Below are 56365 nucleotides of genomic sequence, written 5' to 3'. Positions count from 1 at the left end.
CATCGGTCTTGGCGTCGGTGGTGATGCCGAAGACGGTGAGCTCGACCCAGGTCGCCCCCTCCGGGTTGGACGGGCCGGCAAGGCCGGTCAGCACCTCGGTGTCGTCGGAGAGCGCCCGCGTCGTCGGATCGTCGTTGATGGCGACCGGGGCGGCATCGCGCAGGCCCGCCATCTCATCGAGGATGAACGGCGACCAGAAGGTGAATTCCACCGAGCCGTTGAAATAGGTCTCGCGGGTCTGCTTCCAGTAGAGCTCGCCCTCCGGGCTCATCGACTTGAGCTCCTTGTAGAAGTCGAGCACTTCCTTGGTCTTTTCCCGGTCGAAGTCGACCGTGCCGTCTTCCTTGACGGGGCTGACGCCGTTGGCGAGGAAGAGCTGCTCCAGGGTCTGGCTCATGAAGCCTTCGTCGACCTTGGTGGCGACGGCAAAGCCATGCACCTTCGGCGGGTTGTCGAGCGCCTTGGCGGCAGCAAGCACGGTTTCGAACGAGGTCGGCTGCTTCAGGCCCAGCTCCTCGAACCGGCTCTTGCGGTAGATGGTGATATAGGGCCAGGCCGAGAACGGCACCGCGGCGGCAACCCCGTCGCTCTCCGTCATGCCGAGGACGCCTTCGGAAAAGGTGCCGCGGCCGAGGTCTTCCACGACGTCGTTGTTGGTGTCGATGTCGAGGATGCCCTCTTCGGCCCAGGGAAGCACGTCGCCGATCGGCATCATGATGACGTCCGGCAGGTCGCCGGCGGCATAGGCCGCGGTCGCCCGCGGGCCGAGCTCGTTCTCCTCGACCGGGACGATCTCCACGGTGTGGCCGGTCTTCTTGGTGAAGGCATCGGCGACGGCGCGCTGGATCTCCATCCGCTTCGGCTGGACCTCCTGGGTCCAGTAGACGATGTTCTCGGCCAGCGCACCGGACGTAAAGACGGTCAGGGCGATTGCCGAAATGCCCATCTTGAGCATGTTTTTCATGGACTTCCTCCTGCTTTGCTAAACGCGTAGGCGCTCAGATTGATTTCTTCCGGTCGGGCATCGACCGCCTGCCAGTCTCCTTCGCAGAGCGTCGCGGTCGCCGGTTCCGGGCCGCCCGCGATCAAGAGCCTGATCCCGGCCACACCCGAAACGCGGCCCTGCCAGCCAGTGTCGTCCCGGCGGAACGCCACCTCAACCGACGTCCCGTCCGGCAGCGAGAAGGTCAACGCTCCGGACGCTTCCGGCGTGACCAGCAGGGCAAGGGTCGAAAAGTCGGTCTCGTCCGTGCAAGCCGCCGGCTCCACCAGAGGCACCATGGCCCCGTCGCGGAGGAACAGCGGCATATTGGCAAGGTCGAGACCTTTCTCCGAAACCCATTGGCCGCCCCCGCACCAGCGGCCTGAGCGCAGATCCAGCCAGCGGGAGCCGCGCGGCAGATAGTATTCCACATCGCCCGCCGCATTGAACACCGGCGAGACGAGGAGCGCATCGCCGAGCATGTACTGGCCGTCGATGAGCCGCGCGCCCGGATCGTCCGGGAACTCCAGATGGAGCGCGCGGATCACCGGCAGCCCCTCCTCGTGGGCAACCGTTGCCAGATGGTGGAGATAGGGCAGCAGCCGCATCCGGAATTTGGCGAAATCGCGCACGATCGCGCACGCCCGCTCGCCGAACTCCCAGGGCTCGCGCGGCGTCGTGCCGTGGAACCGGGAGTGGCTGGAGAGGAGCCCGAACTGGGCCCAGCGGGTATAGAGCTCTTCCGACGGCGGTGCGCCGGCAAAGCCGCCGATGTCGTGGCTCCAGAACGGCACGCCGGAAAGCCCGTAGCTGAGCCCGGCCTTCAGCGAAGCGCTCATCGCCTGCCAGGAGGTTGTCGGATCGCCGCCCCAATGGATGGGATAGGCCTGGCCGCCGGCCCAGCCGGAGCGGCCCCAGATGACGAAGTCGCCGGTGAAGCGCTCGGTCGCCTCGGCGACGGCCTTTTGGAACAGGAGCGGATAGATGTTGTGGACGTCGCGGCCCGTGCGCCCGTCATGGAACTGCACGTCGTCGGGCACGTCCTCGCCGAAATCGGTCTTGAAGACGGCAACGCCCTCCTTCAGCCGATCTGTGAGGAGCCCCTGATACCAGGCGACGGCCTCAGGATTGGTGAAGTCGATCAGCGTTCCGGGAGGCGCGATCGGGTGCTTGAAGACGTGCTTCAGCGTGCCGACGCCGCGAAAGCCCGGCTCGTCGTGGCAGGGCTGAGGCAGGGTCGTCGGCACGATCGCCGGCGTCCCGTCGGGCGAGGTGCACAGATAGCCCTTCGCCTGGGCCTCCTCGAACAGCGGCGATTTTTCCGAGATGTACGGGTAGAGCCAGAGGCTGGTGCGGAATCCCTTGGCGCGCAGTTCCGCGAGCCTCTCGGCCGGATCGGGAAAGCGGTCGTCGTCCCATTGCAGGTCGGACAGCCGGTTTCCGTACATCCAGTAGGAGTCGGGCGCTGCAACGTCGCAGGGGATGTCGTGGGAGCGGTAGCCCTCGGCCGCGGCGAACAGCGTCTCCCAGCGCTCGAAATAGAACCGCGACATCCAGATGCCGAAGGTCCACAGCGGCGGCACCGGCGCAAAGCCCGTCAGCTCCGCATAGCGCTTCAGGATCGTCTTCGGATCGGGCCCGTCGATGACGAAGAAATCGAGCTCGGAAGCATCGACCTCCACGCGATAGGACAGGATCGACAGCCGCGGCTCGCCGACGTCGTGGCGCAGCTTGCGCGTGGTGTTGAAGAGGACGCCGTAGCCGCGCGTGTTCAGGAAGAACGGCACGTTCTTGTAGGCCGCTTCCGAAGTGGCGCCGCCGGCATTGGAGTTCGACGAGGTGATCGTCAGACCGCGCTTGTCGAAATTGCAGAATTTCTCGCCATAGCCGAGGAAATGGTCGTCCGGCTCGACCCGGAACGAGGTCGCGGTGAAGGCCTCGGCAACCTCGACCGGCTCCACCCGCATCGCCCCCTTCTGGGTCATGTCCTGGGTGCTGGTCGACAGAAGCACCCGGCCGCTGTCGTCGGCGACGCGGAAGTCGAATTTTTCCGGATCGAGGGTGACCGTCAGGCCCCCGCCGGCGACGGCGTTGTCGGAAAGCCTGGTCGCGGCAAGCGGTTCGTCGGGAAGCGTGAGGGTCGGCAGCGGCGAGACGTCGTCCGGCGACCCCAGGCGCAGGCGGGCAACGCCAGGCGCCGGAAACGACACCCTCAGCGAGACCGGACTGCCGTCGCTGGCACGCGACATCATCACCGTCTCGTTGGGCATCGCGGCGTTTTCAACCTGATTCAGCATCGAGCATCCAAAAACGTTTTTGTTTTTTATTATCTGAAATCACTCGGAAAAATGAAATTTGACGGAGCGATTTCGATTTGATAGAAACAATTACCGAAAACGTTTTTGGAGTCAAGTCAAAAACCACGACTCCAAGGGCCTCAGAAGGGTAGGATCGGGCCGCCAGAGGATCGCGACCGGTCGGACGGCACTGGGGTAACGACGTCAGGGAGGGCAGGAATGACCAGAAGGATCGCCGCAACGTCGGCACACCGGACCAGGCACGGCGCCCCAGGCTGCCGGCCGCGCCGCGCCGGCGCCTGACGCTGCCGGCCGCGTTGCCCCCGTGAACATCACCGAATTCGCCCGCCATCTGGGCCTGTCCATCTCCACGGTCTCGCGCGCCCTCAACGGCTACGAGGACGTCAAGCCGGAGACGCGCGAACTGGTGCTGCGTTCCGCGGAACGCCTCGGCTATGTGCCGAATGCGGCAAGTCGCCGCCTCAGGCGCAAGAAGCGGCTGGAAACGGTCGGCTTCGTCGCCCCCCGCCACGACCGCGAATTCCTCAGCCCCGTTCTCCTCGAAACCCTCACCGGCCTCGACACCGTGCTTGAGGAAAAGGGCCTCAACCTCAACGTCCTCTCGCTCCACGCCGAGGAGGACGAGCTGAAGAGCATAAAGTCGCAGGTCGTCTCCGGCGCCGTCGATGCGCTGATCCTCAGCCGCACCCGCCGCTTCGACCCGCGCGTCTCCTACCTCAATTCCGTCGGCTTTCCCTTCGTCACCTTCGGCTGCACGGAAACGGACGAGGACTACCGCTATGTGGAGATCGACCATTACTGCGCCGGCGAGGCCTCGGTGCGCCACCTGACCGGCCTCGGCCACCGCCGCATCGCCCTCCTCAACGGCCCCGAGGAGTTCATGCTCCACCACCGCCGGCGCCAGGGCTACGAGGCCGCCATGGCCGCCGCCGGCTGCCCGCTCGATGCCGATCTGGTACGCCACTCGGACCCGAGCCCGCAGGCCTCGCGCGCCGCCGCAAGAGAGCTTCTCAGCCTCGACGATCGCCCGAGCGCCATCGTCTGCGCCTCCGACCACATGGCCCACGGCGTCTATGCCGTTGCCGCCGAGCTTGGCATTGAGGTGGGCCCCGGGTTATCCATCATTGGTTGCGACGACATCTCGTCGTCCGACGTGCTCGCACCGCCGCTGACGACGGCAACGGCGGACCGTTACCGCGCCGGCAAGGCGCTCGCCGAACTGCTGCTTGCCGAGGGCGATTCCGCCCTCCGGAACACGCGACTGGACATGACGCTCGTCGTTCGAAAATCGACCGCGCCCTTCAAGGGAACATCGCCATGACGGATGCAGCCAGCCGACCCGCCCGCAACGCCAAGGCCCCGCCAGCAAGAGGCCCGCTCGCAAGGGCCGAGGCCGGCCTTGCCCGGATCATGCTGTTTCCCTCCGTCTTCATCGTCGCGGCCATCGTCCTGTTCCCGCTCCTCGCCAATTTCTGGATTTCCTTCAAGCCGGTGACCCTCGGCGACCTCAGGCCGCCCTCCGTGCTCCTCTCCGACCGGGTGCGCGCCACCGACACCGGCTTCACCACCGAATGGCGCCTGCGCAACACCTCGCGGACAGCCGCCATCACGAACGTCGTCGTCGGTGCAAGGGTCGATCCCGCCTGGACGCTGGAAGAGCTGCCGGAGAACTGCGAGAGGACGCCGGAACGCCTGACCTGCAAGCTGGAAGAGCTGCCGCCGGCGACCCGCATCCGCATCCGGTTTGCCTTTGCCGCGCCGCCGGATGCCGCCGAAAAGGCCGACGCCTGGGAACCGACCGCTACCGGCGACTCGGAGAACATCCTCACCAACGCCAGCTTCACGCTGGAAAACTTCCGCGAGGCGTTCAGCGCCCGCGAATTCTGGACGGTGCTGCGCGTCACCTTCGTCTACACGATCTTCGGCACGCTCGCGGCAATCATCCTCGGCCTCTTTGCTGCCCTCCTTCTCGACCGCGACTTCCGTGGCCGCGGCATCCTCAGGGGCCTCTTCCTCTTTCCCTATGTCGCCCCGGTGATCGCGGTCGCCTTTGCCTGGGTGATCCTGCTCGATCCCTTCTCCGGCTCGGTCAATGCGTATCTCAAGGAGGCCGGCGTCCTCGACGGCGCCGTCAACTTCCTCGGCACCCGCTCCGTCGAGATCGGGCTCTTCGGCATCACCATCGACTTCCCGGTGGCGCTCTCCACCGTCATCGCCTTTGAGGCCTGGCGTTATTTCCCGCTGTCGTTCCTCTTCATCCTTGCCCGCATGCAGTCGATCAACACCGAGATGTTCGAGGCCGCCCGGGTCGACGGCGCGAGCCCCTTCCAGATCTTCCGCTACATCTCCATCCCACAGCTCATCGGCATCATGTCGGTGCTGTTCCTGTTGCGCTTCATCTGGACCTTCAACAAGTTCGACGACATCTTCCTTCTGACAGGCGGCGCCTCCGGCACCCGCACCCTCGTCGTCGACGTCTACGAGCAGGCCTTTGCGATCTCCAATCTCGGCGCCGGCGCCGCCGTTGCCGTCGTCGTCTTCATGGTGCTGCTGACCTTCTCGCTGCTGTTCTTCAGGATCATGCCGAAGGAGGAATTGTGATGGCCGCGCTCCGCCATTCCCTCGTCATGACGGCCCTTACCGGCATCTTCTGGGGCTGGGTCGTCGCCACCTGCCTTGCCGTCGCAATGACCCTCTTTTCCGGCCAGATCCTCTCCGTCGACCTGGTCTCGGCCGGCGCCGGCGGGCTTAGTGCCGCCGGCGTCTATCACTTCTGGAAAAAGGGCTGGCTGTCCTTTGCCGCACAGGCCGTCGTCGCCGCCGACATCCTCGTGACCCTCGACGGCAACGCCCCCCTCGGCGCCCCGCTGACCGGATCGCCGGCAACGAGCGCCATCATCATCGTCGTCTTCGGCCTCGTCACCGCCCTTGTTGTGCGCGCCTGCCTTGCCGGCATGCCGAAGGGCGTGCTGTCGCGCAGCCTCTTCGAGACCCACCTGATCCGCTCGATGATCGGCTTCGGCTACGTCTTCTTCACCGCCATCGTGCTGTTGCCCTTCTACATCATGCTGATGACCAGCCTGAAGAGCCAGCAGTCCCTGATGTCCAACCCGCTCGACTATTCCATCGACCTCGGCGCCGGCATCGAGACCCTCTTCCGGTCCTATATCGAGCTCTTTGCCGTCTACGATTTCGGCACGTTCTTGATGAACACCGCCTTCGTCTCGGTGATGACGGTGGCGATCACGTTGCTCTTTTGCGTGCCCGGCGCCTATGCCGTCGCCCGCCTCAGGTTTCGCGGCCGCAAGGCGCTGTCGCGCTCCATCCTGATGATCTACATGGTCCCGGCCATCGTGCTGGTGATCCCGCTCTATGCGGTGTTCTCCCAGCTCGGGCTCCGGAACACCCATCTCGGCCTCCTCATCGTCTATCCGGCGACCACGGTGCCCGTCGCGCTCTACATGCTGCAGGGCTATTTCAAGGGCCTTCCCTTCGAGCTGGAGGAGGCCGGGCTGATGGACGGCCTCAATCGCTGGCAGGTGATTTTAAAGATCACCCTGCCGCTCGCCATGCCGGCGATGGCCACCGTCTCCCTCTACGTCTTCATGATCGCCTGGAACGAGTTCCTGTTCGCCTTCATGTTCCTCGACGACACCTCGCTCTTCACCCTGTCGCGCGGCATCGTCAGCCTCAATTCGTCGGAAGTGCCGCGCCAGCACCTGATGGCCGGCGCGGTGATCGCCACCATTCCCGTCCTCGTCCTCTTCCTCTGGTTCGAGCGCTTCCTGGTGCAGGGCCTCGCCGCGGGCGGCGTCAAGGGATGATCCCAGTTGTTTGGAGTTAACCGATGAGCCAGATCGAATTGCGGGACGTCACCAAGGCGTTCGGGCCGCACGAGGTCATCAAGGGCGTCGACCTGACGATCGCCGATGGCGAACTCACCGTCTTCGTCGGCCCCTCCGGCTGCGGGAAGTCCACGCTTTTGAGGATGATCGCCGGCCTTGAGGACGTCAGTTCGGGCTCCGTGCTCATCGACGGCAAGGATGTCACCGGCGCCGCCCCGGCGGAGCGGGCGCTCGCCATGGTGTTCCAGTCCTACGCGCTCTACCCGCACATGGACGTGCGCGCCAATATCGGCTTCAGCCTGAAGACCGCCGGCATGGCCTCCGCGGAAATCACCAAACGCGTCGACGAGGTCGCCGCCATCCTGAAGCTCACCGACTATCTCGACAGGAAGCCGAAGGCGCTTTCCGGCGGCCAGCGCCAGCGCGTCGCCATCGGCCGGGCGATCGTCCGCGACCCGACCGCGTTCCTGTTCGACGAGCCGCTCTCCAACCTCGATGCGGCGCTGCGCGTGGAAATGCGCATCGAGATCGCCAAGCTGCACAAGAAGCTGGAAGCCACCACCATCTACGTCACCCACGACCAGGTCGAGGCGATGACGCTGGCCGACAAGATCGTCGTCCTGCGCGACGGCCTGATCGAGCAGATCGGCCCCCCGCGCGAGCTCTACGACCGGCCGGCCAACCTCTTCGTCGCCCAGTTCCTCGGCAGCCCGAAGATGAACCTCTTCGCCCCGACCGGCGACATCGCGAAGATCGACGCGGTGGCAGAGAAAAACCCGAAGACCGTGGGCGTCAGGCCCGAGCACATCGTCGTCGCCGAGCCGGGAACCGGCCATGTGGACGGCACGGTCGACCTCGTCGAATACCTCGGCGCCGACAGCCTCGTCTATGTGGACTGCGGCGAGCACGGCCTCGTCACCATCCGCCACACCGAGGACCGCGAGGTCAAGGAGGGCGAGACCATCGGCCTGAGCTTCCGGGAAGACCGCATCAGCCTGTTCGATGCGAACGAGCAGGCGATCTGAAGTCGGATTTCTTCATAGCTCCGTCGCGATGATCGCCCCGTCGGCAAAGAGTTTTTTCATGCCCTCGGTCACCGCCGCGCGGAACGTGGCGTTCTCGCCGAGGTCCGCCCCGAAAATACCGGTCATGGAAAGCGCCGCCTCGGCGAGCGCTTCAGGCTTCGACAGCAGCGGCGTGAAGCGCTCGGCGAAGCGCTCGCTGAAGGGATCGCGCACGTCGATGGCGTTGCCGGCAAGGTCGACGCCGGAGGCGTAGCGGATCCAGGCGGCGACGACGAGGCCGAAGCGGGCAACGCTTGCCCCCGCCTTCAGCCGGTCGCGGACGGTGCCGAGCAGTCGCTGCGGCAGTTTTTGCGAGCCGTCCATGGCGATCTGCCAACAGCGGTGATGCAGCGACGGGTTCGAAAACCGTGCCTGCAGTGCATCGATATAGGCATCGAGGTCGAAACCTTCCGGCGCCGTCACCGTCGGGCGGATATCCTCACGCATCAGGGCATCGACGAAACGCCGGAGCGACGCATTCTCCATGACGTCGGAGACGTACTCCATGCCGGCGAGATAGCCGAGATAGGCGATGGCGGAATGCGGTCCGTTGAGGAGCCGGAGCTTTGCGAACTCGAACGGCGCCACATCGGCAACGAGCATCGCGCCCGCGTCCTCCCAGGCCGGCCGGCCCGTGGAAAAATCATCCTCGATCACCCATTGGCTGAACGGCTCGGTGAGGATCGCGCCCTCGTCGCGGCAGCCGAGATGCGCTGCGACGTCGTCCAATCCCTCCCCCGTCGTCGCCGGCACGATGCGGTCGACCATGGTGCTCGGAAACCGCACGGTCTCCTCGATCCAGGCGGCGAGGTCGGAATCGTGCAGCAGCGCAAAGTCGAGGACGACCTGGCGCAGCGCAGCGCCATTGGCCGGAAGGTTGTCGCAGCACAGCACGGTGAAGGGCTCGGTCCCGGTCGCGCGCCGCAGCTTCAGAGCCCGGACGATCAGCCCGACGGCGGTCGCCGGGTCGTCGGGACTGGCGAGATCGGCGCGGATCGCCGGATCGTCGGCAAGGAGTGCGCCGGTCGACGGATCGCGGTAATAGCCCTTTTCCGTCACCGTCAGCGAGACGATCCGCGTTGACGGCGCGGCCATCAGCTCGAACAGCCGCACCTTCTCGTCCGGCGCGAAGATGACGTCCTTGACCGAACCGACGATGCGGCAGTCGCGGCCTTCGCCGTCGAGCGCCGTGACGCTGAAGAGCCCGTCCTGGGGATCGAGTTGGTCATGCACGGTCTTGGAGCGGAGGCTCACGCCGGCAATCGCCCAGTCGCCGCCGTCGCGTGCCAGCACGTCGTCGGTGTAGACGGCCTGGTGCGCCCGGTGGAAGGCGCCGATGCCGAGATGGACGATGCCGATGCCCGACGAAGCCCGGTCGTAGGCGGGGATAGAGACGCTCGGCGGCAGATCGCCAAGGACGGCGTTGGACAGGCGTTTCATGGCGTGCCGCCTCAGAGCTTGTAGGCGGATTTCGCCAGCCGGTAGGCAAGGTCGTGGGCGACCTCGGCGGCCTCCGCCTCGCCGAGCCGGTGTTCGGCGACCAGTTCGGCAAGGAACCGGCAGTCGATGCGCCTGGCGACGTCGTGGCGGGCCGGGATCGACAGGAAGGCGCGGGTGTCGTCGTTGAAGCCGACGGTGTTGTAGAAGCCGGCCGTCTCCGTCACCGCCCGGCGGTAGCGCAGCATGCCCTCCGGGCTGTCGTAGAACCACCAGGCCGGCCCCAGCTTCACCGTCGGATAATGGCCGGCGAGGGTCGCCAGTTCGCGGCTGTAGGCGGTCTCGTCGAGGGTGAAGAGGATGATAGAAAGGCCAGGCTCGTTGCCGAACCGGTCGAGCAGCGGCCGCAGCGCGTTGACATAGTCCGTCTGCATCGGAATGTCGGCGCCCATGTCGCGGCCGAACGTCTCGAAGAGTAGCCTGTTGTGGTTCCGCAGGCTCCCCGGATGGATCTGAAGCACCAGCCCGTCATCGAGGCTCATCGCCGCCATTTCCGTCAGCATCTGGGCGCGGAAGATTTCCGCCTCGCCCGCCGTATGGTCGCTGGTCAGCACCTTGGCGAACAGCACCTCGCAATCGGCCTTGGAAAGATCGGCGGTCAGCGCGCTCGGATGGCCGTGGTCGCTCGAGGTCGCGCCGCGCTCCATGAAATAGGCGCGGCGCTGGCGCAGCGCAGCAAGATAGCCGGACCAGGTCCGGGTGTTCTCGCCGGTGAGCGCGCCAAGCCTGTCGATGTTGTCGGAAAAACCGGCGAACTCCGGATCGACCACCGGGTCGGGCCGGAACGCGGTGATGACCCGGCCGCCCCAGTCGCTCGCCCTGATCGCGTCGTGATGGCGGAGGTCGTCGTTCGGCGGCTCCGTCGTCGCGATCACCTCGATATTGAACCGGTCGAACAGCGCCCGCGGCCGGAATTCCGGCTTCGCAAGCTTCTCCTCGATGGCGTCGTAGATCTCGTCGGCCGTCTCCGGCGACAGCCCCTTGTCGATGCCGAAAACGAAGGAGAGCGCATGGTCGAACCACATCCGCGAGGGCGTGCCGCGGAAGAGGAAATAGTTTTCCGCAAAGATGCGCCAGATCTTGCGCGTGTCGGTTTCCACCGGACCGCCGTCGCGGCGCGGAATGCCGAGGTCTTCCAGCCGCCAGCCCTGGCTGTAGAGCATGCGGAACAGATAGTGGTCCGGCTGGAGGAAGAGAGTCGCGGGATCGGGGAACGGCGCGTTCTCGGCGAACCAGGCCGGGTTGGTGTGGCCGTGCGGCGAGATCAGCGGCAGGTCCCTGACGCCGGCATAGAGCTCGCGCGCCAGCGCCCTGACCCCGGGGTCGGACGGAAACAGCCGGTCTTCGTGGACGAGAAGCTCTGCGGACATGGCGCTACTCCCTGGCCGCCGGCGCGGTCTTGTCGCCTGGTTGCCGGTCGTCGAGTTGAATGAGGTCGAGTTCCGAGGCGGTCATCAGCACGTCGTTGAGGCGCCTCAAATGCGCCTGCATGGCGGCGCGGGCCTTTTGCGCATCGCCGGTGTCGAACGCCTCCAGGATGGCGCGGTGGTCGGTGAGCGCGTTGAGGTCGTCGTTCCAGTCCCGGTGCTTTTTTATCTCACCGATCAGCTCGTGGAGCTTGCCCCACATGGAGTTGCGGGCGCGGAACGCCCAGAGCTGGTCGACGGCCGCCGCCATGGCGCTGTTGCGGGTCGCCCGGCCGATGATCTGGTGGAACTCCCGGTCGGCCGCCTCGATCGACTGCTGACGGTCGGCGAGCCGCTCCATCTCGGCGAGCGCCTTTTCCAGCGCCGCGCGGTCGAACTCCGTCAGCCGCTCGGCCGCAATCGCCGCCGCCTCGCCCTCGATATGGATGCGCGCCTCCATCAGCTCGAACGGGCCCGGGCCGATGTCGGCCTCGGCGACGGACTTGGCGGTCGACCGGGCCGGATCGCGCACGAAGACGCCGCTGCCGGTGCGGATCTCGATCGCCCCGGCAATCTCCAGCGCGATCATCGCCTCGCGGATCGTCGGCCGCGAGACCTGCAGGCTCTGGGCAAGATCGCGTTCCGAGGGCAGCCGCGTGCCCGGCTTGAACTCACCGCCGGCGATCAGCCGGGAAAGCTGGTCGGCGACTTCCTGGTAGAGGCGTCGCGGTTTGATCGGCTCGACGGGCATGCCTGGCGCGGCTCCTTTTCCCTTTCTTGACGTCCCCGGAATCCTATGGTCAGATGCCCTGGTGGTCAAGTGGTCAGGCCAATTTTGAGAGGCCTCAAACCAGGAGTTTTTGGGAGTGCGAGGCCGCGGAATTGGGCCGGGAGCGGCGGCGAAGGAAACCCGCTGGGCCGAGCGTCAGGACGCGGCGCGGAAAGCACCGTCGGGAACCGCACCGGGACACGACCGAGACGGCGTGACACAGCCCCGGCAGGCGAAGGAGCCAAGGACAAGAACATGAAGATCCGTTCCGCCAAGGTCATCGTCACCTGTCCGGGCCGCAACTTCGTCACCCTGAAGATCGAGACCGACGAGGGCCTCACCGGCCTTGGCGATGCCACCCTCAACGGCCGCGAGCTGGCCGTCGCGTCATACCTCACCGACCACGTCATTCCCTGCCTGATCGGCCGCGACCCGCAGCAGGTCGAGGACATCTGGCAGTATCTCTATCGCGGCGCCTACTGGCGCGGCGGCCCGGTGACGATGAGCGCGATCGCCGCCGTCGACACCGCGCTCTGGGACATCAAGGCCAAGGCGGCGGGCATGCCGCTCTACCAGCTCCTCGGCGGCAGGAGCCGGAACGGCGTCATGGTCTACGGCCACGCCAACGGCGCCGACATTTCCGAGACGGTCGACGAGGTCGCCAAGTTCCTCGACCTCGGCTACAAGGCCGTGCGCGCCCAGTGCGGCATTCCGGGTCTGCCCTCCACCTACGGCGTCTCCAGGGACAAGATGTTTTACGAGCCGGCCGATGCGGACCTGCCGACGGAGAACGTCTGGTCGAGCGAGAAATACCTCGACCACGTGCCGCAGCTCTTCGAGCGCCTGCGCGAGAAATTCGGCTTCGGCCCGCACCTCCTTCACGACGCCCACCACCGGCTGACGCCGATCGAGGCGGCCCGGCTTGGCAAGTCGCTGGAGCCCTATCGCCTGTTCTGGATGGAAGACGTGACGCCGGCGGAGAACCAGGCGGCGTTCCGCACCATCCGCCAGCACACGGTGACGCCGATCGCCATCGGCGAGATCTTCAACACCCTGTGGCAGTGCCGGACCCTGATCGAGGAAGGGTTGATCGACTATATCCGCGCGACGGTCGTCCATGCCGGCGGCATCACGCATCTGCGCCGCATCGCCACCCTTGCCGACATCCACCATGTGCGCACCGGCTGCCACGGCGCCACGGATCTGTCGCCCGTGTGCATGGGCGCAGCGCTGCACTTCGACACCTGGGTGCCGAATTTCGGCATCCAGGAATATATGACGCATACAGAAGAGACCGACGCCGTCTTCCCCCATTCCTACTGGTTCGAGGACGGCTATTTGCACCCGGGCGACGCGCCGGGCCACGGCGTCGACATCGACGAGGAGCTTGCCGCCAAATACCCCTACAGCCGCGCCTACCTGCCGGTGAACCGTCTTGAGGACGGCACCATGTACAATTGGTGAGCGGATGGCCGACGGGACCCCGACAAGCACTGCGCGGGCGATCGCCCTCCACCCGGCCGACGCGGTGATGATCGCCGCCGTCGACCTGGCGGCCGGCGAGACCGTGGAGACGCCGCACGGGGCGGTGAGGCTCGTCGAGGCCATCCCGCAGGGCCACAAGCTGGCATCAAAGGCGATGGCAGCGGGCGCACCGGTCACAAAATACAACCAGACCATCGGCTTCGCCTCGGCCGACATCCTTGCGGGCGCCCACGTCCACACCCACAATGTCGAGGTCCGCGACTTCGAGCGTCACGCCTCCGCCGCGCCAGCGGCCACCTTAGAGGCGCCCGCCGGCCCCGTGCCGACCTTCGAAGGCTATCGCCGCGCCGACGGCCGCGCCGGCACCCGCAACTATCTGCTGGTGCTGTCCACCGTGAACTGCTCGGCCACCGTCTGCCGCGGCATTGCCGATGCGTTCAAAGCCCACCCGATCCTGGGCGACCCCCTCGCCGACTTCCCCAATGTCGACGGCGTCGTCGCCCTCACCCACGATTTCGGCTGCATCGCCGATCCCCACCTGCAGCGCGTGATCGCCGGCTATGCCCGCCACCCGAACGTTGCCGGCTTCCTCATCGTCGGTTTGGGGTGCGAATCCAACGCCGTCGGCGCCGTTGCCGGCAATTACGGCCTGCCGGAGGACGACAACGCCCGCTACCTCGTCATCCAGGACAGCGGCGGCACGAAAAAGACCATCGAGGACGGCATCGCCATCGTCCGCGACATGCTGCCGGCGGCGAACCGGTGGCAGCGCGAGCCGATCCCTGCAAGCGAACTGATTTTGGGCCTCGAATGCGGCGGCTCGGACGCCTGGTCGGGCATCACCGCCAATCCGGCCCTCGGCCGCGCCGCCGACCTCCTCGTCGCCATGGGCGGCTCGGCGGTGCTGGCGGAGACGCCCGAGATTTTCGGCGCCGAGCACCTGCTGATCGCCCGCGCGGCAACGCCCGAGATCGCAGAAACCCTCAAGGAGCGCGTCGCCTGGTGGCAGGACTATGCCGAAAGGCGCGGCGCCAGCCTCGACAACAACCCCTCGGCCGGCAACAAGGCGGGCGGGCTGACCACCATCCTGGAAAAATCGCTGGGCGCCGTCGCCAAGGGCGGCACGACCCCGCTCAACGGCGTCGCCGACTACGGCGCGCCGATCACGGCAAAGGGCTTTTCCTTCATGGACACGCCCGGCTACGACCCCTCCTCGGTGACGGGCCTGATCGCCGGCGGCGCCAACGTCATCTGCTTCACGACGGGCCGCGGCTCGGCCTTCGGCGCCAAGCCGGTGCCGACCCTGAAGCTGGCGACGACGACGGCGCTCTACGAGCGCATGCCCGACGACATGGACATCAATGCCGGCCTGATCCTCGACGGCACCGAGACCGTGGAGACGATGGGCCGGATCATCCTCGACGCGGTGATCGCCGCGGCCTCCGGCACGCTCACCCGCAGCGAAGAGAACGGCTACGGCGACGAGGAATTCGCCCCGTGGTCCGTCGGGGCGGTGCTGTGATGGCCGTCCGCACCGCCACGGCATTCCGCAGCGCGCGGCGCCCGACAGTCAGCCGCCCGGCCGGCAGCTCAACTCGCCTCCAGGTCGAAACACTCCGCATGGGCCGCCCGGACACCCTCGAGCTTGGTGCCGATGCGCTGCAAATGCTGGCGCATCTCGTCGAGCGCGCCCGCCTCGTCCCGGGCCGCGAGCCGGTCGAAGATCCTGAGGTGCTCTTCCAGCGCAAAGCCGGCGCCGTTTTCCAGCGACAGGTAGCGGATGCGGTCCATATGCGCCTTGTGGTTCTGGATCAGCGTCCAGACATGGGCGTGCCCGGCCGCCTCGCAGATCGTAAAGTGGAACCGGTCGTCATACATGTGGAAGGTCTCGCGGTCGTCGGCCGCGACGGCCTTGCGCTGGCGCTCCAGAAGGTCCTCCAGGGCGCCGAGGCGCGCCGCGTCGAGATTGGGGATCGCCGCCCGCACCGTCTCCATCTCCAGCGCCGTGCGCACGAAGATCGCCTCATAGACCGCCTCGATCGAGATCGGCGTGACGACCGTCGCCCGCTGCGGCCGGATCATCAGGAGCTTGACCTGGGAGAGCCGGTAGAACGCATCGCGCACCGGCTGCCGGCTGACGCCCATCTGCCCGGCGACCTCGGCTTCCGAGAGCTTGGCCCCCGGCGGCAGCACCAGCTTCATGATCCGCACATAGAGCTCCTCGTACACCTGGTCGGTGACCGAGGGAGGCCGCGCCCGATCGAACGTCAGCGATTTCAGCCCTTCAATCACATCACATCCCCGCATTCTCGAACCGGCCGCGCCCGGGCTCCCGCTGCACCGGGCGCCGAACCGAATCCCTTCACGCCACCTTTTAGCATCTCCGCGACGACTGTCCCGGCGCGGCGCGCACGATACCGGATTGACTCCGAATGCCGACTAGCATATTAGAATATTAATGCTTCGGCTACCCTCATGAACCGTGAGCTTTTTTGGGAGGGGCTCGTGGAACGAAAAAGCCGAGAGGCGCAGCCTTTGGTGTCGAAAAGATCGGCATTCCCGCAGCCGCGCGGGCCGAAGGCACGACCGGCATTCGACAAGACACACCGTGGTTCAAGGCCGTCCCGACAGGGCGCCTTCCCCTCTTCCCCTTCCTGCTCCCTGCCCAGGATGCCTGTGCCGGCGCCATGCGCGCCGTGCCAGGGCGTGTCCGCGGCCCGGATCAGGAGGGAGGAAGCCCTACCACGCCCCGACGGGCGCAACAGGCCGCAGGCGGACCCTTTCGAGGAGTTCGACCTGCACCCCAGCCGCAAAGGCTCACTAGGAGGAAATGACCATGCAACTCTTGAAGAAAATAACGATTGCCGCGGCGATGCTCGCATCCACCGCGCTCGCGGCCAATGCGGCCGAGACCATGCTGCGCTCGTCCGACACCCACCCCGACGGCTATCCGACCGTCGAGGCGGTCAAGTACATGGGCAAGCTGCTTGAGGAAAAGACCGACGGCCGCCTCGGCATCGAGGTCTTCCACTCCGCCCAGCTCGGCGAGGAGAAGGACTCCATCGAGCAGACCCAGTTCGGCGTCATCGACCTCGACCGCGTCTCGCTCGGGCCGTTCAACAACATCATCGAAGAGACCAAGGTCCCCTCGCTGCCCTACATCTTCCGTTCCATCGACCACATGCACAAGGTCATGGACGGCCCGATCGGCGAGGACATCCTGAAGGCCTTCGAGGCGCATGGCCTGATCGGCCTGTGCTTCTACGACGCCGGCGCGCGCTCGTTCTACAACAGCCAGAAGCCGATCATGAGCATGGACGACCTCAAGGGCATGAAGTTCCGCGTCATGCAGTCCGACGTCTTCGTCAAGATGGTCGATGCCCTCGGCGGCAACGCCACGCCGATGCCCTATGGCGAGGTCTATTCCTCGATCCAGACCGGCGTCATCGACGGCGCGGAGAACAACTGGCCGTCCTTTGAATCCTCCGGCCACTTCGAGGTCGCGCCCTACTACACGCTCGACCAGCACCTGATCGTGCCGGAAGTGCTCGTGATGTCGAAGAAGACCTGGGACAAGCTCTCGGCCGAAGACCAGGCCGCCGTGCGCGAAGCCGCCAAGGAGTCCGTGCCCTACATGCGCAAGCTCTGGGCCGAGCGCGAAGCCGCGTCCGAGGCGAAGGTCAAGGAAGCCGGCGTCAAGATCGTCTCCGACATCGACAAGACCCCGTTCATCGAGGCGATGAAGCCGGTCTATGACGAGTTCGTCACCTCCGACAAGCTGAAGTCCCTCGTGGAACGCATCCAGGCGACCGAATAGGCACGCCCGCAACGCCCGCGGCCCGGCCCCTTTCCCGGGGGCCGGGCTCCCAACCCAGTCGCCCGCCCGGTGGTGCCATCGTGACGACGTTCTTCCTGATACTGACGCGGGTGATGGCCATCCTCGCCCGCATCGCCCTGGCGCTGTCCGGCATCGGCCTCGTTCTGATGACCGCGTTCATCGCCTGGCAGGTGTTCGGCCGCTTCGTGCTCAACGACACCCCGACCTGGACCGAGAGCGTGTCCGTCCTGATCATGGGCTGGTTCATCTTCCTCGGCGCCGCGGTCGGCATCCGCGAAGGCTACCACCTGTCCTTCGACGTCTTCCTCTACCTGCTGCCGGACCGGGTGAAGAAGGTGCTCCACACCGTCTCCGACCTCGTCGTCGTCGCCTTCGGCTGCGGCATGATCGGCTACGGCGTCCAGCTCGCGGACGCCACCTGGCCGACCACCATCCCCAATGTCGGCTGGTCCGGCGGCACCGCCTTCCTCGCCCTCATTTCCGGCGGCGTGCTGCTGGTGCTGTTCTCGCTGGAACGGCTCGCCCGCCGGGCCGCCGGCCTGGTGACCGCCCGCTTCGGCGAAGTCGAACTCCCGGACGAGGATCGCTGACCATGGAGTACTGGATCCTCTTCGGCACCTTTACCTTCCTGCTTCTGATCGGAACGCCGATCGCCTTCTGTCTCGGCGTTTCGTCCTTCGCCACCATCGCCTATCTCGGCCTGCCGCCCGTGGTGGTGTTCCAGCGCCTCAATTCCGGCGTCAGCATCTTCGCCCTGATGGCGATCCCGTTCTTCATCTTCGCCGGCAATCTGATGGTCCGCGGCGACATCGCGCGCCGGCTGGTCGCGCTCGCCGGCGCCGCGGTCGGCCATTTCCGCGGCGGCCTCGGCCAGGTCAACATCCTCGCCTCGGTCCTCTTCGGCGGCATTTCCGGCTCGGCCGCGGCCGACGCCTCGGCCATCGGCGGCCTGATGGTGCCGCAGATGAAGGAGCGCGGCTACGACGCCGACTACGCCGTCAACATCACGGTCGTCAGCTCCATCATCGCCCTGATGCTGCCGCCGTCCCACAACCTGATCATCTATTCGATCGCCGGTGGCGGGCGCATCTCGATCGCCGACCTCTTCACCGCCGGCATCATCCCCGGCCTGGTGCTGGCGCTGTCGCTGATGGTCGCCGCCTGGATCGTCGCCAGGAAGCGCGGCTATCCGCTGGAGGACTTCCCCGGCATTCGCGCCGTCGGCAGCCTGCTGCTCTCGGCAACGCCCGGCCTCGTCCTCGTCGCCATCATCTTCGGCGGCGTCCGCTCCGGCGTCTTCACCGCCTCGGAAAGCTCCTGCATCGCCGTCGTCTACGCCATGTTCGCGATCTTCTTCCTCTACCGGACGATGAATTTCGAGCAGTTCCGGATGGCCGTCTCCGATGCGGTGCGCACCACCGCCATGGTGCTGATGGTGATCGGCTGCGCCGCTGCCTTCGGCTGGCTCCTCGCCTTTCTCAGGATCCCGACCCAGCTCGTGGAGTTCATGCGCGACCTCTCCGACAGCCCGATCGTCATCCTGCTGCTGATCAACGTCCTCTTGCTCATCCTCGGCTCGTTCATGGACATGTCGCCGCTGATCGTCATCACCACGCCGATCTTCCTGCCGGTGGCGATGGAGTTCAACGTCGACCCGGTGCAGTTCGGCATCATCCTCGTCCTCAACCTCGGCATTGGCCTGTGCACGCCCCCCGTCGGCACGGTGCTCTTCGTCGGCTGCGCCGTCGGCAAGATGCCGGTCTGGGACGTCGTCAAGACGATCTGGCCGTTCTACCTCGCCGGCGTCTTCACGCTGATGCTGGTCACCTACATCCCGGCGCTGTCGCTGTGGCTGCCGTCGCTGTTCCACTAGGAAAACCGACCATGGCATTCGTTGAACCAAGAGAGAAAAAACCCTCCGGCCCCGGCGTCACCCGCCAGGTGCTGTCGGAGAGTGAAGCCCTGATGGTCGTCGCCTTCACCTTCGAGACCGGCGGCATCGGCGATCTGCACAGCCACCCGCACGTCCAGTCGACCTATGTGGAGGATGGCCGCTTCGCCTTCTCCGTCGACGGCGAGGAATTCGAGGTCGCGAAAGGCGACAGCTTCGTCATCCCGTCCGGCGCCGTCCATGGCTGCACCTGCCTTGAGGCGGGCCGCCTGATCGACTGTTTCACGCCGCGGCGGGACGATTTTCTCTGAACGCCCTGCAATGGAGCCGAGGGAGCCGACGGGAGCGCACAAACGTTAGGAAAAAGAAGCAGGGCCTGAACGAAACACCATTCGCGGAAGCCGGAAAACCGGCGACTCAGACCCCGCGAAAGCCGGCGGCCGACCACTCCTCCTCCCGGTGGTCGGCCGCCGCAAGGAACGACACGAAGGAGATGAAGATGCTGAACGTTGAAACCCGCCACGCCGTCCACTACGAGCACGCCGAGACGATGGGCACGGAAGACCTGCGCCGGCATTTCCTCGTCTCGGGACTGTTCAAGGACGGCGAGATCAACCTCGTCTATTCCCACTACGACCGCATGACCGTGGGCGGCGCCCTGCCGGCCGGCGGCAAGGTGGTGCTGGACGTCGTCGACGAGACCCGCACCGCGACCTTCCTGGAGCGCCGCGAGATGGGCGTCGTCAATATCGGCGACACCGGCACCGTCTCGGCCGGCGGTGAGACCTGGACGCTGAACAATGGCGACGTGCTCTATCTCGGCAAGGGCAGCGGCGCCGTCACCTTCGAAGGCGACGGGCGCTACTACCTCGCCTCGGCCCCGGCCCACAAGGAGTTCCCGGCCCGCCTCATCACCGTCGCCGACTGCGTGGAGGTCAAGCTCGGCGATCCGGCGACCTCCAACAAGCGCACCATCCGCCAGTTCATCCATCCGCTGGTGATGGAGAGCTGCCAGCTCGTCCTCGGCTACACCACGCTGGAGGACGGCTCGGTCTGGAACACCATGCCCTGCCACCGCCACGACCGGCGCATGGAGGCCTATTTCTACATCAACATGGATCCGGACGCCCGGCTGGTGCACCTGATGGGCCGACCGGAGCACACCCGCCACCTGATGATCGCCAACGAGGAAGGCGCCCTGTCGCCGCCTTGGTCGCTGCACTGCGGCGCCGGCACCGGCCCCTACACCTTCATCTGGGCGATGGCCGGCGACAACGTCGACTACACCGACATGGATCACCTGAAGCCCGGCGATTTGCGCTGACCTTCCGCTGGACTGCCGGTGCGGCACTCCGGTGCTGCACCGGCCCTTTCCCGACTGCCAACGAAGGGAACCGGACATGAGCGTGCTCGACACATTTCGCCTCGACGGCAAGACGGCGCTGGTCACCGGCGCCAGGCGCGGCATCGGCAAGGCGATGGCCGTCGCGCTGGCCGAGGCCGGCGCCGACATCGTCGCCGTCAGCGCCTCCCTGGAAAAGAACGGCAGCGCCGTCGAAAAAGAGGTCCGCGCCCTGGACCGCGACTTCGCCGCCTATTCCTGCGACTTCTCCGACCGCAAGGCGCTTGCCGCCTTCGCCGATGAGGTCAACCGCGACATCGGCACCATCGACATCCTCGTCAACAACGCCGGCACCATCCGCCGGGCGCCCGCGGCCGAGCACCCGGACGCCCTCTGGGACGAGGTCATCGAGGTCAACCTCAACGCCCAGTTCGTGCTGTCGCGCGAGATCGGCAGAGGAATGGTGGAGCGCGGCTCCGGCAAGATCATCTTCACCGCCTCGCTACTCACCTTCCAGGGCGGCATCAACGTGCCCGGCTATGCCGCCAGCAAGGGCGCGATCGGCCAGCTCACCATGGCCCTTTCCAACGAATGGGCGGCAAGGGGCGTCAACGTCAACGCGATCGCGCCCGGCTACATCCGCACCGACAACACCAGGGCCCTGCAGGACGATCCGGACCGCGCCGCGGCGATCCTCGGCCGTATTCCGGCCGGCCGCTGGGGCGAGCCGGAGGACTTCGCAGGACCCGTCGTATTCCTCGCCTCAAAGGCGTCCGACTACATGAACGGCGCCATCCTCGCCGTCGATGGCGGCTGGATGGGACGATAAGACCGCAGGAGGGAACAAAAAAACCGAAAATGACAACAAGAGAGACACAATGAGTACCGAAAAGACCCTCCACATCCGCGCGGCAGAAGAGTGCCGCTACGACATCGTCTCGCTCGGCGAGGTCATGCTCCGCCTCGATCCGGGCGAAGGCCGCATCCGCACCGCGCGCCAGTTCCGCGCCTGGGAAGGCGGCGGCGAGTACAACGTCGCCCGCGGCCTCCGGCGCTGCTTCGGCATGCGCGCCGGCGTCGTCACCGCCTTCGCCGACAACGAGCTCGGCCTCCTGATGGAGGACTTCATCCTCCAGGGCGGCGTCGACACCTCGCTGATCAAATGGGTGCCCTATGACGGCATCGGCCGCTCCGTGCGCAACGGCCTCAACTTCACCGAACGCGGCTTCGGCATCCGCGGCGCCGTCGGCTGCTCCGACCGCGGCAACACCGCCGCCTCGCAACTGAAGCCCGGCGACGTCGACTGGGATCACCTGTTCGGGACCCTTGGCGTGCGCTGGTTCCACACCGGCGGCATCTTCGCGGCCCTGTCGGAAACCACCGGCCCGGTCGTCATCGAGGCGGCGAAGGCAGCCGAAAAGCACGGCACCATCGTCTCCTACGACCTCAACTACCGCCCCTCGCTCTGGAAGGGTTTCGGCGGCATCGACAAGTGCCGCGAGATCAACCGCGAGATCGCTCGCCATGTCGACGTCATGATCGGCAACGAGGAAGACTTCACCGCCTGCCTCGGCTTTGAGGTCGAGGGCGTCGACGACAACCTCACCGACCTCGACACCGGCGCCTTCGGCCGCATGATCGCAAAGGCCGTTGCCGAATACCCGAACTTCAAGGCGACGGCGACGACCATGCGCGGGGTGAAGACCGCCACCGTCAACGACTGGGGCGCCATGTGCTGGATGGACGGGAAATTCCACACCGCCACCCACCGCCCCGAGCTTGAGATCATGGACCGGGTCGGCGGCGGCGACAGCTTTGCGTCCGGCTTCATCTACGGCCTGATGACCTTCGGCGATCCCCAGAAAGCGGTCGAGTACGGCGCCGCCCATGGCGCGCTCGCCATGACGACGCCGGGCGACACCACCATGGCCTCGCTGAAGGAGGTCGAAAAACTGGTCGGCGGCGGCGGTGCCCGCGTCGACCGGTGAGAGGCGTGGGTCCCCGACACCGGGGACCGGCATGCAAACGACACCACGCTTGAAACATAACAGATCGAACGAGCGCCACCGGTCCCCCGGTGGCCAAAGGACAAGAAAATGCTCGAAGAGCTTTTAAAACGGCGCATCATCCCGGTCATCGTCATCGAGGACGCGGCCGACGCCGAACCCCTCGCCGAAGCCTTGCTCAAGGGCGGCATCGACATCATCGAAGTCACGTTCCGCACGGCAGCGGCCGAGGCCGCCATAGGGCGGATCGCCAAGGCCTTCCCGGACATGATGCTCGGCGCCGGCACCGTGCTGACGACGGAGCAGGCGGATCGCGCCTTGGGAGCCGGCGCCCGCTTCGGCTTCGCGCCGGGCTTGAACGCCAAGGTCGTGAAGCACTTCCAGGACGCCGGCGGCCTCTTCATGCCGGGCGTCATGACCCCCTCGGAGATCGAACAGGGCCTGGAACTCGGCTGCAAAGTGCTGAAATTCTTCCCCGCCGCCCAGGCCGGCGGCCCGGCGATGATCAAGGCGCTCGCCGGCCCCTATGCCAGCCAGGGCCTCAAATTCTCGCCCACCGGCGGCATCACCCTCGACAACATGATGGACTACCTCTCCCTCCCCGTCGTCTCCGCCATCGGCGGCTCCTGGCTGGCAACGAAAAAGCAGATCGCCGACAAGGACTGGACCGCCATCACCAACCAGGCCAAAGCCGCCCTCGCGCGCGCCGCGGGATAGGCCGAGCGGGTCGATACCGGCGCCCCGAAGGGAACCGCATAACCCGTTGACTGTTGCCGGGCGCGCGACGACAAAGGCGCATGCAAGAGACGCGCGCGCCCGCTGGCGGGGACCCTTCATCCGAGAACAACAAGGCGGCCCCGGCGTCGGCGAAGGCCATCGTCTTCATCCTGATCACCGTCGTCATCGACGTCACCGGCCTCGGCATCATCATCCCGGTGCTGCCGCGGCTGATCGGCGAGGTCTCGGGCGGCTCGATGGCCGATGCGGCGGTGATCGGCGGCTGGCTGATGTTCGCCTATGCCTTCATGCAGTTCCTGTCGGCGCCGCTCCTCGGCAATCTCTCCGACCGTCTCGGCCGCCGGCCCGTGCTTCTCGTCGGCCTCGCCTGCCTCGGAATTGATTACACGATCATGGCGCTGGCGCAGACGCTCGGCTGGCTGTTCGCCGGGCGCATCCTCGCCGGCATGGCGGCGGCGACGTTCGTTACCGCCTTTGCCTATGTGGCCGACGTCTCCGCGCCGGAAAAGCGGGCCGCCAATTTCGGCCTCGTCGGCATGTCGTTCGGCGTCGGATTCGTCATCGGCCCGGCGCTCGGCGGGCTCCTCGGCGCGCTCGACACGCGGGCGCCGTTCGTCGTTGCCAGCCTTCTCTGCTTTGCCAATGTGGCCTTTGGGCTCTTCGTTCTGCCGGAGAGCCTGAGGCCCGAAAGTCGGCGCCGGTTCGACTGGCGCCGCGCCAATCCCGTTGGCTCGGTGCTCCGCTACTGGAAGGTCAAGCCGATCCTCATGCTGATCGCCGCCTTCGCACTGCTGGAGCTGGCGCTCCATGTCTATCCGGCGATCTGGGCCTATTTCACGCCCGCGGTCTATGGCTGGTCGACGACCGAGGTCGGGTTGTCGCTCGCCCTCTTCGGCATCCTCTTGGCCTTCGCCGAGGGCGTCGTTCTGCGCTTTGCCCTTGCGCGGTTCGGCGAGCACAAAGTGGTCATCGGCTCGACCGCGCTCGCGATCGTCACGTTCCTCTTGTTCGCCTTCGTCACCAGCGGGGCCTGGGCCTATGGGGTGATGGTGCTGGCATCGCTCTCCGGCCTCGGGTCGAACGCCATGAAGGGGCTGGCCGCCAATGCGGTGGACGAGAGCGAACAGGGCGAGGTGCAGGGCGCGATCATGAGCGCCAAGGCGGCCGTCTTCTTCGTCGCGCCGCCGATCCTGACGGGTCTCTTCTCGGCCTTTTCGGGCGGCGTTGCCTGGCTGCCGGTGTTCCCCGGCGCGCCTTTCCTGCTGGCGGCCCTGATCGGAGCCCTCGTCTTCGTACCCTATTTCGCCGCGCGCCGGCGCGGCATAAGGGATTCGGCGGGGGCGGACGGCATGCTGCGCTGAAAACTCAGTACCAGCCGATCTCGCGCACCTGGACCTTCGCCGTGTGGTCTTGCCCGTAGGCGACGATGCCGACGGACCTGATCGATGCAGCCCACGGCACTTTGCGCAGCAAGGATCCGGAGCGCTTGAACGCCGTCAGCGGGATGGGGATCTCGCGCCATCCCGATCCCGCCTCGAACGGCGCCTGATAGTACTGCCAGGGCATCATCATCCCGCTGGTGCGCAGATGCACGAAATAGCGCTGGCCGTTGCCGCGGGCGACGAGCCGCACACCGGTGATCCCTTCGGGTGGCGCATTGACCTTTCGCCTGAACTGGATGAAGCCGCCATTGTTCGCCGTGCTGACCTCACCGGTCATCTCCGCGAAGGAAACGCCGCCTTCCGTCCGGAAGGCAACCTTGCCCGTGGAGACGCCGCCCATGACCGTGTCGGCGATGAAGCGCCATCTCTGGTCGGGATTGGAGCGGAAATCGTCGATCACTTTTTCTCCACCGATTGCGTTGCCGATCGATGCCGCCAGCAAAAGCGCGGCGGCGAAAAGCCCGAGCATGGTCCGCATCATAGGTCCTCCTGAAAACGCCGGACGCACTCTCCCATACGGTCATCGTCCCCCACCGGATCGGTACCAACACGCGCGTCAATCCGCGCTTTGTTACAAAATTCCTATTCATATAGTAGAAAGCGTAACAATATTTTCAAAAGCGGGGGAAACAGGAAAGACAATGACCGAAGCTGCACTGGCTGAGAGCGCCGCCGACCCGAAGCCGGCGGGTGCCGCCCGGCCGCTGACCGGCAACGAGGCCATCGCGCGCGGCGTGTGGGAGGCCGGCGTGCGGGTCGCCGCCGCCTATCCCGGCACGCCCTCCACCGAGATCCTGGAATCCGTTGCGACCTATCCGCGCGAGGACATCCACGCCCAGTGGTCGACCAACGAGAAGACGGCGATGGACGTCGCCATCGGCGCGAGCTTTGCCGGCGTGCGCGCCTTTACCGCCATGAAGCATGTGGGGCTGAACGTTGCCGCCGATGCGCTGATGTCGTTCTCCTATATCGGGGTCAATGGCGGGCTCGTGGTGGCGGTCTGCGACGACCCCGGCATCCATTCCTCCCAGAACGAGCAGGACAGCCGCATCTATGCGCGCTTTGCCCAGGTGCCCGTGCTGGAGCCCTCGGACGGCCAGGAGGCGCTGGACTTCACCAAGGCCGCCTTCGACCTTTCCGAGGCATTCGATACCCCCGTCTTCGTGCGCTCCACCACCCGCCTGTCGCACACCCGAAGCGCCGTCGCCGTCGGTCCCCGCGAGGCGCATCCGGGGCATGGCTTCAAGGACCGCCCCGCAAAGAACGTCATGATCCCGGCCCATGCCAGGCGCCAGCATGGCGTGGTGCTGGAGCGGGAAAAGCGGTTGAAGGAGATGCTTTCCGAGAGCCCCCTCAACCGCATCGAGGCGGGCGAGGGCAGCGTCGGCATCATCACCTCCGGCATCGCCTATACCTACGTCAAGGAATGCGTGCCCGACGTGCCGGTGCTGAAACTCGGCGTCACCTGGCCGCTGCCGGACCGGCTGATCCAGGATTTCTGCCATGGCCTTGAGACGGTCATCGTCGTCGAAGAACTCGAACCCCTGATCGAGGATGCGCTGAAGGCGATGGGGATCGCCTGCCACGGCAAGACCTTTTTTCCGCGCGAGGGCGAGTTCTCGCCGGAGATCGTCCATGACGGGCTTGCCGCCGCCGGGCTGATGGCGCCGCGCAGCAACGCCGCGCCGTTCGAGTTCGCGCCGATGATCCGCCCGCCGGTGCTCTGCGCCGGCTGCCCGCACGCGGCCTGCTTCATGGTGCTGCGCGCGCTCGATGCCCGGGTCGCCGGCGATATCGGCTGCTACACGCTTGCCGTGGTCGAACCGCTCAAGTCCATCGACACCTGCGTTTCCATGGGCTCCAGCATCGCCAACGCCGTCGGCATGGCCAAGGCCGGCAGCGAGGAAAAGCCCATCGTCGCCACCATCGGCGATTCCACGTTCCTCCATTCCGGCATCCCGCCGCTGATCGATGCGGTCTACAACAACGCCGACATCACCGTCTTCATCCTCGACAACCACATCACCGCAATGACCGGCGGCCAGGACCATCCGGGCACCGGAAAGACCCTGCGCGGCGACGTGGCCCCGCGGGTCGATTTCGTCGAGCTCGTCAAGTCACTCGGTGTCCAGTGGGTGGAAAAGGTCGACAGCTACGACGTCGCGACCATGCACCGCCAGCTTCGCGAGGCCACAAGCCACAGGGGCGTCTCAGTGGTGATTTCCGACCGCCCTTGCGTCCTCGACCCGGTCAAGATCAAGGGCCCGGCGCTGGAGGTCGATCAGGCAAGCTGCATCGCCTGCCAGGCCTGCATGAACCTCGGCTGCCCGGCGCTGACCTGGTCGGAGGAATGGCACGAGGGCCGCCACAAGGTGCGGATCGACGCGGAAGCCTGCATCGGCTGCAGCCTCTGCGCCCAGCTCTGCGCCTCCCACTCGATCCGGCCGGTGCACTAGGGATGGCGATGGGCGAGAAGTCGAACCGCACCATGAACGTGCTGATCGTCGGCGTCGGCGGCCAGGGCGTCATCATGGTCTCAAAGGTGCTGGCGCAGCTCTGCCAGGCCGACGGCCACGACGTGAAGCAGAGCGAGGTCCACGGCATGGCCAAGAGGGGCGGCGGCGTCTTCAGCCACGTCCGCTTCGGCCCCAAGGTCTGGTCGCCGACGATCCCCGAGGGCGAGGTCGATATCCTGGTCGCGCTGGAATGGGCCGAGGGCCTGCGCTGGCTACGCCACCTGAAGCCGGACACCGGCACCTTCATCGCCGACTGCCAGAAGATCGTGCCGCCCTTTGCCTGCCTCAGCCGCAAGCGCGGCGCGGAACCCGCCTATGCGCCCCAGGCGCCGGAGGAGATCATCGAGCAGGTGCACGCCGGCTATGTGATGGACGCAACGACGATGGCCGCCAATCTCGGCAACGCCAAGGCCGCCAACACGGTGCTCCTCGGCGCCCTGTCCACGGCGCTCGATTTCCCCGAGGACGCCTGGCTCGACGTCATCTCCGCGACCGTTCCGGAGAAATCCGTCGAGATCAACCGCAAGGCGTTCGCCGAGGGTCGCGCCTGGGCCGGCGCCGCGCCGAAACGCATCGACGTCACGCCCGACGGGCTCCATAAGGCGCATGTCGAAGTGCACCACCCCGAGGTCGAGACGGTCGTGGAGATCGTCGCGGACTGGTGCAAGGGCTGCGACATCTGCGTGAAGATCTGCCCGGAACGCTGCCTGCGGCTCAACGGCCAGCTCAAGGCGGAGCTGGCGCTGCCGGATCTTTGCACCGGCTGCCAGCTCTGCGCCTGGCTCTGCCCGGACCTCGCGATCACCGTCACCAACACGCCGGTCGCCGATACCCCCGCCACGACCAAAGCCGCCACGGAGCCCGCCGAATGACCGCGCTGCGCCGAAACCTGGAAGGCAACGAAGCCTGCGCGCTCGGCGCCATCCGCGCCGGCTGCCGGTTCTTCGCCGGCTACCCGATCACGCCGTCCTCCGAAGTCGCCGAGGTGATGTCGCGCGAACTGCCGAAGGTCGGAGGCACCTTCGTCCAGATGGAGGACGAGATCGCCTCCATGGGCGCGGTGATCGGCGCCTCCATGGGCGGCGTCAAGGCGATGACCGCCACCTCCGGCCCCGGTTTTTCGCTGAAGCAGGAAAACCTCGGCTATGCCTCGGGCGCGGAAATCCCCTGCGTCATCGTCAATGTGATGCGCGGCGGGCCCTCGACCGGCATGCCGACGCGCCCGGCCCAGGGCGACATCATGCAGGCGCGCTGGGGCACCCATGGCGACCACGCCATCGTCGTGCTGGCGCCGGCTTCCGTCAGCGAAGCGTACTCCGAGACGATGCGCGCGGTGGCGCTGTCGGAGAGGCTTCGGGTCCCGGTCGTGGTGCTCCTCGACGAAATCATCGGCCACCTGACCGAGACCGTCGACCTTGCCGCCATTCCCGACGGCCCGGAGGTCTGGCGCAAATTCGCCGACGGCCCGCGCGAGGGTTTTTTGCCCTATGCCGTCACCGACGATCTCATCCCGCCGATGGCGCGGCCCGGCGACGGGTTCAGGGCCCACACCACGGGGCTGACCCACGCGCCAGGCGGCTTCCCGACGCAAGTGCCCGCAGAGGCCGCCGCTGCCGTGCGGCGCACCACCGACAAGCTGACACTGCACCGCGAGGAGATCGAGCGCTGGCAGGTTCTTGAGGCGGACGACGCCGATCTCCTGATCGTCGCCATCGGCATCTCGGCCCGCGCCGCCCGGCTCGCCATCCGCGAGCTCCGATCCGAGGGATTGAAGGCCGGCCTCTTCCGCCCGGTGACGCTCTGGCCGTTCCCGGAACAGGCGCTCCGCGACGTCCTCGCCAGATCGGGCGCCCGCACCGTGCTGGTCCCGGAGATGAACCAGGGGCAACTGGTGCTGGAGGTGGAGCGCGTGCTTGCCGGCAGGGCCGAGGCTCGCCCGCTCAACCGCATCGATGGCCAGGCCATCTCGCCCGACGACATCGCCCACGCCGCAAGGGAGGCGCTGGCATGAACGCTCCTTTGAAAACCGACCCGTTCGACATCAACGCCTGGATCCGCCAGGAGCAGATGCCGCATTTCCTCTGCCCCGGCTGCGGCCACGGCATCGCGCTCCGCGCCCTCCTGTGGGCGATCCACGACCTCGGCCTCGACAAGGACAGGCTGGCGGTCGTCTCCGGCATCGGCTGTTCCGGCCGGCTCAGCGCCTATATCGACGCCAACACGTTTCATACCACTCACGGCCGGCCGCTGACCTTCGCCACCGGCCTGAAGCTCGCGCGCCCCGACCTCCACGTCATCGTCATCACCGGCGACGGCGACTGCCTTGCCATCGGCGGCAACCACCTGATCCATGCCGCACGGCGCAATCTCGACATCACCTGCCTGATGCTCAACAACGAGATTTACGGCATGACCGGCGGTCAGGTCTCGCCCACCACCTCTGAGGGGCGCTATACCTCGACGACGCCGGCCGGCAACACCGAGCCGACCTTCGATGCCTGCGCGCTCGTTGCCGCTGCCGGGGCCGGCTTCGTCGGCCGGGACGTGACGGCGCAGGTGCTGTCGCTCCGCGACCTGATCCGCCAGGCTATCGCCCATCCGGGCTTCTCCTTCGTGGAGGTGCTCTCGGACTGCACGGAGATCTACGGCCGCAAGAACGACCTCGGCGCCTCGCCGGAGATGATGCTGGCGAAGAAAAGCGCCATGCGCCCCTTCGCCTATCGCAACACGGTCGACGTGCCGTTCCGGCCGAACCATCTGAAGACCGGCGTCATCGCCCGCAACGAGCGGCCGGAATACGGCGCCGCCTACCGGGCGATGGCAGCCCGCCAGCGCGGCGAGGAGGAGGCGTGATGGCGACGACGGAAATCCGCTTCAGCGGCAGCGGCGGCCAGGGCCTCCTGCTCTCCGCCCGCATCATGGCGGCGGCGCTCGCCGGCGCCGGCCGCACCGTCGCCCAGTCGAACGCCTATGAGCCGGTCTCGCGCGGCGGCCTCAGCCGCTCCGACCTCGTCGTCAGCGACGGCGAGGCCGACTATCCGTTGGCAAGGCGCCTCGACTACCTGCTGATCCTCGACGATGCTGCGGCGCGGGCTTCGGATGGCCTCCTCGGTGCCCATTCTCTGGTCCTGGTCGATGCCGAACGGGTCACGACCGTCCCCGAAGGCCCCTTCCGCGCGCTCCGGCTCCCCTTCACCGAGACCGCCCGAAACCTCGGCAACCCGCGCGTCACCAACATCGTCGCCCTCGGCGCCCTGACGGCCCTGAGCGGCCTCTGCCCGCCCGAGCCCCTCCTCGCCAGCATCCTCGCCATGACCCCCGCCAAACTCGAACGCCTCAACCAAAACGCCTTCGCCGCCGGTCTGACGATGGCTGTGGCCGAAGTGGCGTGAGGGCTGAGGCCGGGCAAAACAGGGAGACGGCGTGGCACCGGTCGCGCGCCCGTTCCCGGCTCCGATCTTAAGAGCGGCCCCTCAAGGTCCCTGGCAGAGGTCCCGGACGATTTCCGCGAAGGCGCGCTGGGTGTCGGTCTGCTGCAGCGACTGGGCGTGGGCGATGACGTATTGGAAGGTCACCTTCGGCTCGAACGGGCGGATGACGACGCCGTTGTTGAGCCAGGTCGGCGCCGCGAAGGGCTCGATCAGCGCGATGGCCAGCCCCGCCGCGACGAGGCCGTAGCCGGTGTGGGAGTTCTGGATGCCGATGCCGCGCTCGTAGTCGACACCGGCATCGGAGAGGATCTTCGCCACCCGGTTCCAGTTGACGAGGCCGCTCGGCAGGATCCGGAGCACATCCTCGCCGATGAAATCCTCCGGCGTCACCACCTCCTTCTGCGCTAACCGATGGGATTCGTGCACGGCGCAGACGTGCGATGCCTCCATCAGCGGCTCCTGGACGATGCCGGTCACCTCCGGGAAGGCGAGCGTCACCGCCAGATGCGACAGGTGCGTCTGCAGCCTTGTGACGATCTCCGAGGACGAGAACCCCTCGATGACGAGGCTGACCTCCGGATGGTCGACCCGGAACCGCTTGACCGCTTCGGGAAAGATGTAGGTGGCGAGCGCCGGCGTCGCGCAGACCTTGAGGTCGGCCGGCCGCTGGGTGCGGATCTGTTCGGCCACCCGCTCCACATGGTCGAGGCCCATATAGAACTGCTCGACGCCCTGGTAGAAGCGCAGCGCCTCCGTGGTCGGCGCCAGCCGGCCCTTGACCCGATTGAACAGGCGAAAGCCGAGATCGGCCTCCAGGTCCGCGATCAGGCGGCTGACGGCCGGCTGGGTGATCGCCATGGCGTCGGCGGCACCGGTGGTGGTGCCGGTCACCATCACATAGCGGAAGGCTTCGATCTGTCGGTAGCGCATGGCCTCAGGAGAGTTGGCGCCGTCGGGTAATGACGACGATCCCTGCCATAAGAGCGAGCGTTGCGACAATCAGCAAGGTCATCAGCGCATAGAGCGCCGGGCTGAGGCCCACCTGCTGATATTGGGACCAGAGATAGGTCTGCACGGTATTGCGGCCGCCCTGGACGATCGAGGTGCGGATGGTCTCGTTGAAGGAGAGGATCAGCGAGAACGCCGCCGCCCCGAACAGCCCCTGGCGGATGCAGGGCAGCTCCACCTTCCAGAACGCGGCGAAGCGGTTGGAGCCGAGCACATAGGCGGCCTCCAGATAGGTCTGCTCGAAACTCGCCATCACCGTCATGATGACCAGCGTCGCGAACGGCAGCGCCCAGAGGATCTGGACGACGCTCATGGTGAGCAGCGACGGCTCGACGCCGAGCACCTTGAAGAACACGGCCATGGCAACGCCCATGCTGACGCCGGGAACGAACAGCGGCAACAGCACGAGGCCGAGGATCAGCCGCGGCTTCTGCCATTCGCGCAGCGCCTGGGCGATCGCCAGTGCCAGAACGGGCGTAACCACGGCGACGATGGCGCCGATCATGACGGTGTTCCAGATGCCGCCGATGAGGAGCGGGTCCTCAAAAATCGCCCGGTAGCTGACGAACAGACCGCCGGTCTCCGCCGAGGCACCGGCGAACGAGCGCAGCACCGGCGGCACCATCGGCGCATAGAGGAAGACGAGCACCAGGGCGACGAAGCCCCAGACGAGGCCGTTGGCGGCGCGCTGCGCGGATGTCGGTGCCGGCGTCGTCATCGGCGCCCCATGATCTTGCCGAGGAAGAGGCGCAAATCGAAGAAATAAAACCACGCCACCAGCAGCGCCAGCATGACGACGACGGAGAACGTCGACATCGCCGAGGCCAGCGGATAGTTGATGACGTTGAGCGAGGAGATGATGGAGTTGCCGAGAAGCTGGTAGCCGGTGCCGCCGAGGATGACGGAGACGGCGAATTCGCCGAAGGCGCCGACGAAGCCGAAGATGGCGGCGGCAAAGACGCCCGGCAGCGACAGCGGCAGCGTCACCCGCCAGAAGGTCATCAGACGGCCCTCGCCGAGCACCCAGCTCGCCTGCTCGTAGCGCTTGTCGGTGCCCGACAGCGACAGCCAGATCGGAAAGATCATGAACGGCATATAGGCCGTGACGAGCCCCAGATAGACCGCGAAATCGCTGTAGAGCAACCAGTCGAGCGGCGCATCGGTGAGGCCGAGCCCCATCAGCGCGCTGTTGACGAAGCCGCTGCGGCCGAGGATGTCCGACCAGGAAAAGGTGCGGATGATGAAGTTGACGAGGAAGGGTACGGAGAACAGGAACAGCGTCACCCCGACCAAGGTCGGCCGCACCTTCTTGGCGACGATATAGGCGAGCGGATAGGCGATCAGCAGCATCAGGACGGTGGACGAGGCCGCCACCCAGAGGCTGCGCCAGAAGACCTCGATCCGGACCCCGGAGAGGAACGTCGCATAGGCATGCCATGTAAAATCCGGGACCATGGCAAATCCCGTCTTCTTCCAGAAACTGACGGCGACCATGATCCCCAGCGGGCCGAGGATCAGGATCGCCACCAGAAGGAGCGGCAGGCCGAGCACGAGGACGCGAAGAAGAGCGTCGAAACGGATGCTTTTCATCGTGGTGTCCTCAAGATCGGCGTGCCCGCATGCTGGATGGGAGGTTACGCAGCCGGGCCTATGCGGCCTTGAAGCGCTGCCACTCCTCTTCGTATGCCTCGACATGGGTCGGCCAGCGGTTCTGCCAGGTGCCGCCATAGGCGAACTTTTCCTTCACCCGGGCATCGATGGCCGCGATTTTCTCCGCCTCTTCCTTGGAGAACTCGTCCGGATGGGCGGCCGCATATTCCGCCGCCATCGGATTGGTCATGTAGCCGCGCATGCCGGTGATCTTGGCGCCGTACCAGGGGCCGAGCATGAAATCGAGCAGCGCGTAGGCGGCGTCGGTTTCTTCCTCGCTGCGGTCCGGGTTGTTGACCAGATAGGCGGCCATCGCCCACAGGAGGTAGCCTTCCTTCGGCGAGGCATATTTGACGTTGACGCCCTTGTCGCGGGCGACGAAGACCATCGGCTCCCAGCAGTCCATGACGTAGATTTCCTGGCTGGTGAGGAGGTTGACGCCCTGCTCGAAGCCCGACCAGATGAGCCGGAACTGGCCTTCCTTCTTCTTCTCGATCAGGAAGTCGATGACGCTCTTCAGCTCCGACGGCGTCATGTCGCCCGGGTCCTCGATGTCGACCAGCTTGTTGGCCTTCAGGTAGAGCGCGGTCTTCTGGCCGGTCGTCGTGTAGTTGTCCTCAAGGGCGACGAAGCCCTTGAACTTCGGATCGAAGAACGCGCCGTAGCTGTCGATCTCGCCGGTCTTGTCCGGCAGGTAGCCGAAGGAATCCGCCTGCAGGACGGTCGGAACGCCATAGAGCGTGCCGTCATAGCCGATGAAGTCGAAGCCCGGCGAACCCTCGGCGAGATAGGTGTCGATATAGGTGTTCTTGGCAAAGTTCGGCATCTTGGAGGTGTCGATGACCTCGATCAGGTCCGCCTCGGCGAGCGGCTTCTGCATGCCGCCGACGATGTTGATGAGGTCGAACGTCTTCTGCCCGCCGCCGGCGAGCAACTGGTTGACGACGGCCGACGGCGCATTGCCGATCGAGACCAGATTGACGTCCTTGCCGGTGGCGGCCTTGAACTTCGACCAGTCGCCGCCCGGATCGCCGACGCCGATATCGGCGATGGTCACGGTGCCGTCCGCGGCAAGGGCGGAAAACGGCGCAAAGCTGCCGGCGAGCGCGGCGGCGCCGACGAGGCCGGTGGTTTTCAGGAATGAGCGCCGGTCGAGCTGCGGCGTGAAACGCGAAAAGTCTGACATGAGGGACTCCCTGGCTCTTGGAAGGACAGTGATCGGGGGAAGGGTCCGATCACGCGGGAAGGGGTGGACCGGGTCCATTGTCTCTGGGCCTCAATCCGGCTCAAGCACGACGAGATTGTCGGCGTGAATGGAGATGTAGACGGTGTCTCCGACGGCCATCGGACTGCGCTGGGAAAGCGTCGCTTCCAGCGTCTGGCCGTCGGCAAGCTTCAAATGGTAGTTGCTGTAGAGGCCGCGATAGGTGATCGCCTCGATAGTGGCGTTGAGCGCCATGTCGGAGGTCGCGGCCGGCGGGCCGAAATGGACGGTCTCGCCGCGGATCGCAAGGCAGCCTGAGGAAAGGTCCCGCCCGCGCGGATCGACCTCGGCCTCGGCGCCGGCGAGCGCCACGAAAACCTTGTCGTCGCGGCGCCGGTACTCCGCCTGCAACACGTTGCAGCCACGGAAGAAGTGGGCGACGAAGGGCGTCCGCGGATAGCGGAAGATCTCCTTCGGCGTGTCGCACTGGACGTAGGCCCCGGCATTGAGGACCGCGACCCGGTCGCTCATCGTCAGCGCTTCTTCCTGGTCGTGGGTGACGTAGATGAAGGTGGTGCCGGTGCGCTGGTGGATGTTGCGCAACTCGTCCTGCATCTCGCGCCGGATCTTTTCATCGAGCGCCGACAGCGGCTCGTCGAGGAGCAGGATCGACGGGTTCGGCGCCAGCGCCCGGGCGATCGCCACCCGCTGCTGCTCGCCGCCGGAAAGCTGGGCAACGTTGCGCTCCCCAAAACCCTCAAGGCCGACGAGGGCAAGCAGGGATTCCACCCGCGCCTTGGCATTGACCTTCGACGTGCCGGTCTTGCGCAGGCCATAGGCGACGTTCTGGCCGACATCGAGATGCGGGAAGATGGCATAGTTCTGGAACACCATGCCGAGATGGCGGTCCCAGGGCGGCACGCGGGTCATGTCCCGCCCGTTGATGACGATGCTGCCGCGGTCGGGATATTCCAGCCCGGCGATCATCCTGAGGATGGTCGATTTGCCGGAGCCGCTGGGGCCGAGCATGGTGAAGAACTCGCCCCGGTCCACGTCCATGGAGAAGTCGTCCGCGGGAACCGCCGTCCCGAAGCGCTTGTGCAGCCCGCGCAGTTCGAGAATGGGCTCGCTCATGGCCGTGGCGCTGTCTCGGGGGGATCGACGGTGCGGGCCGGCGCGGCGGCAAAGGCGATCGGGGAACGCATCACGCAGCACCCCAGTCCGCGATGATCTCGCCAAGGGCGATGGAAACGGCGTCCGCCATCATGGAAAGCGCCATCGACGGTTCCGGATGGTGCGGATCGCAATGCTTTGCCACATGCTCGGGCGTGAACGGCACGTGCAGGAAGCCGCATTTCATCGGCAATCCGCGCTCGGCGACGAGATGGCTCACCGTGAACAGCATCTGATTGCACAGATGATTGCCGGCGGCATAGGAGACGATCGCCGGAATGCCCGCCGCGCGGATCGCCGTGACGATGCGCCGGTTCGGGATCGTGGCGGCGTAGGCCGTCGGCGCGCCCTTAATGACCGGAACGCCCTCAAGGCAGTTGCCGGACGCGTCCGGCACGTCGAAATCACGCCAGTTGGTGCCGAGCATTTCCGCCCGCATCGTCGTCGCCCCGGGGGCAAGGCCGATGCCGAGCCAGACGTCGGGCTTGTGCTCTGCGAGCGCCGCCTCGATCGTGTCCGTCAGCCGGTCGGTCAGCACCGGCACCTCGAGCGGAACGAGGTTGATGCCGGACCAGTCGCGGCCCGCCACGGCCCGTAAGGTCAATGTTGCGGGATTGTTTTCAGCCTTCGCCCACGCACCGTAGGCGGCCACCAGAATCGTCGGTTCGGCCGTCACGTTCACCCCTTCTGCTGGAATGGTGTTGTTGTTTTTTTGAAGTGTGTTCCGGCTCTGCTATAATATCAAATAGCATTTACTTATGCATACATGTCCTAATGTGATACACATGCCGCGGCGCACACAAAACCTGCGGTTCCGCGCCGGCCGCAGGCAGCCGCCATTAACCCCTTCCTGAAGCGTGGTCTTACGCCGCACTGCACCAGCCCGCTATCGGGCGTCCGCTCCCGCGGCGGCGCCGGACGCGAGTTCGATGATCTCGTCGGTGATCTCGTCCTGGCGCAGGCGCCGGTAGAGGCCGGTGAGGTCGTCGAGGCGCTCGTCCACATTGTGGCGGGCGGCGATCATCGCCCGCATCCGCGCCTCGTTCTCCGCGGCAAAGGAGAGCATGATCGCCTCCGAGAGTTCGGCAAAGAGGTACTCGTCGGCGAGCTGCGCGATCAGCGTTTGCGGATCCTGGGTGACCAGCGGCGGGATGCCCCGGGCCCGGACCGGGAACCGGTCGAAATCGAGCGGCACCAGGCTGCGGTCCACGAGCGCGACGGCGCCGCCCCCGTCGGCGGGAACGGCATGGACCACCGTCACCGCGGTGACGCCCGCCGAGAGCCGCTTCAGGACCGCATCGGCGAGCCGGTTGGCGAGGCCTTGGGTCTCGTCCACATGGGCGGCCATCGGCGCCGACCAGGAAACGTCCAGATCGCGCTCCGAGGCCGCCATCAGTCCCCGATCGCCGACAAGAAAAAGCTCTGCCGCCTCTGTCCCTTTCAGATGCTTCGCCGCAGCATCGAGCACCCGCTCGTTGAAGGTGCCGACAAAACCCTGTTCGGAGGAGAGCGCGATCACCAGGCGCCGCCCCGCCGCCGCGTCGCCAGAAACGTGTCCGTCGACGTCCGGCATCAGCGCGAGGGCATCGCCGATGGCCCCGCCGACCGTCTCGGCATAGGCGCGGATGCCGGCAAGATGGGCCTTGGCCTCCTGGGCCCGCGCCGCGGCGATGCCGCGCATGGCGGTGATCACGGCCTTCAATTGCCGGACGCTGCCGATCCGCTCATCGACCTCGCTGAGCCGCCCGGTCATGGCGCCGGCCTTTCCGCCACGATGTCCGCCACCAGCGCCTGCACGGCCTCGACGAGTGTGGATCGCGTCTCTGCCGTCAGCTCGCCCGTCTCCTTGAGCGCCGCAACCGCGCCTGAAGCCTGGGCGTCGAGATGGCCGGAAAGCCGTCCGCGCACCGCTTCGACGACCTCAGCCGGCACCGCATCGAAAACGCCCTCGGCGAGCGCGGCGAGCAGCGCCACCTCGTCGGCAAGCCGCAGCGGGGAGAACCGCGGCTGGGTGAGCAGCGCCCGGATGGCCTCGCCGCGGGCGATCTGCGCCTTGACGCGGGTGTCCGACAGGCCGCCGAAGCGCGTGAACATCTCCAGTTCCAGGAACTGGGCGTAGTCGAGCCGGACCCGGCCGGAGACGTCGCGGAGCGCCGGTTTCTGTGCCTTGCCGCCGACGCGGCTGACCGAAAGGCCGACATCGACGGCCGGCCGCTGGTTCGCGGCAAAGAGCCGGGAATCCAGCACGATCTGGCCGTCGGTGATGGAAATGAGGTTGGTCGGGATATAGGCGGAAAGGTTCCCCGCATCGGTCTCGGCGATCGGCAGCGCCGTCAGCGAACCGCCGCCGAGCTTTTCCGAAAGCTTCGCCGCCCGCTCCAGCATGCGGGCATGGACGTAAAAAATGTCGCCCGGATAGGCCTCGCGGCCCGGCGCCTCGCGGGTCAGGAGGGCGAGCTCGCGGTGGGTGGCGGCGTGCTTCATCATGTCGTCGACGACGATGAGGGCATGGCCGCCCCGGTCGCGGAAATACTCGGCCATGGTGAAGCCGGCAAAGGGCGCGATCCACTGCAGGCCGGGCGCGACGGCGGCCGGCGCGACGACGAAGATGCAGCGCTCCGGCGCCCCGTGCGCGCGCACCGCGTCGATCACCCGTTCGATCGCCGAGGCGCGCTGGCCGACGGCGACATAGACGCAGATCATGTCGCTGTCGCGCTGATTGATGATGGCGTCGACCGCGAGCGCCGTCTTGCCGGTGGCCCGGTCGCCGATGATCAGTTCGCGCTGGCCGCGGCCGAGGGCAAAGAGCGCATCGACGACGAGGACGCCGGTCTCCACCGGCGCCGCAACGAGATCGCGGTCGACGATGGCCGGCGCCGGCCTTTCGATCGGATGGCGTTCAGTTGCCGCAATCGGCGCGTCGCTGTCGAGCGGCCGGCCGAGCGGATCGACAACGCGGCCGAGCAGCCCCTCGCCCACCGGCACGCGCACCACCTCGCCCGTCCCGGTCACCCGCATGCCCGCCGTGATCTCGGTTGCCTCGTCGAGGATAACGGCGGCGATCCGATCCTCGTCGAGGGTCAGCGCGAAGCCGTAGCGGTCGCCCTCGAAGCGCAGCAGCTCGTCGAGCCGCGCATCCGGCAGCCCGGAGACGAAGGCGATGCCGTCGCCGACGCTCTCCACGCGGCCGACGGTCTCCGCCTCCGGTCCGAGCTTCGCCGAGGCGACCGTGTCGCGGCGGCGTTCCAGCCATGTCTCACCGGTCGGGTCAGGCGTCGTCATGGCGTGTCAGCTCCGCTTGAAGGTGTTCCAGGTCGGCCCGGAAACTGTTGCGCACGGACGCATGGCGGCCGGTGAGTTCCAGCCCGGCGATAAGGTCCGGGTCGACCGCAACATTAATGTCCACCTCGCGCCCGAGCGCCTTTGCGAGGGCGCTTTCGCAGGCGGCTTTCTCGTCGTCATTGAGCGCACGCGGAGCGGTGAGGGTCATCGGTCCGGCGCCATCGGCCAGTTCGGCCCGCGCCGCCTCCGGCAGGGCCGCAACGCCCTCGGCGAGGCCGCCGATGAAGCCGGCGATGCGCGCCTCTTCCGGAAGCCGGTCCAGCAGCCGCCTGGCGATATCGACCGACAGCCGGCCGGCCCGCGCGCTCATCTTTTTCTCCTCGGCCCGCCGCTCGCCGGCGATCGCGGCCTTCGCCTCGGCGCGCAGCTTGTCGGCGTCTGCCCGCGCGGCAGCCATCAGCGATGCCTTCTGTTTCTCGGCCTCCTTCTGCGCGGCGCCGAGGATCGCAGCGCGGCTCGAAGCTGTCTTTGCCGCCTCGGCCTTGGCCTTGTCCCGTTCGTCTTCGGCGGCCTTTCGTGCGGCTGCGGCGTCATCCAGCGTCTTTTCAGCCTCGGCCCGGCGTTCCGCGAGGATTTTTGCCACCGGCCGGAACAGGAACCGCGCCAGCAGCCAGACGAGAACGAGGGCGTTGACGGTCTGCAGCCCGAGCGTCCACCAGTCGATCTGCATGGCGGCGCGCCGATCCTTACGAGGTGAACGGGTTGGCGAAGAGCACCAGGAGGGCGATGACGAGGCAATAGATCGCCATCGTCTCGATCATGGCAAGGCCGACGAAGAGCGTCCGCGAAAGGGTGCCGGCGGCATCCGGTTGGCGGGCGATGGCGTCCATCGCCGCGGCCACGGCCCGCCCCTCGCCGAGCGCCGGCCCGATGGCGCCGAAGGAAACGGCGATGGCGGCGGAAAAGATGCTGACGATCTCGATCCAGTTCATGTTGAGCCTCGTTGGGGTTGTTGGCCGCCCTCGGAGGCGGCGGCGCCGATGAAGACGGCGGCAAGGACGGCGAAGATGTAGGCCTGGACTGCCCCTGTGAGGAGCTCCAGCGCCATCAGCGGGATCGGCACCAGGAGGCCGGCGAGCGACAGGATGATGCCGACGACGAAGACGCCGCTCATGACGTTGCCGAAGAGGCGCACGATCAGCGAGAAGGTGCGGGTGATCTGTTCGACCAGGTTGAGCGGGATCATCACCCAACTCGGCTCCGCGAAGGTTTTCAGGTACCCGCCGGCCCCGCGCGCGCGAACGCCGAACCAGATGGTCGCCCCAAAGACGATGAGGGCGAGCGCCGCATCGGTCTCGATATGCGCCGTCGGCGGCTCGACGCCGGGCACGATCGACATCCAGTTGGCGATGAGCACATAGAGCAGGATGGTGCCGATCAGCGCCCGCAATGGGGCCGGATCGCCGCCGACGATGTCGCGGAGCTGGCCGTCGATGGCGGTGACGAACAGCTCCAGCGCCGCCTGCGTCCGGCTCGGACGGAGTTTCAGCCGGCGCGTAAGGATCGCGCAGCCGAGCGCCAGCACCGCCATCAGGACCCAGGTCACGATCACCGGCTCGGTGATCGGCACCGGCCCGACAAAGAAGGCCGGCTCCAGGACGAGGGGCGAGCCGTTCATGCCGCGCCCCCGTAGCGTCTGACCGCAACCTGCCTTGCGGCGAGCACACCGACCGCGCCGGCAAGCAGCGCCAGCGCCCCGAATTGGGCAAGCAGCACGAACGCGCCGATGAGGACGGCAAAGCGGAGGACGACGACCGCAATCGCCGCGACTGCGGAACCGGACCCGAGCAGCATCTGCGTGTTCCACCAGAGCAGCCGGAAATGCAAGAGGCCGACCGCGAACCCGGCGGCTAGGCCGAGGGCGAAATGGAGAAGGAGGGGAAGGATCCCAGCCGTCATTGTCTGTGCATCCATTTCCAGGCCGACCAGAAGCCGATGACCGCACCGACCATCAGCAGCGGCGCGGAGAAAAAGACGCCTGTCTCAAATGTCCGGTCGAGCCAGCGCCCAAAGAAAAGCCCGATCAGCATCGGCACGACGATGGCCCAGCCGAGAATGCCGATCTGGCCGAACCGCTTGCCGAGCGAGGGTTCCGGCTCGTTGCGCGCCCGGTCGTGGCCGGCAGCCGCGCGCCGCGCCGCCTCGGCCAACTGGTCGTCCTCGCTCACGGCGCCTCCTCCGGCTGCGCTTGCCGCGCCATGGCGGAGCGTCCCTGCGGGCGCAGAAAGCGCATGAGCTGGCGCACCGCCTGGGCGTGGAGGCGCATCTGCTCGACCCGGGCGCGCCGGTCGACATCCGCCTCCTCCTCCCGTTCCGCATGGACCGTGGCTTCCAGCCGCTCAAGGTCGTCGCCCAGGACGCCCTCGCGACAGGCCACGGCCACCTCGCGGCCGTTGTTGACAGTGAAGACGGCCCCGCGGATCGCGCAATAGCGCATCGCCCCGTCCGCAAGACGCCAGCGCACCACGGAGGCCGGCAGCACGGTGAGGAGATCGGTGTGCCCCGGCAGGATGCCGAAGCTGCCGCTGAGGTCCTCGGCCCGCACGGCCTCAACCTCGATGCCGTCGACCAGCACCGCCATCGGCGTTGAAATGGTGAGGGACAACGTCATGGCGCGGCCCCCGCTTTCGCCGGCCTGGATTCTTTCGGCCCGGCCTCCGCCTTCGCCCGCGCCTCGTCCAGCGTGCCGACCATATAGAGCGCGCTTTCCGGCCAGTCGTCGCAGTCGCCGGCAAGAATCGCTCGGCAGCCGGCGATGGTCTCGGCGATCCCGACGGACTTGCCGGCAACACCGGTGAACGCCTCCGTCACGGCAAAGGGCTGGGTCAGGAACCGTTGCAGCCGCCGCGCCCGCTCGGCCGTGCGCCGGTCCTCCAGGCCCAGTTCCTCCATGCCGAGCAGCGAGATGACGTCCTGGAGTTCGCGGTAGTGCTCCAAGGTCTGGCGCACCGCGATGGCGGTGTCCGCGTGTTCCTTTCCGACGATCAGCGGATCGAGCAGGATCGAGGACGAGGCGATCGGGTCGATGGCCGGATACATGCCCTCCGCCGCCATCGCCCGCGACAGCACCACCATGCTGTCCACATGGGCAGCGATGGTGGTGACCGCTGGGTCGGTGAAATCGTCGGCCGGCACATAGACCGCCTCGATGGCGGTGACGGCGGCACCCGCGACCGAGGCGATCCGCTCCTGCAGCGCGCCGACCTCGCTCGCCAGCGTCGGCTGGTAGCCGACCCGCGAGGGCAGCCGGCCGAGCAGGCCCGAGATCTCCGCCCCCGCCTGGACGAACCGGAACACGTTGTCCATCAGCAGGAGGACGTTGCGCCGGTCCTCGTCGCGAAACGTTTCGGCAATCGTCAGCGCCGACATCGGCACCCGCCAGCGCGCGCCCGCCGGCTCGTTCATCTGGCCGTAGACCAGAACCGTGCGGTCGAGGACGCCGGATTCGCGCATGTCCAGCAGCATCTCGTGGCCCTCGCGCGAGCGCTCGCCGATGCCGGCAAAGACGGAAATGCCCTGATAGGCCGAGACCATGGCGTGGATCAGTTCCATCACCAGCACGGTCTTGCCGACGCCGGCGCCGCCGAACATCGCCGCCTTGCCGCCCTGGGCGATCGGCGCAAGGAGGTCGATGACCTTGATGCCGGTGGCGAAAAGTTCGGTCGCCCCGGTCTGGCGGGCGAATTCCGGCGGCTTGCGGTGGATCGGCCGGCGCGGCGTGTCCTCGGGAAGCGGATCGCCGCCGTCGCCCGTCTGCCCGGCAACGTCGAGGAGACGCCCGAGCACGGCCTCGCCGACGGGCATTTCCAGCGGCGCGCCGGGAACGCGCACGCCGGCGCCGCGGGAAAGGCCGCCCGTCGCCTGCAGCGCGATGGCGCGCACGGTACGCTCGCCGAGATGCGCCTGTACCTCGGCAAGGATCGGCTTGGCCCCGTCCCGCTCGATAAGGAGGGAATCGTCGATAGGCGGCAGCGGGCCGGCATCGAAGGCGACATCGACGACGGCGCCGCGCACCGCGATCACCCGTCCCGAAGCTTCCGCCGCCTGTTCCATCGACTCACTACCGCAATGACGCCCCTCCCCCATCATATACCCACCGGCCGGGCTTCTCAGGCCTCCATCACATAGCTGCCCGGCGCATCACCGAGCGGCGGATAGCCCGCCTCGCCATTGCCGAGCGGCGGCGGCGCGCGCATCGGCCCGCCGAGGTCGCCCAGCCAGCCCTCCCAGGCCGGCCACCAGCTTCCCTTTTGCGGCGCCGTCCCGGCCCGCCATTCGTCGGGGTCGAGATGGGTCGCGTTCTCCGGATGCTCCATCAGCCGGTGCGAGGCCTTCGGATTGTCGGGCGCGGCGACGATGCCGGTATTGTGGCCGCCGGAGGCGAGCGCGAAGACGACGTCGCCGCCGAGGATCAGCGTCAGCTTGAAGACCGACGGCCAGGGCGCGATGTAGTCGCGCTCCGTCGCCACCACGAAGGCCGGCACCTCGATGTTCTCCAGGAAGATGCGCTCGCCGGCGACCCTGAACCGGCCTTCGGCAAGGTCGTTGTTGAGGTACATAGAGCGCAGATATTCGCCGTGCATGCGCGCCGGCATCCGCGTCGCGTCGTGGTTCCAAAGTTCGAACGCTCCCGGAGGTGCGCGCTTGCCGAGGAGATATTCCCGCACCATCTGCGACCACACGAGGTCGCGCGAGCGCAGCATCCGGAACGCCCCGGCCATCGCCCGCTGGTCGAGATAGCCGACGGTTTCCATGATGTCTTCGGTGAGCGCGAGCTGGCTTTCGGTGACGAAGAGGCCCAGTTCGCCGGCATCTGCGAAATCGCCCTGGCCGGCCAAGAGGCTGATCGAGGCGAGCCGGTCATCCTTCACGCCCGCCATCGCGGCTGCAGCGATCAGCGCCATCGTGCCGCCGAGGCAGTAGCCGACGAGGTTGACCGGCGCCGGCCCGTTGATGGCGGCAACGGCATCGAGCGCGGCCATGACGCCGAGCCGGCGATAGTCGTCGAGCGCAAGGTCCCGGTCCTCCGCATCCGGGTTCTTCCAGGAGATGCAGAAGACGGTGTGGCCCTTGCCGACGAGGTATTCGACCAGCGAGGTCCCCGGCTCAAGGTCGAGGATGTAGTATTTCATGATCCAGGCCGGCACGATCAGCACCGGATTGGCGTGGACCGTCTTCGTCGACGGGCTGTACTGGATGAGCTCGATCAGCCGGTTCCGGAACACGACCTTGCCGAGCGTCGCCGCCATGGTCTTGCCGAGCAGCGGCCCGGCCGTGCCGTCCGTCTCGGCCGCGCCGACGGCAGCCATGGCATCGTCGAGCAAATAGGACGCCCCGCGCAGCAGGTTGCGGCCCTGTTCGCGGATCGTCTGGTCGATCACTTCCGGATTGGTCAGGGCGAAGTTGGAGGGCGCCGCCATGTCCAGCCATTGCCGGCTGTAGAACTCGACGAGCGCCTCGTCCTCCCGCTTGACCCCGCGCACCGACGTCGTCGCGTTGTGCCACCATTGCTGGCCGAGCAGGAACGCCTGGTAGGCGATGCTGAACGGCGGCGCCTGCCATTGCGGTGCCGAAAAGCGCTTGTCCTGGGCGAGCGGATCGATGCACGGCGCGACCTCGCCAGCCGGCGACAGGGCGCATTTGGCCGCATAGGTGCCGAGCCGTGCCCATTTCTTGCCCGCCTTGCCGGCAAGCTCCCATTGCTTTGCCGGCGAGATGGCAAGATGCGCGGCCCAGTCGACATAGGCGCCGTAAAGCCCCAGCAGCGACAGCCCGCCGCTCATCTGCCCGTAGGCCGCATGGAGCTGGCGGTCGAACTCCAGCGCCGGCTGTTCGGTCCGCCCGTCGTCCTGCGGAGCGCTCACCGAACGGGCAGCACCCGGCAATGGCACGACCTTCGGCGCCGGGACGCCGGCAGCCGCCTTGGCTGTCCGCCGTCCCGCCGCATGGCGCGACCCTATACTGCGCTTCCGGTCCTTTGTGCCACCTGCCCCGCGATGCATGCTGGTCATGGCTCAGGCCGCCGGGCGAATGCCGCCCGCGTCGGTGCCCACCGTCGCCTCACGGCTGATCTCCTGCACCGCATCGCTTGCGGTCTTGACGTTGGCGAACGCCACCTTCGTGAATTCGTCGGTGTAGCCGGTGAAGGCCTCGCTCCAGAAGCCAAGCCAGGCATCCATCATTTCCATTGCGTCCTTGCAGTCCGCGATCTCGTCGATCAGGTCCCGGTCCTTCTGCAACCGGTTCCGAAGGAAATCGAGAACCTCGACATTGGTGTCGATGGCGGTGGTGGCGAGGCGGCTCTGGGTGCGGGCCATCGCGACCAGTCCGGTGGACATGGCCTCCGGCAGGAAGGCCGCCGGCATCCCCGCCGCCATGGTCGCCGCCTGCTTTGTGCGCTTGGTGGTCATGGTCAGTCTCCTTGTCGTGTCCCTGGTGCTGCATATGTGCATGCCGGCCGGCACGACCGCCGCGGACGGGCCGCAAGAAAGGCCCCGCCGGAACCGGCGATCCGAAACTGTTCTTGAAAACCCTGTCCCCGCGCCTGCCGGATCGGCGCTTTGCCGAAGATCAAACCCGGGGCAGGCATCGATGTTTCAGCCATCGTCCTTCTCCCGTGAAAGAGCACTCGCTGAAACTGCTGGCGTTCAACCAATCGCCGATTGCCGCGACCGCATGGTAACGCCTGTAACAAATTTGGTGCGCCGAACGCCGGTTGGAATGCGGTAGTTCGACGCAACACCGGTAGCATGTGCCGATAGAGGTTCAACCCCAGGGCGGTGCAGCAGATCCGCCGCGGGTCTTTCCCGAGAGCCCGCTTGCGCCGCGCGGTGCGATACCGTCTAACCCTGCCGATGGACAGCGATCGCACGACATTTGCCGCCTCCGCCACCGTGGTGGTGACGGGGATACTCTGGGGGCTCTACTGGCTGCCGGTGCGCCGGCTGGCCGACCTTGCCCTGCCCGGCGCCTGGGGCTCCCTTGCCATTGTCGGTGCGGCGACGCTGCTGCTGATGCCGTTCGCGATCCGCGGCCGGCGCGGCCTTTTGGCGGCAGGACTGCCGGCCGTCGCCTCGGTCGCGTTCGGCGGCCTCGCCTTCGTGCTTTACTCCATCGCCCTGGTCTATGGCCGGGTCGCGATCGTCATCCTGTTGTTCTTCCTGACGCCGGTGTGGAGCACCCTCATCGGCCGCTTCGTCATGGGCTGGCCGACGCCGGCCTTGCGGATTGCCGCGATCGTCGTCGGCCTTCTCGGCCTTGTCGTCATGCTCGGCGCGGGTGGCGAGATTCCCGTCCCGAGGGGCACCGGCGAATGGCTGGCGCTCGTCTCCGGCCTCCTGTGGTCGGCGGCAACGACCGGCATCCGCACAAAGGCGAGGCTGGAGCCGGGCGCGGCGAGCTTCGTCTTTGCCGCCGGCGCCCTTGCCGGCGCGCTCGCCCTGGCGCCAGTCCTGGAGCCATGGCCCGGCGTTGCCGCCATCGTGCATCCCTTGCCCGCCCTCGGCTGGATCGTTGCTGCGGGCGGCATCTGGTGGGGCGCGTCGATGGCCGGGCTGATGTGGGCGACGCCCCGGCTCGAGCCCGCCCGCGTCGGTATCCTGTTAATGGCCGAGGTGCTGATCGGCGCCGTCTCCGCCGCACTTCTTGCCGGCGAGCACCTCGGACCTTGGGAGTGGGCCGGCGGCGCGCTGGTGCTCTGCGCGGCCGTTCTGGAAGTCTGGCCGGTCGGCAAGACGACCCGGCCGAGCTAGCCGCGAAACTCCCCGGCCACATCGGCGATGATGCGCGCAATCTGGCGGCAGTCGTCTTCGCTGAACGTCAGCGGCACGCGCATGTCGCAGGTGGTGGCAAGCACCCGTTTCGTGTTCGGCAGATCCGGCAGGTCGGCAAGGTATTTCCAGCTATCGTAGCGGCTGGTGAAGGCGACCGGCTCGGCGGCGCCGAACCATTTGAGGTCGACGCCCCGCGCCGCGCATTTCTCCACGAAGTTCGGGATGCGCTCCGCGCCGATGCCGTCCGCATGGAACTGAATCGACGAGCCGACGAACGCCTCGTGCTGCAGGCGCTCCACGATGCGAAGGCCGGGCGCGGCCCTGAGACCCTCTTCGAGGACACGGTAGCGCGCGTTCCAGCGGGCGATGTTGTCGTCGAGGCTGGCAATCTGTTCGCGCAGCAGCGCGGCACGAAGGTTGTCCATCCGGGCCGACAGGTTCGGCGTTTCCAGTCGCACGCGGTCAAACACCTCCCTATCGGGAATCGCGCCGTGCCGCTCATAGAGCATGTAGGAGCCGGAAAGGACGACGGCACGTGCCGCGACATCGGGATCGCTGGTCGTCAACAAGCCGCCCTCGCCGGAATTGATGTGCTTGTAGGTCTGGGCGGAAAAGCCGGAAACGCGGCCGAAATTGCCCGACAGCGTGCCGTTCCAGCGCGCCCCCATGGTGTGGGCGCAGTCTTCGACCAGGGTGATCCCAAACTCCTCGCAGATGCCACAGATCGCCTCCATGTCGGCGATGTGGCCGCGCATGTGCGAGAGCATCAGAACCTTCGCGACGCTCGCCTCGGCCTTGGCGCGGAGGTCATCGAGGTCGATGTGCCAGTTGTCGTCGATTTCGACGAACACCGGAACACCGCCGGCCGCATGGATGGCGCCCGGCACCGGCGCCAGCGTCCAGGCATTGGCGAGCACCTTGTCGCCGGGCGCGACGCCGATGGCCCTCAGGCCGATCTGCAGCGCCTGGCCGCCCGAGGAGCAGGCAAGGCAGTAGTCGCTGCCCTGATAGGCCGCATAGTCCCGTTCCAGGAGGGCCGCCTCGGAGTCTTCGCCCGGTCCGGTGTTGTAGCGGTGGAGGCGCCCGGTGCGCAGGATCTCCACGGCGCGTTCGATCGCCGCCTCGGGGATCGGCTCCTGCTGGGTGAAGGATTTTTCGAACCGTTCGGGCGTTGCGTCCTTGAGCATTTTCCCTCCCCCGGCGGCCTCATTATCCGTGCCGCCGCAGTACCTCGCCGGAATTGACGTCCGTCCGTTCGCCGTCGCGCATGGCGATGCCGCCATTGACCATCACATGGGCGACGCCCGTGGCGTAGCGGCGCGGATTGTCCACATCCGTATGGCTTTCGATGGTCTTTGCATCGAATACCGTGATATCTGCCCGCGCGCCAACCTTGAGCGTTCCCCGGTCGGCAATGCCGAGCCGCGCCGCCGGCAGCGAGGTCAGCCGGCGCAGTGCCTCGCCAAGCGTCAGCACGCCCCTGTCGCGCACGTAATGCTGCAGGAACCGCGCCGCCCAGCCATAGCCCGACAGCGAGCCGATATGGTGCTTGAGGCAGCCATAGGGCGCCAGCGCCAGCGTATCGGAGATGACAGCGCAATCGTCGTGGCCGAGGGCCAACTCGATGTCGTCCTCGGAAAACGACTGCGAGGTCCACATGAGCTGGTTCATGTCCTCGTCCTCTTCCACGAGGAGGTCAAGGACGGCGTCATAGGGATCGGCGCCGCGCTTGCGGCCGATCTCGTCGAAGGTCATGCCGACGAGGTCCTGGTTGGCGTCCGACTGCATCAGGACGATCTTGTCCCAGATGCCGGCGCTGACCAGCCGCCACATGGGACGCGGGTTTTTCTTGATCCGCGCGCGCATCGCCGGGTCGGTCAGCCGCTGGCGCACGGCGTCCACCCCGCCCTCCTGCGCCCATTGCGGCAGGATGGCGAGCACGCGGGTGTGGCTCCAGTCATGCGGGATGACGTCGAAGGCGACGTCGGTGCCGCGGGCCCGCGCGCTGGAGCACATCTCCAGCGCATGCTGCATGGCGTAGTCGGGCGCGCCGTATTTGGGCTGGATGTGGGAGATCTGCAGCCGCGCTTCCGCCGCACGCGCCGTCGCCAGCGCCTCGCCGAAGCCGAGGTCGTAGAAGCGGTCGCGATTGCGCACATGGGTGGCGTAGAGGACGTCGTATTTGGCGGCGAGCTTAGCCATCTCGGTGAGCTGGTCCGGATCGGCTAGGCTGCCGGGCCAGTATTCCAGGCCCGTGGAAAAGCCGTAGGCGCCGCCTTCGAGGCTCTCTTCCAGGAGCGCCTTCATCTCGTCGACTTCCTCGTCACTCGCCGGCCTCAGCGCATCGCCGAGGACGGCGCGGTGGATCGTGCCGTGGCCGACGAAGGCGGCGACGTTGACCCCGAGGGCGACCCCATCGAGGTGGTCGAGATAGTCGGCGAAGGACAGCCAGTCGACGTCGACCGCACCCTCGGTGAAGCCCGGCGCCATCAGCTCGATATCGGCCTTGTTGCGAGCCGGGGCACAGGAGACACCGCACTGGCCGACGACCTCGGTGGTGACGCCCTGGTGCACCTGGCTTTCCGCCTTGCCGTTGGCGGCAAGCGTGAAGTCGGAATGGGTGTGGAGGTCGATGAAGCCCGGCGAGACGGCAAGGCCCGCCGCATCGAGTTCGACCTCGCCGGCGTCCTCGATCCGGCCGATCGCCGCGATCCGCCCGTCCTTGATCCCGATGTCGGCAAGGATTTCGTCCGCACCCGTACCGTCGAAGACACGGCCGTTCCTAATCACGATGTCGAGCATGCGATCCTCCATAAAAATCTGAAGCGGATGTCAGTGCCGGGCCGGGCCGTAGACCATGTCCGGAAAGAAGGTCGCCACGTCGGGAAGGAAGATCAGCAGGAGCATCCCGAGGATGTAGGCGACGATATAGGGCAGGACGGCAACGGATATCTGCTCAATGGTGACGCCCGATATCCGCGAGGCGACGTTGAGGTTGCCGCCGAGCGGCGGCGTCAGGAAGCCGATCTCGCAGGTGATCACGGTAAAGACGCCGAACAGTACCGGATCGACCCCGAGGCTGGTGACCAGCGGCAGGAAGACGGCGGTGAAGAGGATGATCTGCGCCAGGCTCTCCATGAAGGTGCCGATGATGATGTAGAAGATGCCGATCAGGATCATCACCAGATAGACGTTCGTCGTCAGCGAGGTGATGCCCTCCTTCACCGCGCTCGGAATGTCGTAGAAGGCGGAAAGCTGGCCGAAGGCGAGCGTCGGCGTCAGAAGGATCAGGATGCCGGTGAGGAGCGCGGTGAAGCGCAAGGACTCGATGACCTTCTTCATCGTCAGTTGGCCGTAGACGAAGACGCCGACGAACAGCGCGTAGAAGACGGCGACCGAGGCCGCCTCCGTCGGCGTGAAGACGCCGCCATAGATGCCGCCGAGGATGATGAGCGGCGCGCCGACCGCCCATTTGCCGTCCCACAGCGCCTTGCGGAACGGGCCCCAGGAGAACGGCTCGCCGGAGCCGCCATAGCCGCGCCGGACCGCGATCGCGTAGGTCGTCAGCATCAAGAGGACGGTGATGATGATCCCCGGCACGATGCCGGCCAGGAACAGCCGCGGGATCGAGGTCTCCGAGACGAGGCCGTAGATGATCATCAGGTTGGACGGCGGGATCAGGCTGCCGAGCGCACCGGCCGAGGCGGCGATGGCGGCGGCGAACGGCACGGAATAGCCCTCGCGCTGCATCGCCGGGATGGTGACGGAGCCGATGGCCGCCGTCGTCGCCGGGCCGGAGCCGGAGAGCGCGGCGAACAGCATGCAGGCAAAGCAGGTGACGAGGCCGAGCGAGCCGCGATAGGCGCCGACGAGGCTGGTGGCGACGGAGATCATCCGCTCGGCCATGCCGCCGACCTCCATCAGCCGTCCGGCGAGCACGAAGAGCGGGATGGTCAGCAACGGAAATGGCGTCAGGCTCGAATAGCCGGTCTGCGCCATCAGCGTGAACGGGATGTCGATCAGGTAGAGCGCCAGGATCGTCGTCAGCCCGACGGCGGCAAAGAGCGGCATGCCGACGACGGTGAGCGCCACGAAGACCGTGGCAAGGGCGGAAAGCGGGCTCATTTCTCCACCCCCGTCTCAAGGTCGATCTGGTGTTCCGGCCGCATGCCGGGAAAGCCGGGCCGGCCGTCGCGCAGCCAGATGACGTAGATCTGGACGAGGCGCGCGAGCATCAGCCCGTAGCCGATGACGAGGATGGACTGCGGGTAGAGCTGGTCGATGCCGAGCCGCGGCGAGCGCGAGGTGAATTGCGCCAGCACCGAGAGATAATCCGCACTGATGACCAGCATCATCACCGAGAACGCGGCCCAGCCGAGATCGGCGAGCACGATCGAGGCGAGCGCGGCCCGCTTCGGCAAAAGCATGACGCCGGCCATGATGCGGATGTGGAAGCGTTCCCGTACGCACAGGGCCGCGCCCATATAGACGGCCCAGACCATGGCCATCGCCGCCACCTCCTCACTCCACTGCAAGGCGGTGTGGAACAGGTAGCGCATGATCACCTGCAGGAAGACGCAGACGGCGACGACGGCAAGCGCGACGCAGCACACGGCCTCTTCCAGATGACGTTCGAGCCAGGCGAGGATGGGCATGGGTCCGGGTCCGGATATGCGGCGCGGCGGTTCGCACCGCCGCGCCGAACGTGCCTTACTCGGCCGCAGCCTGGATGGCGTTGACAAGGTCGGTGAAGGCCGCGCCGCGTTTCGCCGCGAACGCCTGCTGGACCTTCTGGGCGGCCTTGATGAACGGGCCGCGCTCCGGACGGGTGATCTCCATGCCGCCCTCGGTTGCCAGCCAGTTCCGGACCTCCTCGGTCTGCTTGAGGGTGATCTCGGAGTGATAGTCGCCCGCCTCCTTGGCGGCGCGCAGCACCGCCTCGCGCTGGGCGTCGTCGAGCTTGCCCATGAACCGGTCGGAGGCGAGAAGCGGCGAGAAGCTGGCGAAATGGTCGAGGATCACCAGGTGCTTGGCGAACTCGTAGAACTTCATTTCCTTGATGACGCTGGTGCCGTTGTCGCCGCCGTCGATGGTGCCCGTCTGCAGCGCGGTCGGCGTCTCCGACCAGGCGAGCGGCACCGGCTCGGCGCCGAACGCCTCGAAGGTGGCCAGCATGACCTCGTTCTTCGGCACGCGGATCTTCAGCCCCTCCATGTCCTCGATCGTGTTGATCGGGCGCACGGAATCGAAGAAGTCGCGGTAGCTCGGGCCGCCGAAGGTCAAGAGGTGGACGCCGGTGTCCTTGCGGAGCTGTTCGCGGATCCGGTCGCCGATCGGACCGTCGGCGACCTTCACCAGATGCTTGGTGTCCTGGAACATGTAGGGAAGGACGAAGACGTCCATCAGCGGCCAGTGCGGCGAGATGTTGTTCTGGCTGACGAAATAGGCATCGACCGTGCCGAGCTGCATGGCCCGGAAGGCGTCGTCCTCGCTGGCGATCTGGCCGCAGCAATGCAGCTTCACGTCGATCGTGCCGTCGCTGTATTTCTCGACCAGTTCCTCGAACTTGTTGGCCAGGATGCTGTAGCTGGACTCGGCCGGCGTCGACCAGCCCACATTCATCGTCACGTCGGCTGCCTGTGCGGCCATGCCGGTCGATACCAACAGGACCGCTGCCGCCGCTGTCCGGATCATGCTGTTCATAGTCTCGTCCTCTGTCTGGTGCCTGCGTCTCTTTGAGCGGATCGCATGCAAAAACCATAACGGAGGCATTTCGAACTGTGTAATTGTTAATCGGCCGGTATTGATGCATATCTTGCATCATGCAGATGGGACTGAGACGGCTCCGCTACTTCCAGCTCCTCGCCGAGCGGCTGAATTTCCACCAGGCGGCGCGCGAACTCGGCGTCACCCAGCCGGCGCTCAGCCGGGCGATCGCGCAACTGGAAACGGAACTCGGCGTCGCTCTGTTCGAGCGCAACACCCGCAAGGTCGCGCTGACGGAGGCCGGCGAGAGCTTCCGCACCGGCTCGGCCGAGGCCCTTGCCACGCTCCGCAGCGCCGTCCTCAAGGCCCAGAAGATCGCCGCCGGCGACGCCGGGGATCTCACCATCGGCTATACGGACATCGCCATCTCCGGCCGCCTTGCCGAACTGGTGCAGTCGTTCCGCGCCGCCTCGGCCGACGTCTCGATCCAGCTCCAGGAGGCCTGGACCGAGGCCCAGTACCAGATGATGCGGGCCGGCCAGCTCGACCTCGGCTTCGTCACCGGGCCGGTGACCGATCCCGATCTCGATGACCTGCTGGTTCAGGCGGACAGGCTGGTGGCGATCGTGCCGGTCGGCCATGCCCTCGCCGGGGCGACGGCGATCCGGCTCGCCGACCTCAGGGACGCCGATTTCGTGCTCGGGCGCGACGACCGCTGGGCCTTCTTCCACGACATCCTCTACCGCGTCTGCGCCGATGCCGGGTTCTCGCCGCGGGTCGTCCAGCGGGTGCCGAACAGCACGGCAATCATCGGCCTCGTCGCCTGCGGCATGGGGATATCGGTGCAGACGGAACACCTGAAGAGCTACACCGACGACCGGGTGCGCATGATCCCGATCTCCGACCGTTGCGGTCCGGTCGGCACCCACCTGGTGTGGCGGCGCGCGGGCATGCGACCTGCTGTCCAGCGCTTCGTCGATCACGTCCGCCCTCTGGCGCTCCCTGTACCGGAAGAGTTAGGAACGGGCGAACCGCTTCCGCATTGACCAAGGAACTATTGAACCGTTCCCGTCGGCGCGCCACCATCGGGAACGGTCGAGGAAAGGAATCTCATGCCGCACGGTCCGCAACGCTTCATCGTGGTCTTCGGAGGGACCGGTTTCCTCGGCCGGCAGGTGATCGACAAGCTGCTGCAACACGGCCACCGCGCCGTTGCGGCCACGCGCCACAAGCCCAAACACGGCGAATGGCGACACGCGGACATCACCAATCCGGCCTCGGTCAAAGAGGCCGTTGCCGGCGCCGATGCGGTCGTCAATTGCGTCAGCCTCTATGTGGAAAGCGGCGGACTCACCTTCGACGACATCCACGTCGCCGGCGCCCGCACCGTCGCCGAGGCGGCGAAGGATGCCGGCGTGACGACGCTCATCCATCTTTCGGGCATCGGCGCCGACGCGGCCTCTTCCTCGCCCTATGTCTCGGCCCGGGGCCGCGGCGAAGAGGCCGTCCGCGCGGCCTTTGAAAAGGCGATGATCCTGCGCCCCTCGGTGATGGTCGGACCGGGAGATGCGTTCCTGTCGGCGCTCGCCGGGCTGCCGCGATGGCTGCCGGCCGTGCCCCTCTTCGGCGACGGCAGCGTGCGCCTGCAGCCGGTCTCCCTGCACAATGTGGCCCGCGCCATTCGCAATGCCGTCGAGGCCCATAGCGGCGATGGCGGCGTGTTCGAGCTCGGCGGCGCCAGCGTCCTCAGCTACCGGCAATGCGTGGAGACGGTGCAGAACCTTCAGGGCCGCCGGCGACCGCTGGTGCCGGTGCCGATGGCCGGCTGGGCCCTGATCGCCCGGGCGGCCGGTCTTCTCGGCCCCGCCGCCCCGATCACGGAGGGCGTCGTCGCCCTGATGGCCGGCGACAATGTGGCCGATCCGGCCCTGCCCGGCCTTCCCGCCCTCGGCATCAAGGACCCCGAGGGCTTCGAAGAAGTCGCGGGCCGTTATCTCGGCGAATGACCGCCTGACGCCTCAGCTCTTCTGACGCGCCGGCGCGACCGGCAGCGGCGTGCTCTCCCGCATCCGGGCCGCGGCGTGCTTCAGTTGCGCGATCGGATCCCTGTCGCGCACCGGATCGGCGAGCAGCGCCTCGACCACCTGGTCCGGCAGCATCGTCGCGTGGGAGCCGAGCGGCTGCGGCCGGCCGACGAGATAGCCCTGGATCTCGTCGCAGCCTTCCGCCTGCAACAGCACCAGTTGTTCCGGCGTTTCCACGCCTTCCGCAACGATCCGCATGCCGAGCGCGCGACCGAGCCTGACGATCGTCTCCACGATGGCCAGAACGTTCTCCGAGCCCGAGACCGAATGCACGAAGGAGCGGTCGATCTTGATCGAATCGAACGGGAACCGGCTGAGATAGCTGAGCGAGGAATAGCCGGTGCCGAAATCGTCCAGCGAAATGCCGACGCCGAGCTTCTTCAGCGCCTTCAGGATCTCAAGCGCCCGCTCGTCGTCCTCGATGAGAACGTTCTCGGTGATCTCGATCTCAAGCCGCGCCGCCTTCAGCCCGCTCTCTTCCAGGGCGGTGCGGACGCTGTCAAGGAAGCCCCGGTCGCGGAACTGCAGCGGGCTGACATTGACGCTGATCCGCGCCGCGCCGAGTTGCTCGACGGCCATCTGGCAGGCCCGTTTCAGCACCCACTCGCCGATCGCCACGATCCGCGCCGACTGTTCGGCCACCGGAATGAAATCGGCCGGCTCGATGATGCCCTTCTTGGGATGGTTCCAGCGGATCAGCGCCTCGTAGCCGGTGATCCCGCTCGAATGCAGGTCGAGCCGCGGCTGCAGGTAGAGGACGAACTGCTCCTCTTCGATGGCGGCGGAGAGATCGGCCTCCAGGACGCGGCGCTTGCGGACCGCCGCATCCATGCCCTCCTCGAAGATGCAATAGGTATTCCGGCCCTGGATCTTGGCCCGGTAAAGCGCGGTGTCGGCTCGCGACAGCAGCGTTTCCGGGTTGTCGCCATGGCCCGGACACAGCGCAACGCCGAGGCTGGCGCCGACGCGCACCACCAGCCCGTCGCCGCAGTCGATCGGCTGCGACAGGATCGAGACGACCCGGTGTGCGAGGTCGGCCGACTGGTTGGCGAACTGCACGTCGGCCTGGACGATCGCGAATTCATCGCCGCCAAGGCGCGCCACGGTGTCGGTATGCCGTGTCAGTTGGCGCAGCCTTTCGCCGGTTGCCGCGATCACCTTGTCGCCGACCGGATGGCCGTGCAGGTCGTTGATGTCCTTGAAATGGTCGAGGTCGATGAGGATGACGGCAATGCCGATCGGCTTGGTCCGCGCCAGCGTGATGGAGCGCACCAGCCGGTCCGTGAAGACGGCCCGGTTCGGCAGGTCCGTCAGCGGATCGTGCTGGGCGAGGTGCCGGATGCGCTCCTCGGCGGCCTTGCGCTCGCGCAAGTCGACGATCGCCGCGACCCGGGTCGGCAGGCCGCGATAGATGATTTCGCGGGCGCGCACCTCGACCGGAATCTCCGCGCCGTCGGAGCGGTGGAGGATCAGTTCGTAGGGGCCGGTGTCGGCCTTTTGCATCTGCTCGGCGACCAGCGGCAGGCAGGCCTTGTCGACGAATTCCTCGATCGAGCGTCCCTTGATGCGCGACAGCGGCAGGCCGATCAGCGTCTCCAGCGCCGCGTTGCCGTCGATGACGACGCCCTCCACAGAGATGACGATGGAATCGAAGGTGGCGTTGGCGAGCGCCGACAGCCGCTCGGACTCCTCGTCGTCGCGCCTCATATCCTTGTCGAGGCCACGCCGGATCTCCTCGTTCTCGATCGCGTCCATCAGCGAGTTGAACAGCCGCGTCATCCGTTCGGCCTCGTCGCCGGGCTCGACCGGCAGTCTGAGGCCGAGATCGGCCTTGCCGTCGACCAGCCGGCCAACTG

54 protein-coding genes (2 of these 54 only partly in view) are annotated in these 56365 nt (G+C 66.8%); 23 read left to right on the top strand and 31 right to left on the bottom strand.

The window, feature by feature from the left end:
• The 3 genes in view from M2319_RS01320 to M2319_RS01310 are tightly spaced (each overlapping or abutting the next) and all read right to left on the bottom strand, a layout consistent with a single transcriptional unit that may run on beyond the window.
• On the bottom strand, nt 1-964 hold the 5' portion of the coding sequence (locus tag M2319_RS01320; protein WP_264599626.1) for an ABC transporter substrate-binding protein. Its footprint begins 380 nt before the window's first position; only the first 964 of its 1344 coding nucleotides appear in the window; its start codon is at nt 962-964; its stop codon lies off the left edge, out of view.
• Entirely contained in the window at nt 961-3279 is a 2319-nt protein-coding gene (locus M2319_RS01315; RefSeq protein WP_264599625.1) for a TIM-barrel domain-containing protein, read from the bottom strand. The genes M2319_RS01320 and M2319_RS01315 overlap by 4 nt, the downstream gene beginning before the upstream one ends.
• A complete protein-coding gene (locus tag M2319_RS01310; RefSeq protein WP_264599624.1) occupies nt 3263-3631 on the bottom strand; it encodes a hypothetical protein in 369 nt (122 codons plus the stop codon). The genes M2319_RS01315 and M2319_RS01310 overlap by 17 nt, the downstream gene beginning before the upstream one ends.
• Between M2319_RS01310 and M2319_RS01305 the strand changes: the two genes are divergently transcribed.
• From M2319_RS01305 to M2319_RS01290, 4 genes are read left to right on the top strand one after another with little or no spacing between them, the layout of a single operon-like run.
• Nucleotides 3605-4621 carry a LacI family DNA-binding transcriptional regulator gene (locus M2319_RS01305; RefSeq protein WP_264599623.1) on the top strand — a complete coding sequence of 339 codons (1017 nt, stop codon included), beginning with the start codon at nt 3605-3607 and terminating at the stop codon, nt 4619-4621. The two genes, M2319_RS01310 and M2319_RS01305, sit on opposite strands and share 27 nt — an antisense overlap.
• Nucleotides 4618-5901 (top strand): carbohydrate ABC transporter permease, encoded by a 1284-nt coding sequence (locus M2319_RS01300; protein WP_264599622.1) that lies wholly within the window; start codon nt 4618-4620, stop codon nt 5899-5901. The genes M2319_RS01305 and M2319_RS01300 overlap by 4 nt, the downstream gene beginning before the upstream one ends.
• On the top strand, nt 5901-7124 hold the full coding sequence (locus tag M2319_RS01295) for a carbohydrate ABC transporter permease (protein ID WP_264599621.1): 1224 nt from the start codon (nt 5901-5903) through the stop codon (nt 7122-7124). Before M2319_RS01300 ends, M2319_RS01295 begins: the two co-directional genes overlap by 1 nt.
• A 23-nt stretch (nt 7125-7147) precedes the next feature.
• Nucleotides 7148-8170 (top strand): ABC transporter ATP-binding protein, encoded by a 1023-nt coding sequence (locus M2319_RS01290; RefSeq protein ID WP_264599620.1) that lies wholly within the window; start codon nt 7148-7150, stop codon nt 8168-8170.
• Nucleotides 8171-8182: 12 nt separating this feature from the next.
• On the opposite strand, the gene M2319_RS01285 is transcribed toward M2319_RS01290, so the two are convergent.
• The 3 genes from M2319_RS01285 to M2319_RS01275 are packed head-to-tail and all read right to left on the bottom strand — an operon-like array spanning nt 8183 to nt 11863.
• The gene (locus M2319_RS01285; RefSeq protein WP_264599619.1) at nt 8183-9649 is read right to left on the bottom strand and encodes a mannitol dehydrogenase family protein; all 1467 of its coding nucleotides are present in this window, start codon (nt 9647-9649) and stop codon (nt 8183-8185) included.
• A gap of 11 nt (nt 9650-9660) precedes the next feature.
• Entirely contained in the window at nt 9661-11076 is a 1416-nt protein-coding gene (gene uxaC, locus M2319_RS01280) for a glucuronate isomerase (RefSeq protein WP_264599618.1), read from the bottom strand.
• Between the two features lie 4 nt (nt 11077-11080).
• The gene (locus M2319_RS01275) at nt 11081-11863 is read right to left on the bottom strand and encodes a FadR/GntR family transcriptional regulator (RefSeq protein ID WP_264599617.1); all 783 of its coding nucleotides are present in this window, start codon (nt 11861-11863) and stop codon (nt 11081-11083) included.
• Nucleotides 11864-12136: 273 nt separating this feature from the next.
• On the opposite strand from M2319_RS01275, the gene manD reads away from it, so the two are divergent.
• Together manD and M2319_RS01265 are read left to right on the top strand one after the other, a co-directional pair.
• Nucleotides 12137-13345 (top strand): D-mannonate dehydratase ManD, encoded by a 1209-nt coding sequence (manD, locus tag M2319_RS01270; RefSeq protein WP_264599616.1) that lies wholly within the window; start codon nt 12137-12139, stop codon nt 13343-13345.
• Nucleotides 13346-13349: 4 nt separating this feature from the next.
• On the top strand, nt 13350-14888 hold the full coding sequence (locus M2319_RS01265) for a UxaA family hydrolase (RefSeq protein WP_264599615.1): 1539 nt from the start codon (nt 13350-13352) through the stop codon (nt 14886-14888).
• Between the two features lie 68 nt (nt 14889-14956).
• Here the strand turns inward: M2319_RS01265 and M2319_RS01260 are convergent, their stop codons facing one another.
• Nucleotides 14957-15658, bottom strand: coding sequence for a GntR family transcriptional regulator (locus tag M2319_RS01260; RefSeq protein ID WP_264599614.1), 702 nt, complete (start codon nt 15656-15658; stop codon nt 14957-14959).
• Nucleotides 15659-16202: 544 nt separating this feature from the next.
• On the opposite strand from M2319_RS01260, the gene M2319_RS01255 reads away from it, so the two are divergent.
• The 9 genes from M2319_RS01255 (at nt 16203) to M2319_RS01215 (ending at nt 24542) form a co-directional block, all read left to right on the top strand.
• Entirely contained in the window at nt 16203-17183 is a 981-nt protein-coding gene (locus M2319_RS01255; RefSeq protein ID WP_264599613.1) for a TRAP transporter substrate-binding protein, read from the top strand.
• Nucleotides 17184-17263: 80 nt separating this feature from the next.
• Entirely contained in the window at nt 17264-17794 is a 531-nt protein-coding gene (locus M2319_RS01250; protein WP_264599612.1) for a TRAP transporter small permease, read from the top strand.
• A gap of 2 nt (nt 17795-17796) precedes the next feature.
• A complete protein-coding gene (locus M2319_RS01245) occupies nt 17797-19077 on the top strand; it encodes a TRAP transporter large permease (protein ID WP_264599611.1) in 1281 nt (426 codons plus the stop codon).
• Nucleotides 19078-19088: 11 nt separating this feature from the next.
• Nucleotides 19089-19406: a cupin domain-containing protein gene (locus tag M2319_RS01240; protein ID WP_264599610.1), complete on the top strand. Its 318-nt coding sequence runs from the start codon at nt 19089-19091 to the stop codon at nt 19404-19406.
• Nucleotides 19407-19594: 188 nt separating this feature from the next.
• Nucleotides 19595-20419: a 5-dehydro-4-deoxy-D-glucuronate isomerase gene (kduI, locus tag M2319_RS01235; RefSeq protein WP_264599609.1), complete on the top strand. Its 825-nt coding sequence runs from the start codon at nt 19595-19597 to the stop codon at nt 20417-20419.
• A gap of 82 nt (nt 20420-20501) precedes the next feature.
• Nucleotides 20502-21266, top strand: coding sequence for an SDR family oxidoreductase (locus M2319_RS01230; RefSeq protein WP_264599927.1), 765 nt, complete (start codon nt 20502-20504; stop codon nt 21264-21266).
• 49 nt (nt 21267-21315) lie between these two features.
• Nucleotides 21316-22425: a sugar kinase gene (locus M2319_RS01225; protein WP_264599608.1), complete on the top strand. Its 1110-nt coding sequence runs from the start codon at nt 21316-21318 to the stop codon at nt 22423-22425.
• Nucleotides 22426-22533: 108 nt separating this feature from the next.
• Nucleotides 22534-23160 (top strand): bifunctional 4-hydroxy-2-oxoglutarate aldolase/2-dehydro-3-deoxy-phosphogluconate aldolase, encoded by a 627-nt coding sequence (locus tag M2319_RS01220; protein ID WP_264599607.1) that lies wholly within the window; start codon nt 22534-22536, stop codon nt 23158-23160.
• A gap of 80 nt (nt 23161-23240) precedes the next feature.
• Entirely contained in the window at nt 23241-24542 is a 1302-nt protein-coding gene (locus tag M2319_RS01215) for a TCR/Tet family MFS transporter (protein ID WP_264599606.1), read from the top strand.
• A 4-nt stretch (nt 24543-24546) separates the two neighbouring features.
• On the opposite strand, the gene M2319_RS01210 is transcribed toward M2319_RS01215, so the two are convergent.
• Nucleotides 24547-25101: a CIA30 family protein gene (locus M2319_RS01210; protein WP_264599605.1), complete on the bottom strand. Its 555-nt coding sequence runs from the start codon at nt 25099-25101 to the stop codon at nt 24547-24549.
• A gap of 163 nt (nt 25102-25264) precedes the next feature.
• Between M2319_RS01210 and iorA the strand changes: the two genes are divergently transcribed.
• The 5 genes from iorA to M2319_RS01185 are packed head-to-tail and all read left to right on the top strand — an operon-like array spanning nt 25265 to nt 30531.
• Nucleotides 25265-27079, top strand: a complete 1815-nt coding sequence (gene iorA / locus M2319_RS01205) for an indolepyruvate ferredoxin oxidoreductase subunit alpha (RefSeq protein ID WP_264599604.1) — start codon at nt 25265-25267, stop codon at nt 27077-27079.
• Nucleotides 27080-27081: 2 nt separating this feature from the next.
• A complete protein-coding gene (locus M2319_RS01200; RefSeq protein WP_264599603.1) occupies nt 27082-28011 on the top strand; it encodes a 2-oxoacid:acceptor oxidoreductase family protein in 930 nt (309 codons plus the stop codon).
• The gene (locus M2319_RS01195; RefSeq protein ID WP_264599602.1) at nt 28008-29150 is read left to right on the top strand and encodes a 2-oxoacid:acceptor oxidoreductase subunit alpha; all 1143 of its coding nucleotides are present in this window, start codon (nt 28008-28010) and stop codon (nt 29148-29150) included. The genes M2319_RS01200 and M2319_RS01195 overlap by 4 nt, the downstream gene beginning before the upstream one ends.
• On the top strand, nt 29147-29992 hold the full coding sequence (locus tag M2319_RS01190) for a 2-oxoacid:ferredoxin oxidoreductase subunit beta (RefSeq protein ID WP_264599601.1): 846 nt from the start codon (nt 29147-29149) through the stop codon (nt 29990-29992). The genes M2319_RS01195 and M2319_RS01190 overlap by 4 nt, the downstream gene beginning before the upstream one ends.
• Entirely contained in the window at nt 29992-30531 is a 540-nt protein-coding gene (locus tag M2319_RS01185) for a 2-oxoacid:acceptor oxidoreductase family protein (RefSeq protein ID WP_264599600.1), read from the top strand. The genes M2319_RS01190 and M2319_RS01185 overlap by 1 nt, the downstream gene beginning before the upstream one ends.
• Before the next feature lie 81 nt (nt 30532-30612).
• On the opposite strand, the gene M2319_RS01180 is transcribed toward M2319_RS01185, so the two are convergent.
• The 17 genes from M2319_RS01180 to M2319_RS01100 form a co-directional block, all read right to left on the bottom strand.
• Nucleotides 30613-31500 (bottom strand): LysR family transcriptional regulator, encoded by an 888-nt coding sequence (locus M2319_RS01180; RefSeq protein ID WP_264599599.1) that lies wholly within the window; start codon nt 31498-31500, stop codon nt 30613-30615.
• Nucleotides 31501-31504: 4 nt separating this feature from the next.
• Nucleotides 31505-32296: an ABC transporter permease gene (locus M2319_RS01175; protein WP_264599598.1), complete on the bottom strand. Its 792-nt coding sequence runs from the start codon at nt 32294-32296 to the stop codon at nt 31505-31507.
• The gene (locus M2319_RS01170) at nt 32293-33168 is read right to left on the bottom strand and encodes an ABC transporter permease (RefSeq protein WP_264599597.1); all 876 of its coding nucleotides are present in this window, start codon (nt 33166-33168) and stop codon (nt 32293-32295) included. Before M2319_RS01170 ends, M2319_RS01175 begins: the two co-directional genes overlap by 4 nt.
• A gap of 58 nt (nt 33169-33226) precedes the next feature.
• On the bottom strand, nt 33227-34414 hold the full coding sequence (locus M2319_RS01165) for an ABC transporter substrate-binding protein (RefSeq protein ID WP_264599596.1): 1188 nt from the start codon (nt 34412-34414) through the stop codon (nt 33227-33229).
• 90 nt (nt 34415-34504) lie between these two features.
• Complete coding sequence (locus M2319_RS01160; RefSeq protein ID WP_264599595.1) at nt 34505-35566, bottom strand: ABC transporter ATP-binding protein; 1062 nt, start codon at nt 35564-35566, stop codon at nt 34505-34507.
• 70 nt (nt 35567-35636) lie between these two features.
• On the bottom strand, nt 35637-36281 hold the full coding sequence (locus tag M2319_RS01155; RefSeq protein WP_264599594.1) for a pyroglutamyl-peptidase I family protein: 645 nt from the start codon (nt 36279-36281) through the stop codon (nt 35637-35639).
• A gap of 210 nt (nt 36282-36491) precedes the next feature.
• Complete coding sequence (locus tag M2319_RS01150; protein ID WP_264599593.1) at nt 36492-37358, bottom strand: F0F1 ATP synthase subunit gamma; 867 nt, start codon at nt 37356-37358, stop codon at nt 36492-36494.
• Nucleotides 37355-38887: a F0F1 ATP synthase subunit alpha gene (locus M2319_RS01145; RefSeq protein WP_264599592.1), complete on the bottom strand. Its 1533-nt coding sequence runs from the start codon at nt 38885-38887 to the stop codon at nt 37355-37357. Before M2319_RS01145 ends, M2319_RS01150 begins: the two co-directional genes overlap by 4 nt.
• Nucleotides 38874-39617 (bottom strand): F0F1 ATP synthase subunit delta, encoded by a 744-nt coding sequence (locus tag M2319_RS01140; protein WP_264599591.1) that lies wholly within the window; start codon nt 39615-39617, stop codon nt 38874-38876. The genes M2319_RS01145 and M2319_RS01140 overlap by 14 nt, the downstream gene beginning before the upstream one ends.
• Nucleotides 39618-39633: 16 nt before the next feature.
• Complete coding sequence (locus M2319_RS01135; protein ID WP_264599590.1) at nt 39634-39879, bottom strand: F0F1 ATP synthase subunit C; 246 nt, start codon at nt 39877-39879, stop codon at nt 39634-39636.
• Nucleotides 39876-40565, bottom strand: coding sequence for a F0F1 ATP synthase subunit A (locus M2319_RS01130; RefSeq protein ID WP_264599589.1), 690 nt, complete (start codon nt 40563-40565; stop codon nt 39876-39878). The genes M2319_RS01135 and M2319_RS01130 overlap by 4 nt, the downstream gene beginning before the upstream one ends.
• On the bottom strand, nt 40562-40846 hold the full coding sequence (locus M2319_RS01125; protein WP_264599588.1) for an ATP synthase subunit I: 285 nt from the start codon (nt 40844-40846) through the stop codon (nt 40562-40564). The genes M2319_RS01130 and M2319_RS01125 overlap by 4 nt, the downstream gene beginning before the upstream one ends.
• Complete coding sequence (locus M2319_RS01120) at nt 40843-41115, bottom strand: AtpZ/AtpI family protein (protein WP_264599587.1); 273 nt, start codon at nt 41113-41115, stop codon at nt 40843-40845. Before M2319_RS01120 ends, M2319_RS01125 begins: the two co-directional genes overlap by 4 nt.
• The gene (locus tag M2319_RS01115) at nt 41112-41558 is read right to left on the bottom strand and encodes a F0F1 ATP synthase subunit epsilon (RefSeq protein ID WP_264599586.1); all 447 of its coding nucleotides are present in this window, start codon (nt 41556-41558) and stop codon (nt 41112-41114) included. The genes M2319_RS01120 and M2319_RS01115 overlap by 4 nt, the downstream gene beginning before the upstream one ends.
• The gene (gene atpD / locus M2319_RS01110) at nt 41555-43000 is read right to left on the bottom strand and encodes a F0F1 ATP synthase subunit beta (protein ID WP_264599585.1); all 1446 of its coding nucleotides are present in this window, start codon (nt 42998-43000) and stop codon (nt 41555-41557) included. The genes M2319_RS01115 and atpD overlap by 4 nt, the downstream gene beginning before the upstream one ends.
• A 56-nt stretch (nt 43001-43056) precedes the next feature.
• Complete coding sequence (locus M2319_RS01105) at nt 43057-44811, bottom strand: alpha/beta fold hydrolase (protein ID WP_264599584.1); 1755 nt, start codon at nt 44809-44811, stop codon at nt 43057-43059.
• A 150-nt stretch (nt 44812-44961) separates the two neighbouring features.
• On the bottom strand, nt 44962-45357 hold the full coding sequence (locus M2319_RS01100; RefSeq protein WP_264599583.1) for a phasin family protein: 396 nt from the start codon (nt 45355-45357) through the stop codon (nt 44962-44964).
• 444 nt (nt 45358-45801) lie between these two features.
• On the opposite strand from M2319_RS01100, the gene M2319_RS01095 reads away from it, so the two are divergent.
• Nucleotides 45802-46698, top strand: a complete 897-nt coding sequence (locus M2319_RS01095; RefSeq protein ID WP_264599582.1) for a DMT family transporter — start codon at nt 45802-45804, stop codon at nt 46696-46698.
• On the opposite strand, the gene M2319_RS01090 is transcribed toward M2319_RS01095, so the two are convergent.
• From M2319_RS01090 to M2319_RS01070, 5 genes are read right to left on the bottom strand one after another with little or no spacing between them, the layout of a single operon-like run.
• Nucleotides 46695-47906: a DegT/DnrJ/EryC1/StrS family aminotransferase gene (locus M2319_RS01090; RefSeq protein WP_264599581.1), complete on the bottom strand. Its 1212-nt coding sequence runs from the start codon at nt 47904-47906 to the stop codon at nt 46695-46697. The two genes, M2319_RS01095 and M2319_RS01090, sit on opposite strands and share 4 nt — an antisense overlap.
• A 22-nt stretch (nt 47907-47928) precedes the next feature.
• Nucleotides 47929-49521, bottom strand: a complete 1593-nt coding sequence (locus M2319_RS01085; protein ID WP_264599580.1) for an N-acyl-D-amino-acid deacylase family protein — start codon at nt 49519-49521, stop codon at nt 47929-47931.
• A gap of 30 nt (nt 49522-49551) precedes the next feature.
• Nucleotides 49552-50844, bottom strand: coding sequence for a TRAP transporter large permease (locus tag M2319_RS01080; protein WP_264599579.1), 1293 nt, complete (start codon nt 50842-50844; stop codon nt 49552-49554).
• Nucleotides 50841-51374 carry a TRAP transporter small permease gene (locus tag M2319_RS01075; protein ID WP_264599578.1) on the bottom strand — a complete coding sequence of 178 codons (534 nt, stop codon included), beginning with the start codon at nt 51372-51374 and terminating at the stop codon, nt 50841-50843. Before M2319_RS01075 ends, M2319_RS01080 begins: the two co-directional genes overlap by 4 nt.
• A gap of 55 nt (nt 51375-51429) precedes the next feature.
• Nucleotides 51430-52422, bottom strand: coding sequence for a TRAP transporter substrate-binding protein (locus tag M2319_RS01070; protein ID WP_264599577.1), 993 nt, complete (start codon nt 52420-52422; stop codon nt 51430-51432).
• Between the two features lie 119 nt (nt 52423-52541).
• On the opposite strand from M2319_RS01070, the gene M2319_RS01065 reads away from it, so the two are divergent.
• Nucleotides 52542-53471, top strand: a complete 930-nt coding sequence (locus M2319_RS01065; RefSeq protein ID WP_264599576.1) for a LysR family transcriptional regulator — start codon at nt 52542-52544, stop codon at nt 53469-53471.
• Nucleotides 53472-53537: 66 nt separating this feature from the next.
• On the top strand, nt 53538-54431 hold the full coding sequence (locus tag M2319_RS01060) for a complex I NDUFA9 subunit family protein (RefSeq protein WP_264599575.1): 894 nt from the start codon (nt 53538-53540) through the stop codon (nt 54429-54431).
• A gap of 12 nt (nt 54432-54443) precedes the next feature.
• On the opposite strand, the gene amt is transcribed toward M2319_RS01060, so the two are convergent.
• Nucleotides 54444-56365, bottom strand: partial view of an ammonium transporter gene (amt, locus tag M2319_RS01055; RefSeq protein ID WP_264599574.1) — the 3' portion only. It continues 1336 nt past the right edge of the window; the window shows 1922 of its 3258 coding nt (coding positions 1337-3258); its start codon lies beyond the right edge, outside the window — the gene reads right to left on this strand; the stop codon is at nt 54444-54446.

It is taken from the genome of Rhodobium gokarnense (genome assembly GCF_025961475.1).
GTDB classification, from domain to species: domain Bacteria; phylum Pseudomonadota; class Alphaproteobacteria; order Rhizobiales; family Rhodobiaceae; genus Rhodobium; species Rhodobium gokarnense.
Note: the sequence above shows the minus strand (reverse complement) of the source record. Positions and strands in the feature narration are given on the sequence as shown.

Bases quoted from the DNA above. Each gene is read 5' to 3' on its own strand.
- M2319_RS01315 (WP_264599625.1), bottom strand. From the start codon at position 3,279: ATGCTGAATCAGGTTGAAAACGCCGCGATGCCCAACGAGACGGTGATG.
- M2319_RS01310 (WP_264599624.1), bottom strand. From the start codon at position 3,631: ATGGCGGGCGAATTCGGTGATGTTCACGGGGGCAACGCGGCCGGCAGC.
- M2319_RS01300 (WP_264599622.1), top strand. From the start codon at position 4,618: ATGACGGATGCAGCCAGCCGACCCGCCCGCAACGCCAAGGCCCCGCCA.
- M2319_RS01295 (WP_264599621.1), top strand. From the start codon at position 5,901: ATGGCCGCGCTCCGCCATTCCCTCGTCATGACGGCCCTTACCGGCATC.
- M2319_RS01290 (WP_264599620.1), top strand. From the start codon at position 7,148: ATGAGCCAGATCGAATTGCGGGACGTCACCAAGGCGTTCGGGCCGCAC.
- M2319_RS01285 (WP_264599619.1), bottom strand. From the start codon at position 9,649: ATGAAACGCCTGTCCAACGCCGTCCTTGGCGATCTGCCGCCGAGCGTC.
- uxaC (WP_264599618.1), bottom strand. From the start codon at position 11,076: ATGTCCGCAGAGCTTCTCGTCCACGAAGACCGGCTGTTTCCGTCCGAC.
- M2319_RS01275 (WP_264599617.1), bottom strand. From the start codon at position 11,863: ATGCCCGTCGAGCCGATCAAACCGCGACGCCTCTACCAGGAAGTCGCC.
- manD (WP_264599616.1), top strand. From the start codon at position 12,137: ATGAAGATCCGTTCCGCCAAGGTCATCGTCACCTGTCCGGGCCGCAAC.
- M2319_RS01265 (WP_264599615.1), top strand. From the start codon at position 13,350: ATGGCCGACGGGACCCCGACAAGCACTGCGCGGGCGATCGCCCTCCAC.
- M2319_RS01255 (WP_264599613.1), top strand. From the start codon at position 16,203: ATGCAACTCTTGAAGAAAATAACGATTGCCGCGGCGATGCTCGCATCC.
- M2319_RS01245 (WP_264599611.1), top strand. From the start codon at position 17,797: ATGGAGTACTGGATCCTCTTCGGCACCTTTACCTTCCTGCTTCTGATC.
- M2319_RS01240 (WP_264599610.1), top strand. From the start codon at position 19,089: ATGGCATTCGTTGAACCAAGAGAGAAAAAACCCTCCGGCCCCGGCGTC.
- kduI (WP_264599609.1), top strand. From the start codon at position 19,595: ATGCTGAACGTTGAAACCCGCCACGCCGTCCACTACGAGCACGCCGAG.
- M2319_RS01225 (WP_264599608.1), top strand. From the start codon at position 21,316: ATGAGTACCGAAAAGACCCTCCACATCCGCGCGGCAGAAGAGTGCCGC.
- M2319_RS01220 (WP_264599607.1), top strand. From the start codon at position 22,534: ATGCTCGAAGAGCTTTTAAAACGGCGCATCATCCCGGTCATCGTCATC.
- M2319_RS01215 (WP_264599606.1), top strand. From the start codon at position 23,241: ATGCAAGAGACGCGCGCGCCCGCTGGCGGGGACCCTTCATCCGAGAAC.
- M2319_RS01210 (WP_264599605.1), bottom strand. From the start codon at position 25,101: ATGCGGACCATGCTCGGGCTTTTCGCCGCCGCGCTTTTGCTGGCGGCA.
- iorA (WP_264599604.1), top strand. From the start codon at position 25,265: ATGACCGAAGCTGCACTGGCTGAGAGCGCCGCCGACCCGAAGCCGGCG.
- M2319_RS01200 (WP_264599603.1), top strand. From the start codon at position 27,082: ATGGCGATGGGCGAGAAGTCGAACCGCACCATGAACGTGCTGATCGTC.
- M2319_RS01195 (WP_264599602.1), top strand. From the start codon at position 28,008: ATGACCGCGCTGCGCCGAAACCTGGAAGGCAACGAAGCCTGCGCGCTC.
- M2319_RS01190 (WP_264599601.1), top strand. From the start codon at position 29,147: ATGAACGCTCCTTTGAAAACCGACCCGTTCGACATCAACGCCTGGATC.
- M2319_RS01185 (WP_264599600.1), top strand. From the start codon at position 29,992: ATGGCGACGACGGAAATCCGCTTCAGCGGCAGCGGCGGCCAGGGCCTC.
- M2319_RS01180 (WP_264599599.1), bottom strand. From the start codon at position 31,500: ATGCGCTACCGACAGATCGAAGCCTTCCGCTATGTGATGGTGACCGGC.
- M2319_RS01175 (WP_264599598.1), bottom strand. From the start codon at position 32,296: ATGACGACGCCGGCACCGACATCCGCGCAGCGCGCCGCCAACGGCCTC.
- M2319_RS01170 (WP_264599597.1), bottom strand. From the start codon at position 33,168: ATGAAAAGCATCCGTTTCGACGCTCTTCTTCGCGTCCTCGTGCTCGGC.
- M2319_RS01165 (WP_264599596.1), bottom strand. From the start codon at position 34,414: ATGTCAGACTTTTCGCGTTTCACGCCGCAGCTCGACCGGCGCTCATTC.
- M2319_RS01160 (WP_264599595.1), bottom strand. From the start codon at position 35,566: ATGAGCGAGCCCATTCTCGAACTGCGCGGGCTGCACAAGCGCTTCGGG.
- M2319_RS01150 (WP_264599593.1), bottom strand. From the start codon at position 37,358: ATGACCGGGCGGCTCAGCGAGGTCGATGAGCGGATCGGCAGCGTCCGG.
- M2319_RS01145 (WP_264599592.1), bottom strand. From the start codon at position 38,887: ATGACGACGCCTGACCCGACCGGTGAGACATGGCTGGAACGCCGCCGC.
- M2319_RS01140 (WP_264599591.1), bottom strand. From the start codon at position 39,617: ATGCAGATCGACTGGTGGACGCTCGGGCTGCAGACCGTCAACGCCCTC.
- M2319_RS01135 (WP_264599590.1), bottom strand. From the start codon at position 39,879: ATGAACTGGATCGAGATCGTCAGCATCTTTTCCGCCGCCATCGCCGTT.
- M2319_RS01130 (WP_264599589.1), bottom strand. From the start codon at position 40,565: ATGAACGGCTCGCCCCTCGTCCTGGAGCCGGCCTTCTTTGTCGGGCCG.
- M2319_RS01125 (WP_264599588.1), bottom strand. From the start codon at position 40,846: ATGACGGCTGGGATCCTTCCCCTCCTTCTCCATTTCGCCCTCGGCCTA.
- M2319_RS01115 (WP_264599586.1), bottom strand. From the start codon at position 41,558: ATGACGTTGTCCCTCACCATTTCAACGCCGATGGCGGTGCTGGTCGAC.
- atpD (WP_264599585.1), bottom strand. From the start codon at position 43,000: ATGGAACAGGCGGCGGAAGCTTCGGGACGGGTGATCGCGGTGCGCGGC.
- M2319_RS01100 (WP_264599583.1), bottom strand. From the start codon at position 45,357: ATGACCACCAAGCGCACAAAGCAGGCGGCGACCATGGCGGCGGGGATG.
- M2319_RS01095 (WP_264599582.1), top strand. From the start codon at position 45,802: ATGGACAGCGATCGCACGACATTTGCCGCCTCCGCCACCGTGGTGGTG.
- M2319_RS01090 (WP_264599581.1), bottom strand. From the start codon at position 47,906: ATGCTCAAGGACGCAACGCCCGAACGGTTCGAAAAATCCTTCACCCAG.
- M2319_RS01085 (WP_264599580.1), bottom strand. From the start codon at position 49,521: ATGCTCGACATCGTGATTAGGAACGGCCGTGTCTTCGACGGTACGGGT.
- M2319_RS01080 (WP_264599579.1), bottom strand. From the start codon at position 50,844: ATGAGCCCGCTTTCCGCCCTTGCCACGGTCTTCGTGGCGCTCACCGTC.
- M2319_RS01075 (WP_264599578.1), bottom strand. From the start codon at position 51,374: ATGCCCATCCTCGCCTGGCTCGAACGTCATCTGGAAGAGGCCGTGTGC.
- M2319_RS01070 (WP_264599577.1), bottom strand. From the start codon at position 52,422: ATGAACAGCATGATCCGGACAGCGGCGGCAGCGGTCCTGTTGGTATCG.
- M2319_RS01065 (WP_264599576.1), top strand. From the start codon at position 52,542: ATGCAGATGGGACTGAGACGGCTCCGCTACTTCCAGCTCCTCGCCGAG.
- M2319_RS01060 (WP_264599575.1), top strand. From the start codon at position 53,538: ATGCCGCACGGTCCGCAACGCTTCATCGTGGTCTTCGGAGGGACCGGT.